Source organism: Pseudomonas sp. IT-347P (assembly GCF_949768005.1).
Lineage (GTDB): Bacteria > Pseudomonadota > Gammaproteobacteria > Pseudomonadales > Pseudomonadaceae > Aquipseudomonas.
Map to the genome: position 1 here is coordinate 1 of NZ_CATKPQ010000006.1, position 55,524 is coordinate 55,524.

The window sequence follows — 55,524 nt, forward strand, 5'->3', positions numbered from 1 at the left end:
GAAATTGCGCACCTGTCAGGTTTGACAGGTGCGCAGTGATATTCGACGAGTGGTTGTTCGTGGCCTGGATGAGAAAGTTCTGCTGCCGCAACGACAAAATCCGCCGTCCCGACTCAACGGGGCAGCGTTTTTCTGGAAGCGATGTGGGGGCTGTAAAGACGTCTTCGCGCCCAACTGTGTGGCGACGTCGCCATGCTTCCAGAACTCGCCTGACTCGCCACTGCCGCGCACCAGTACACCACTGCAAAAATACGCCGGATTGTCACCTGCGCATTCGGCGACGGTGTTCTGGTAGCGCCTGTTCAGCAATTGAGCTGTTTCCGGGCCGGTGGCCGCTTGCAAGCCCGTGGAGAAAAGGCATGCGATAACAGCACTCAACTGTTCATAAATCGCTACCCGGAACGATCAGGATGGCGGCAGGCGCGCCGGGTGCAATCTGCTCTTGCGGGTTGTAGCTGAAGACCCGACCGTCCGCTGCCTCCAGTTCCAGCTTCACAATCGGCAGAAAGCGCCCCGTGGTCTCGAAGTAGTCACGCTGACCGAACTGCGCCTGTGGTAATCCATCGCTGTCGAAGTAAGCATTCAGGCTGTAAAAAAAGGCTTCCAGCGGGATTTGCAGCGGAATGTTCTGCGGCCAGGTGCGAATCATCACTTCGTTCCAGCCATCGCCGTTGGGCACGCTGGGACGAACATCGATGTTCAGTTGAAACTGCGCGGGATCAATGTTGAATGCACAACTGGAGCCTGGGCTGGCCGCATAGCGACTCGCCCATGCCTGCACATCGGTAACTCCCAGTTCGTTGCACATTCCGCTGCGTATCCGGCACGTGTCTTCAACCGGGACGGCGGTTGCTCCATCGAACGGGTAGGCGCACATGACCGTGAGCAGCGTGGCGGTTGGTGCGGCACTCTCGCGAACAATAAAACCTTGTTTGAACACGGGTTTTGTCAGCGCTGCGTCGACGCGCAAATAGGTGAAGGACACCCCGTTATTGGCCACGGAACCCGGGCTGGGGTTCCACATGTGGAATGCCGTGGAGGCTTGCGTACCGCGCAGTAGCACGCCGTTGCAGTAGTAGGCGGTCTTGCCGTTTTGACAGGTCGGCGAAGTTTCTGTGTATCTATCGTTCAACCGCGAAGCCAGTTGATAGCCGATATACAACTGATCCTGCTGATCGAAGCCAAACACCGCATCGGGTGCTTGCGTCAGGTCCATGCGCAAGACCGGCAACCAATCGCCGGTGGCGTTGAAGTAATCGCGTTGATCTTTCTGGGCGCCGAGCATCGCACCCGTCTTCGTAGCGTCGTAAAACAGTGCCTGAATCGGTATCTGGCCGGGGGCATCGCTGTCCCAGTTTCTGACTTGCAACTGCGTCGGCTGGATTGACCAATCGTCATCAATACCCTGATGAGCCGTCAGGCTGGCCATGAATTGTGAAGGGACAAGACTGCTCAGCGAACATTGCCGTTGCGGTTGCTGGTCCTGCTGCTGAAAGTGAATCAGCCACCCTGCGGCGTCGGTCACCCCTTGGCCTGCGCAAGAGCTGACGTCCTGAGTGTTTTTTGTCGCCGTAAGATGGCGTGGTGCAACGTACAGAGTAACCCGTTGCCCGATGTCGACATCTTTGATGATGGTGTATTGGTCAACGACGTTACCGTCGAGCAACAATTCGCAATCGTCGCCTCTGCCCATCTGAGACCAAGGGTGGATATAGATCTGCAATCCCTTGTCCGGATGGACGCCTCGTGCTGCTGCAGCGTTGATCCCCCACACACCATCAGGAAGTTGTGGAAGGGTGCGATCCGGAATTTCCGGCTCGATCAAGCCTGTTTTTGAAATTTCAAACGCGTGTTGAACCAGCATGGCGAAAGCTCCTGTCGTGCATTGGGCGACAGGGTGGGAGTTAACGCTTGTTGCGACGTTTTGGGCACTGTCAGATCTGACAGGTGAAAGCTGTTTTCTGACGAGCGGTAATTGCGGCTTTTCCCAGCTCAGGATTTGCGCAGCGTCTTCTGGCGCACGATATACACCGTCACCAGCACTGCACTGGTCAGCATAAAACCTCGCGCCCACGGCAGTGGCACCAGGTAGCACGAGAACAGAATGCTCGCCCACATCAGCCCGATCGAGTAGACCTTGCCCTTGAGCGGAATGCCGTTGCCATCAAGGTAATCGCGGATCCAGGGGCCCAATCGTGGGTGCTCGATCAGCCATTGATAGAAGCGCGGAGAGCTGCGCGCGAAGCAGGCCGCGGCGAGCAGAAGGAAAGGGGTGGTGGGCAGGACGGGCAGGAAAATGCCAATCACCCCCAATGCCACGCTGAGCCAGCCGATGGCCAGCAAGATGTAGCGCAACATCAGGGGACGGTTGCCTATGGGGTTGTCCATAGGCCGGATCTTAGTGGTGACGTGGCTTGAGGATCGCCGGTTTTTCGTCGGGCGCCTGGCACAGCAGGTACAGCGCGGTCAGGGCTTCCGGGATCTGCACGATCATGTCGTCCATCAGGTTGGCGTCCTTGGCGATGTCTTCGAACTCCGGCTGTTCGTCGAACAGACCGGAACCGACCATGATCGGCAGAAGCATTTCGCTGACTTCTTCTTCGGCGGTTTCGAACCAGGCGGCTTCGCGCAGGAACACGCCTTCCATGAAACCGATGCACCAGCCGCGCAGTTCCGAATCATCCGGCTCGTCGCCCAGATCCAGTTCGCATGGCAGCTCGAATTCTTCATCCGAGGCCAGTTGACGGGCGATGTGTGCCTTGAGACCGATCAGCGTGGCTTCGATTTCGGCACGCTGGGCCTCGTCGCTGTAATGCGGCTCTTCGGCGAACAGGGCGTCGATCCACTCACGCTCCGGAACGTCTTCTGCGCAGATCGACAGCGCGGTCAGGTAGCCGTGAGCGGCCACGTAATCCAGCGCCTCGTCATGCAGTTCGTCGGCGTCGAGGAAAACTTGCAGGCGGGTCAGTTGCTCAGCGAAGGACATTACGGGGCTACCTTGGGGAATAAACAATGCGGGAATTCTAGGCCTTCTTGCGCGCTCAAGCCAGCCGCATGGCAGATTTGACCGAACTACAGGAGTTACTGGACAACAGGAATAACCCTGTGGGAGCGAACTTGCTCGCGAAGGCGGTGTATCAGGCACCGTTATATCGAATGACCCACCGTATTCGCGAGCAGGCTCGCTCCCACAGGGGATTTATGTGTGGCAGGTTTATCAGTGTCTTATCAGCGGCACCCTGTGCAAGGGAGGGCTCGGGTATACTGCCGCGTTTTGCGATCCCTGCCCGCGTTGCGGCTGTCATGCAATGCGTTCTTACGTTTTGTTTAAGCAGCCCCGGCTGTTCTCAACCAGCCTGAGCAGGGATGTATCGGTAGATTTTTGGAGTTTTTATGCTCGAACAGGCTCAACGCGTCCTCAAGGACATCTTCGGCTACGACAGTTTCCGTGGCCGACAGGGTGCAATCATTGAGCGCGTGGCCAGCGGCGGTGATGCGCTGGTGCTGATGCCTACCGGTGGCGGTAAATCCCTGTGCTTCCAGGTGCCGGCGCTGTTGCGCGAAGGTCTGGCGGTGGTGGTGTCGCCGCTGATCGCGCTGATGGACGATCAGGTCGCCACCCTCGAAGAACTCGGTGTGGCCGCCGCTGCATTGAACTCCACCTTGAGCGCCGAGCAGCAGCGCGACCTGGCGGCGCGGATCAAGCGCAGTGAAGTGAAGATGTTGTATCTGGCACCCGAGCGCCTGGTGCAGCCACGCATGCTGTCGTTCCTGCAGGGCCTGGACATCGCGTTGTTCGCCATCGACGAAGCGCACTGCGTATCGCAATGGGGCCACGATTTCCGTCCGGAATACCTGCAACTGGGCCAATTGGCCGAGATGTTCCCCGACGTACCGCGCATCGCCCTGACGGCCACCGCCGACAAGCGCACCCGCGAAGAAATCGTGACCCGTCTGCACCTGCAAAATGCCGAGCGATTCCTGTCGAGCTTCGACCGCCCGAACATCTTTTACCGCATCGTGCCCAAAGAGCAGCCGCGCAAGCAGTTGCTGGCGTTCCTCGCCGAGCGGCGCAGCGATGCCGGGATCGTCTACTGCCTGTCGCGCAAGAAAGTCGAGGAAGTCGCGGCGTTCCTTAGCGAGCAGGGCTTCCCGGCGCTGCCTTACCACGCCGGCCTGCCCAACGATCTGCGCGCCTATCACCAGAAGCGCTTCCTCAACGAAGAAGGCCTGATCATGGTCGCTACCGTGGCGTTCGGCATGGGCATCGACAAGCCCAACGTGCGCTTCGTCGCGCACCTCGATCTGCCGAAGTCTCTGGAGGCGTATTACCAGGAAACCGGGCGCGGCGGCCGTGACGGTCTGCCGGCGGATGCATGGATGGCCTACGGGCTGCAAGACGTGGTGATGCTCAAGCAGATGCTGCAGAACTCCGAAGGCGACGAACGGCACAAGCGTCTGGAGCAACACAAACTCGACGCCATGCTGTCGCTGTGTGAAGAGACTCGCTGCCGCCGTCAGACCCTGCTCGCGTACTTCGATGAAGACATGCCCGAGCCGTGCGGCCATTGCGACAACTGCGTCGACGGCGTGCAGACCTGGGATGCCACCGAGCCTGCACGTCAGGCCTTGTCGGCGATTTTCCGCACCGGCCAGCGGTATGGTGTCGGCCATCTGGTCGACGTATTGCTGGGCAAGGACAACGAAAAAGTCCGCAGCTTCGGTCATCAGCATCTGTCGGTGTACGGCGTCGGCAAGGCACTGAGCGAAAGCGAGTGGCGCTCGCTGTTCCGCCAATTGGTCGCCCGCGGTCTGGCGGATGTCGACCACGAAGGGTATGGCGGTCTGCGTCTGAATGACAGTTGCCGGCCACTGCTCAAGGGCGAAGTCACTCTGGAGCTACGCCGCGATCTCAAACCGCAGGTCACCGCCAAAACCGCGAGCAAGAGCCCGGCCAGCCAACTGGTGCGCGGCGAAGAGCGCGAGCAGTGGGAAGCCTTGCGCGCGCTGCGCCGCAAACTGGCCGAAGAGCACGGCGTGCCACCGTACGTCATCTTCCCTGACTCGACCTTGCTGGAAATGCTCCGCAGCCAGCCGACGTCGCTGGCGGAAATGGCCCGGGTCAGCGGCGTCGGCGCGCGCAAGCTGGAACGCTATGGCGATGCCTTCCTCGAAGTGCTCGGCGGCGAGGTCGAGGCGCCGAAAGCGGTGGCCGATGTGCGCCACGAACTGATCACCCTGGCCCGGGCCGGCATGACGCCGCTGCAGATCGCCGGTCAGTTGCAGTGCTCGGAGAAAAACGTCTACACAATGCTTGCCGAGGCGATCGGCAAGCAGCAATTGTCGCTCGAGCAGGCGCTGGATTTGCCGGAAGAGCTGATGGGCGAAGTGCAGGACGCGTTCCTCGATGGCGAAGGTGAGTTGCCGTCGGTCGCCGAAGTTGCCGAGCTGTTTGCCGGTCGTGTACCGGAGGGCGTGTTGTATTGCGTGCGGGCTGCATTGCAGTCGGAATTCGAGATGTAATTTTGCCGTACCCTCACCCCAGCCCTCTCCCGGAGGGAGAGGGGGCCGACCGAAGTGTCTGGGGTTTGACATCGACCTGAAAGAACCCGTCGATTATGGAGTCGGTAAAGCAGGATCAGGTCGGCGTAATCTTTAAGCATCCCCCATCCAGCCCCTTTTCCTGCGGGAGCGAGCTAGGGTGAGTGCCTTCCAGTTTTGGATTCACCAAAGCACTCCCAAGTCGCTGAATATCTAAAGCATCCCCCATTCAGTCCCCTCTCCCTCTGGGAGAGGGCTAGGGTGAGGGGGCTTCAAGATGTAACGATTCAGTACAGACCGCCACTTGCCTATAACTGCAGCTCATGCTTAGCTGGCTAATAATTAGATTTTCTTTATTTTCAGTCTAACCGTGAGTGTTTTATGCCGTTAACCGATCAACACCGCTTTGGCATGCAACTGGCCCAGATGTCCCGTGGCTGGCGTGCCGAACTGGACCGCCGACTGGCCGGTCTGGGGCTCTCCCAGGCACGCTGGCTGGTGCTGCTGCATCTGGCGCGTTTTGAAGAGGCGCCGACCCAACGGGAGCTGGCGCAGAGTGTCGGCGTCGAAGGGCCGACCCTCGCTCGCTTGCTCGATAGTCTGGAAAGCCAGGGCCTGGTGCAACGCCAGTCCGTGATGGAAGACCGCCGGGCGAAAAAAATCGTCCTCTGCGCCCCGGCCCTGCCGCTGATCGAACAGATCGAAACCATCGCCACGCAACTGCGTCACGAATTGTTCGAAGGCGTCGACGAGGCGGATTTGAAGGTGTGCATGCGGGTTCACGGGCACATTCTGGCAAACCTGGAAAAATCTTGAGGCACATCCACGTGCCGTATCTTTGAGAGATCACGCTGAGCCGACTATAAGAACTACTGGGCAATATCGTGTTCGTACCGGATGTGCGAACGCATAGAAGTCGGTTTTGCTTATTTAAGGGATGCTCATGCTCGCAAGTCGGCACGTGGTACTGCGCGGTGGCGCTAAATGGCTGCTGGTCGCCAGTGTATTCAGTTATTCGGCCTGGTCGATGGCCCTGGGGCTGGGTGATATTACTGTTCACTCCGGCCTCAATCAGCCGCTCAAGGCCGATATCGCATTGGTCGATGTTGGCGGGCTGACGCAAAACGATCTGTCGGTGCATCTGGCCACTGCGGATGAGTTCGCCGAGGCCGGGGTCGAGCGGGTGTTCTTTCTCAACGACCTCAAATTCATCCCGATCCTGCATGGCAATCGGCAGATGATCCGGGTGACCTCAAGCAAACCGGTCAACGAACCCTTTCTGAATTTCCTCGTGCAACTCAATCAGCCCAATGGCCAGTTGCTGCGTGAGTACACGGTATTGATCGATCCGCCCGGCTCGCCGGGTATTGTGCCGGCCACTGATGAGCCGGACCCGCGTGCACAATCCTCCGCGTTTCCCAGCGTCGAGCCTGTCGTGGCAGCGCCGCAGGCACTTCAAGCCAGGCGCGACAGCGTGCCAGTCGCAGCGCCTGCAACGCCACCCGCCAACGATGCGGTGGCCGAGCAACTGGCCGCCAGTGTGTTGCTCAATCAGCAGTTGCAGAAGACCGTCGACGAACTGAATGCAAAACTGCAGTCACAGGATGTGCAGATTGCCGACGGCAAGAAGCAGATCACTGACCTGCAAACGCGCCTGGTCGAAGTTCAGAAAGCACCCCCACCGACCGTAGTCACACCGCCACCTGCACCGGTTTTGGCGCCTGTTGAGTCCACGGATGACGGTTTGAACTGGCCATTGCTCGGCGCTCTGTTGCTGTTGCTGGGGGCCTTGGCCGGTCTGCTTGTGCACCGTCGCCGGCAACAACGGCGACTGCCTGATCAGCCGCTGCCGCTGTTGCCGCTGAACAATGAGCCCAATGCAGATCAAGCCGAAAACCCAGAGTCTGTCAGCGCGCCTGCCTCAGCCCAACACCGTGAAGAACCGGCGGCGGGTGATGTGCTGGAGGCGGTGGGAATCTATCTGGCCTATGGCCGCTTGGGCGAAGCGGCGGGTTTGCTGCGCGACGCCTTGCACAAGGAGCCGGAGCGCACCGATATCGGTTTGCAGTTGCTCGAAGTACTGGGGCGCCAGGGTGACAGCGTCGCCTATGAACAACAGGAAAGCCATTTGCGTGAACAGGGCGTGGATGCCCAGACGTTGCGGGATGTTCGCGCCCGTCATCCGAAAGTGGCGGGTACGTCACCATTGGCCGCAGTGCCGCCTGTCATTGCAGCCGCCCCCCTTGTCGCGGCCCAACCGGCACCTGAAGATAATTTCGAGTTGAATCTGGGCGAGTTGTCGATGGACTCCAGTTGGGATCTGGAAGACAGCCGCACGGCCGCCACAGCAGGGACAGACACCTCGGCGCTGGGCTCCAGTCTGCAAGTCTTGCCCGAGGACTTTGATTTGCCGGAAGCGGCCAGTGAGGACACTGAGCTCGAGTGGATTACTGAACCGGACGCCGAGCCGCTGGATGACGATTTTCTCAATGAGTTTGCTGATGCCGAACCGTCACTGGCGTTGCAGCCGCTGGATTTGCAGGCGCCGGAACCACAGCCGCTACACGACGAACATTCCGGCAAGCTCGAACAGGCACAGACTTGCATCGATGACGGCGACATCGACAGCGCGATTGCGTTGCTGAATGAATTGCTCAAGGACGGCGATGAGCCGTTGAAGCAAACGGCCCGGACGCTGTTGGCGGGAATTCGCTGAATCTCCGATCGATTTGCGGTGCATCTGATATCGCCTTCGCGAGCAAGCTCGCTCCCACATTTGAACTGTATTCACAAATCCATTGTGGGAGCGAGGCAGCTCGCGAAGACTGACGGTCAGTCAACATCAATTCCGACTCTTGATCAGAAGGTCTGGCCAAGATTCAGATAAACCGCCTGCTCATTCGCATCATTCAACCCATAACTGAAATTCAACGGTCCCAGCGGCGTGTCAAAGCCAATGAATACGCTGGCGGCGTTGATGTAGCCGCTGTCGAACTCATTGTCGTTGTTCCACGCCCGGCCACGCTCCAGCGAGCCGCCGGCATACAGCGGGAAGTCCAGCGGCAGATACGAGCGCGGCGTCAACCGGCGGTAGTACACCGCGCGCATCAGGCTGATGTTCTGTCCGGAAATCGCGTCCTCACGGAACCCCGACAACTGTCGCGCACCTCCGAGCAGGAAACTCGATGTCACCACATTGGCGTCGTCCAGCGTGCGTCCGTAGCGCCCACCGAGAATCAGCGTGTCCGGGCCATGGCTCATGGCTTTGTCGATTTTAAAGTCCCACTGTCGATAACGCGTGTCCGATCCCAGTCCCGGTTCGAACTGCGTCAGCGTCAGACTGACGTCCTTGCCTTCGTGAGGGAAGTACACGTTATCCAATGAGTCGTACGAATACTTCAGTGCATAGAAGCCTTCGTTGAAGTTCTCACTCGGCAGATCCTGATCGCCAATGCGCACATCGGCCTTGCCCCAGGCCTCGCCGACGCCGAACCGCACTTCGCCGTTGTTGCCGATCTGGCGGCCGAGGTTGAGGCCGAAACCGTAGCGCTCGACGCGATACTGCGCGATCGGATCGTTATCGAGCACTGAGTCGACGTTCTGCGCTTCGAACGACGCGTACGGTGCGACGAAGTAGCGCGAGCCGACGTCCAGCGGTTGATAGAACTCGCTGTACAGCTCTTGTTTGTCGCCGATCTGCGCGCGGGTCAACCATTCCGCACCGAGGCGGTTGATGCCGTTGATACGGTAACTGGCGCCGAGGTTGAAGGCGCTGTCGCCACGCATGTCGTCGGACAGATTGAGGCCGACCCGCAAATAATCGGTGCCGCTGCGTTTGCCCCGGGCGCTGATCACCAGGGTGTGATCCTGGCCCTTGTGCACCACGCGGTATTGCACTTGTTCGAAGTAATCGAGGCCGTACAAAGTGCCCATGTCCGAGTGCAATCGCCCCAGATCCAGCGGCTCACCGATGTGCTGGCGGATGTAGTAACGGATCACGTCGTCATCCACTTTCGAGTCGTTCTCGACGCGGATCGCGGTGATGATCGGCGTGCGTTGGCCCGGCGACCGCGCGGCATTGAGCTCGGCGTCCTGGGATTCCTTGGGTTTGAGCACGGCGAGGCGGGCATCGAGGATGCGGGTCGCGCGGTAACCGGCATCGATCATGTCCTGGGCTTTGCCGAAATCAGTGACACCGAACGCCGCGAGCGCGGGCTGGATCAGCACATCAGAGGATTTCAGCGCGGCCAGTTGTTCTTCGGAGTTACTGCGGGTCATGAGGGTGATCGACTGGTTCAGCACATCGACCACGGTGGTCAGTTGCTTGCGGTTGCGCAGCGGTGTACCGATGTCGACGACGATGGCCACATCGACGCCCATTTCCCGCGCGACATCGAGGGGAATGTTGTCGGTCATGCCGCCGTCCACCAGCAGCCGCCCGTCGAGTTCGACCGGGGCGAACACCGCCGGGATCGACATGCTGGCGCGGATCACCTGGGGCAAATGGCCTTTGCGGAACACCACTTTTTCACCATTGGCAATGTCGGTGGCCACGGCGCGGAACGGGATCGGCAGCTTGTCGAAATCCCGGGTGTCGCTGGTGTGGGCCAGCAGGCTTTCCAGCAGCAGCGCGAGGTTCTGGCCCTGAATCACCCCCAGCGGCAGGCCGAGGCTGCCGTCATCGCGAAAGCTCAGTTTTTGTTTGACCAGAAAGTCGCGGTCATCCTGCTTGCGCCGAAACGGTACGTCTTCACGCGGCGGGGCGTCGGACAGCGCGGCTTGCCAGTCGATGTTCAGCGCGAGTTTTTCCAGCTCATCGATCTTGTACCCCGAGGCATACAGGCCACCGACCACCGCGCCCATGCTGGTGCCGGCGATCGCATCGATCTTGATGCCTTGCTCTTCCAGGGCCTTGAGTACGCCGATATGCGCCAGTCCGCGCGCGGCACCGCCGGACAGCACCAGGCCGACTTTCGGTCGCGGCGCCTCACTGGCGTGTACAAAAAGTGGAAGCAAACCAAGCAGCAGGCAGAACAGCAGACGGCGCATTGTGAGTCTCGGGGCAAGCGTTAAAGCCGGCTATTATAGCGGCGCCCTCTGTCTCAGGAGTTTCAGCGAACATGACTGTCGCAAAAGCAGAAGTTGTCATCACTTATTGCACCCAATGCCAGTGGCTACTGCGCGCCGCATGGCTGGCGCAGGAACTGCTCAGCACCTTCGGCGATGACCTCGGCAAAGTCTCGTTGGTGCCGGGCACCGGCGGGGTTTTTCACATCACCTGCGCCGGCGTGCAGATCTGGGAACGCAAGGCTGACGGCGGTTTTCCCGAGGCCAAAGTCTTGAAACAGCGGGTGCGGGATCAGATCGATCCTGACCGCGACCTCGGTCACAACGACCGCACTCAGTGAGACGCGGCCTCGGCGGCGACGGCTTTCTTGTCGGCGTGGCCTGACATTCGCGCCGACACAACGATAGCGACAATGATTAACGCACCGCCGAGCAGCATCTTCGGCGTCGGGTTTTCATTGAACAACAGCCAGGCGACGGTGATGCCGTAGACCGGCTCCATGGCAAACACCACCGCCGCCGTGCGCGCCTTGATCACCGCCAGGCTGGCGACGAACAGGCTGTGCGCGACGCCGGTGCAGAACACCCCGAGCAGGGCGATCCACAGCCAGTCCAGTGCCCGCACTGCGCTGAGTTGCGGTGCTGCGACCGGCAGCAGACACAACGCTACCACCACGTTTTGACACAATGCCGCCTGCACGGCCGGGATACGCCCGGAGCTGGCGCGGTTGGTCAGTGACAGCAGGGAAAACAGCAGGCCCGACAACACCGCCCAGAGCAGGCCGGTGGTTGCACCGCTGCCCAGATCGAACGCCGGAGTGACCAGAATCAGGCCGATGCTGACCAACACCACCAAGAGCATTTCATTGGCGCGGATGCGTTCGCGGAAGATCAGCCCTTCGAGAATCACCGTGAAGGCCGGGAAGCTGGCAAAGCCCAACGTTGCGATCGCCACCCCGGCGACTTTCACCGAAACGAAAAAGCTCACCCAGTGCCCGGCCAGCAACACGCCGCTGAGTGCCAGACGCCGCCAGTCCACGGCCTGGAGTTTCTGCCAGCCGTGCTGACTGGCGAAACGAGCGAAAAATGCCAGGGCGAGGACGGCGAAAGCCGCTCGACCGAAGACGATCACGGCGGGGGACGCGGCGGTGAGTTTGCCGAACACGCCGGTCAGGCCAAACATCAGGGCACCGATATGCAGAGCGCCGAGGGCGGTACGCGGAGTCATTGCAATCCTTCTATCTCAAAAGCGATTTCAGCTGGAGCTGCCGCCGGTGCGATCTTGATCGTTCGTCTGCGGCAGCTCCTGCATTGAAGCGCGTCGAGGCAAATAAGTCTGTCGGCAGACTATCGTCTTTTGTCGCAGGAATCGCGCCGAAGCTGCCCGGGCGACGCACCGAACTCACGTAGGACCGCGGCCGAGAAGGCACTTTGCGAGCTGTAGCCGACGCGACTGGCAATCTCGCCAATCGGCAGTGCAGTGTCGCGCAGCCGTTGCACCGCCAGATGCAGGCGCCGACTGCGGATGTAATCCATCGGTGTCTGCCCGCATTCGGCCATGAACCGCGCATGTAAACGCGCACTCGATAACCCGGCCACGCGTGCCAGATCGGCGACTTGCAACGGATATGCAGCGTATTGCTCGATGTGTGCATCCAGTGCGGCATAGGGCAAGCGGCGAGCCGCCAGTTCGGCAGGTTGCGCGTGATTGAGACTGGCCAGCAGCAACACCGCGCCTTGCTGGGCGATCAACGGATCGCTGACCGGACTGTTCGCCAGCCAGTTGACCAACTGGCTTTGCCCCGAGTCCAGCGACAGACGCGCCGGTTGATCGAGCAAGCGCTGACTGGCATCGGCGTGCTCGCCCAATGAATCCGTCAGCCATTGCCCGTCCGGGATATCCAGCACCAGACAGCGACTGCCGCCGGGGCTGCCGCAGGCATGATGGGCGCCAGCAGGAATGACCACAAAACTCTGCTGACGCACCTGACTGCCACTGCCCTCGACCTCGAAATCCAGCGCACCGGACAGCCCGAACACCAGTTGCGCGTGTTCGTGACTGTGGACGATCAAATCGTGGGTGTACTGACGCAGGGTGAGGATCGGTCGCATGGCAGGTCGTCTCCGAAGTGATCGCCAGTCTACACCGGCGCACACTGGATGCCTTGTCACAGGACTGACTCACGCTTGTCATGGTCGATTAACCGGGGACGCGCACAGTGGCGAAAACATCGCAGAGGGTTGCCCATGACCAGTGCCGAGCTCGCCCGACCCAGTCGCAAACAACGGGTGCGAACCCTGTGGATCTCCGACGTGCATCTGGGCACGCGGGATTGCCAGGCCGAGCACTTGTCGCAATTTCTCAAGGGCTACCATGCCGACAGGATTTACCTGGTCGGCGACATCATCGACGGCTGGAAACTGCGCGGCGGCATGTACTGGCCGCAAGCGCATACCAATGTGATTCGTCGCTTGCTGACCATGAGCAAACGCGGCACCGAGGTGATTTACGTCACCGGCAATCACGACGAATTCCTGCGCCGCTATTCGAAGCTGATTCTGGGCAATATCCAGTTGGTCGACGAGGCGGTGCATGTCACGGCCGATGGCCGGCATCTGCTGGTGATTCATGGCGATCAGTTCGATGTCATCACCCGTTATCATCGCTGGCTGGCGTTCCTTGGCGACTCGGCCTATGAATTCACCCTGACCCTCAATCGCTGGCTCAACCATTGGCGTGCGCGCTATGGCTACGGCTATTGGTCACTGTCGGCGTACCTGAAGCACAAGGTGAAAACGGCGGTGAGTTTCATCAGTGACTTTGAAGAGGCGATTGCCCACGAGTGCGTGAAGCGTGAGTTGCATGGTGTGGTGTGCGGACACATTCACCACGCCGAGATCCGCAAGGTGGGGGAGGTGGATTACCTCAATTGCGGCGATTGGGTGGAGTCGTGCACGGCGCTGATCGAGCATTGGGATGGCACGATCGAGCTGTATCGGCTGGCGGATGCACAGGCGCGAGAGGCGGAGCTGAAAGCGGCCAAAGTCGCAGAACTCGCCTGAACAACCCGAATCATCGTGGGAGGGGGCTTGCTCCCGAAAGCGCTGTGTCAGATAAAATTTGACTGACTGACACGCCGCATTCGGGAGCAAGCCCCCTCCCACGTTTGATAGGCGGTGACAGTCAGGCCGGGCTGTGTTCTTCCATGGCGGCTTTGTAAATCGACTGCTTCGGTTGCGCAAACAACCTTTCCATCATTGGCTCAAAGAAGCTCAACGGCAGCGTGTCATAGCCAGGATCAAACGCCGCCGCATCGTATTTGGCACAAAACTCGGCGGTCGCTTGATACTGCGGATGACCGGCGAACTGCTCGCGCAGATGCCGATCCATGCCCAGATGATGAAAGAAGTAGTACCCCTGAAATACCCCGTGCTTCTCGACCATCCACAAGTTCTCGGCACTGACGAACGGCTTGAGAATCGCCGCGGCAATGTCCGGATGGTTGTAAGAGCCCAGGGTGTCACCAATGTCGTGCAGCAAGGCGCAAACCACGTATTCCTCGTCGCGCCCGTCACGAAAGGCGCGGGTCGCGGTTTGCAGTGAGTGGGTCAGGCGATCCACCGGGAAGCCGCCGAAATCGCCCTCGAGCAGTTTCAGGTGGGCCAGGATCCGCGACGGCAATTGCTTGGCGTAAGCGCTGAAGTCGGCAGCAATGATCGCCCAGTCCTCTTGCGTGCCGTCCTTCATGTGCGTGAAACGGGCATTGGCGTTCATTGGTCATCCTCCTGGTGATTGTTCAGAACGCCACGCGACCCAGAATCATGTCGCGGTACATGACGAAGTCGCCGAGCAGGCTATACAGCGGATGCTGGAAAGTCGCCGGCCGGTTCTTTTCGAAGAAGAAGTGCCCGGCCCAGGCGAAGCTGTAACCGGCCAGCGGTAAGGCCCATAACAGCAGCCAGGCGCCCTTGGCGAGGCTCATTGCCAGAATGAAGATCACCAGAGTGGTGCCGATGAAATGCAAGCGCCGGCAGGTGCTGTTGCTGTGTTCGCTGAGGTAATACGGATAGAACTCAGCGAAGCTGTTGAAAGGCTTGATGTTTTCCACGACTGCGGTCTCTGTGGTTATTGTTCTGGCGACGAGCTGTTCTGCGGGTAGCTTATTTGAGTCTAGAGTGATCATGGGCGTGGGCCAGTGACAATCGGCGCCACTTTAGTATCCTTCGCAAATCAGGCCGTAGCATGCGGCCCCTCATGTAAAAGAAAAACGCCATGAGCGAACGAACGACTTCTGCAAGCTGGGCGATGGGGATTGTCAAAGCATTGGAGATGGACGGCCTGGATTGCCGGGTTCTGTTCAAACAACTGGGGCTTGATTACACGGCTCTGGACGATCCGGATGCGCGTTTCCCGCAAGATTCCATGACCCGTCTCTGGCAACGGGCGGTCGAGCTGTCCGGCAACCCGGCGATCGGCCTGAACATGGGCAAGGTGGTGCGACCGGCGTCGTTTCATGTCGCCGGCTATGCGTTGATGTCGAGTAATACTCTCGCCGAAGGCTTTCAGCGGTTGGTGCGTTATCAGCGCATCATCGCCGAGAGTGCCGACCTGAGCTTCCGCCTGCTCGACGAAGGTTATGCGTTGATTTTGACTGTGCACGGCGACCATCTGCCGCCGACCCGGCAAAGCGCCGAGGCCTCGCTGGCCTGTGCGCTGGGCCTGTGCGGCTGGTTGACCGGGCGCACGTTGCACCCGGTCAAAGTGCTGATGCAGGGCGCCCAGCCCGCCGATCTCGAACCCTATAAACAGGCGTTCCATGCGCCGTTGGTCTTCAACGCCCCATACGATGCGCTGATCTTCGAGCGCGCCGACATGGAAGCACCGCTGCCCACCGCCAACGAAGCGATGGCGCTGTTGCATGACCGTTTTGCCGGGGAATACCTGGCGCGATTCTCTGAAAGCCGCGTGACCCACAAGGCGCGGCAGGTGCTGTGCCGCATGTTGCCGCAAGGCGAGCCGAAGCGCGATACCGTGGCGCAGACCCTGCATTTGTCACAGCGCACCTTGCAGCGTCGTTTGCAAGAAGAGGGCACGAGTTTTCAGCAACTGCTCGACGACACCCGCCGCGAACTGGCCGAGCAGTATCTGGCACAGCCGAGCATGACCTTGCTGGAAATCGCTTACCTGTTGGGCTTTGCCGATCCGAGCAACTTCTTTCGCGCGTTCCGCCGCTGGTTCGACACCACGCCCGGTGATTACCGGGCGCGGTTGCTGCAGACGCCGAGCGCGATCAGTGACGCCAAAAGGCCGGAATACACAGCACAAACACCGTAATGATCTCCAGTCGGCCGAGCAGCATGCCGAACGACAGGATCCACTTGGCGGCGTCCGGCAGCGTGGCGAAGTTACCCGCCGGGCCAATGGTTTCGCCCAGGCCCGGGCCGACACCGGACACGGTGCTGGCGGCGCCGGTCAGCGCGGTCATCCAGTCGACGCCGAGCAACGACAAGAGCAGGGCGATCACGCAGATGGTGATGGCGAAGAAGAACGAAAAGGTCAGAATCGAACGGACGATTTCTTCGTCGAGACGATGGCCGTTGTATTTTTGTTTGATCACCGCACGCGGGTGAATCAGCTGATTAAGGTTGGCCTTGAGCAGGATGTAGGCGACCTGGAAACGGAAAATCTTGATCCCGCCCGCTGTCGACCCGGAACAGCCACCGACAAACCCCAGATAGAAAAACAGCATCAACGAGAAGTTGCCCCACAGGCTGTAATCGCCGAGGGCAAAACCGGTCGTGGTGACCACCGAGGTCACGTTCAGCGCCACGTGGCGTAACGCCTCCAGCCAATGCAGTTTGGTTGTCCACCAGTACCAGGTGCCGAGCACCAGCCAGGTCACCAGTAACATTGCCAGCAAACCCTGCACCTGCTGATCCTTGATCAGTGCTCTGCGGTTGCCGCGCAGCGTTGCCACGTACAGGGTGAATGGCAGGCTGCCGAGGATCATGATCACAATCGCCACCCAGTGCACCGCCGGTTGTGTCCACTTCGCCAGCGACTGGTCGGAGGTGGAGAACCCGCCGGTGGAAATCGCCGACATCGCGTGGTTGATCGCGTCGAACGGGCTCATCCCGGCCCACCAGAACGCCAGGCTGCCAAGGATGGTGATGCCGACATACGCGGCAACGATAAGCCGCGCCACCATGTGTGAGCGCGGCATGACTTTTTCCGAGCGGTCCGAGGATTCGGTCTGGAACAGGCGCATGCCACCGATGCGCAGCAGCGGCAGAATCGCCACCGCCATGCCGATAAAGCCGATGCCGCCGATCCAGTGCAGCAGCGAGCGCCACATCAGGATGCCCGGAGACATGTCGTCGAGATGATTGAGCACGGTCGAGCCGGTGGCGGTGATGCCCGACATGCTTTCGAAAAACGAGTCGGTGTAGCTGATGTGCTGGGTCAGCAGAAACGGCAGCGCGGCGAAAATACACACCACCAGCCAACTGCTGACCGTCAGCAGATACATGTCGCGCGGGCGCAGGTGAATGTGCTCCGGGCGCCCCGGAATCACCAGCGCAAGGCCGGCGACGAAGGTAATCATGCTCGCCCAGAGGAACGATGGCAGGTCGCTGGTGCGCTCGAAAATCACCAGGGTGGCCATTGGCACGACCATGGCCACAGCCAGGGTGATCAGGAAGATGCCGATGATAAAACCAATGATCCGTAAGGTCGGCAACGCCATGAAGTCCGCTCGGGCTGATGTGGGAAGGGCGCCATTCTACCCGTGAGGCAGGGCATGTAAACCGGCATCCTGTAGGCAGATGAAGCTAGAATAGCCGCACATATTTTTCAGGAGGTGGCCGATGCAGGCTCTCGACGCGTTGCTCAACCGTGTTTCCGTTCCCCGACTGGTCGAACCGGCCCCCACTGCCGAGCAGCGCGAAGCCCTGTTCGGCGCCGCGTTGCGCGCGCCGGACCACGGGCATTTGCAGCCGTATCGTTTCCTGACCGTCGAAGGCGCAGCGCGTGAGCAGATGGGCGAGTTGCTGGCCGAGGCTGCACAGCAGCAGGAAGGCGAAGTCACCGAAGCGATGATCGACAAGGCCCGCAACGGCCCGCTGCGGGCGCCGCTGGTGGTGGTGGTGATCGCCCGATTGCAGGATCACGTCAAGTATCCGAAGTCCGAGCAATTGCTGGCGGCCGGGTGCGCGGCGCACGGAATTTTGCTGGCGGCGTATGCGCAGGGGATTGGTGCGGTGTGGCGTACGGGGGATCTGGCTTATTCGAAGCATGTGGCCAAAGGTTTGGGCCTGGCGGAAGGTGAAGAGGTGATTGCTTTTCTTTACCTTGGCACGCCGCAGAAAGAGCCGCGTGTGGCGGAGAAGGTTGATCTGGCCGAGTTCGTCAGTGCCTGGCCTGGTAAAGCCTGAAGATCAAAAGCCCCTCACCCTAGCCCTCTCCCGGGGGGAGAGGGGACTGATTGGGGGTTGCTCAAGAGGTACGCCGACCTGAGCGATCTTTGCCGAATCCAGAATCGGCTTCGGTTTGAATTGATTTCGTGGAATCCAGAATCGGTTTCGGTTTGAGTCGAATTCAAAGTTGATCAGGCTTCCGAATCCATAATCAACTCGGTTATTCAGGTCGATGTCTGACGCAAGACACCTCGGTCGGCCCCCTCTCCCTCCGGGAGAGGGCTGGGGTGAGGGGCTTTTCCGGGGGGAGGGCGGCTCTCAGGGTTGCACCACCGCCCCCGGCACCAACGGCAATTCCAGACTGGCAATAAACCCGCCCTGCGGATGATTGGCCAGCGTCAAACTCCCACCATGGCGCTCCGCCGCTCGCCGTGCAATCGCCAGGCCCAGACCATGTCCCGCCGCCGTCTGACCTGGCGCCCGGTAAAACGGCTCGCCCAACTGGCTCAAATGTTCAGCCTGCACCCCCGGCCCATGGTCGCGCACACTCACGACAATTTTTTCGCCCTGACGCGCGGCCTGCATTTCAATGGCCTGACCTTCCGGGTTGAAGCGCTGGGCATTGCGCAGCAGATTATCGACAGCGCGCTCGATCATGGTCGGCCAGCCCTTCAGACTCAGCTGCGGTTCGGCATCAAGTCGCACAATCTGTTCGGGCGACGCAAGCTTCGCATCCTTCTGCAACGTGCCGAGCAAGGCATTCAGATCCACCTCTTCAGCACTGGCATTGTCAGCATCGACTCGAGCCAGCACCAGAATTTCACTGATCAATGCCTCCAGTCGATCACACTCTCGGGTCAGTCGTGGCCAGAGTTTCTCGCGCTCTTCAGGGTTGGCCCGTTCGGCCAGCGCCAAGGCAATACGCAGCCGCGCCAGCGGTGAGCGCAATTCGTGGGACACGTCGCGCAACAGTTGCCGCTGGCTGCCAATCAGGCTTTGCAGGCGCGCGCCCATGCGGTTGAAGTCGGTGGCCAATACGCCGAATTCATCACGGCGGTTGGCCAGTTTCGCCAGGCTGTTCTGCTGATAGGTGGTCTGCCCCAGATCATGCACCGCGCCGCGCAAACGGCTGAGCGGGCGGGTGATGGAGAAGGTCACCAGCAGACTGAACAGCGTCAGCACCACCAGTGCAATCCCCAGCGCACTTAGCGGCCAGAGCAGGCTTTCGCGGTGCCAGGCGTCGAGTTCCGGGTGCGGGATGCGGTAGATGAACAGGTAAGTGTCACCGGTTTTTTCGCTGGTGAATTCATCGGTCAGACGGCGCCATGGCAGGCGCCGGTCATCATTGTTCTGGCGGGCTTCGAAGGCGGCAGCACGGCGCGGGAAGGTGCCGCGCACTACCGGGTCGCCGGATTCGTTCAGCACCTGAACGTCGATATGATATTGGCGTTTGCGTTGTTCGAGGATGTCCTGCGCCGCTTCTTCGCCCTGGGCTTCGTAGGTTTGCGTCCATTCGCCGGCGAGGGTGTTGAGGCCCGGATGGCGACTGAGGATCCACGCGTCCTGGTTGAGCATATGCCCGAGCAGAATCGACAGCCCGGCTACCAGAGCGATGGCCAGCCAGAAGCTCGCGAGAATACGCCAGAACAATGAACGCACAGAAATTCCTCAGGACAATGCAAAACCAATGTGGGAGCGGGCTTGCTCGCGAATGCAGAGTGTCAGTCAACATATCTTTGTCTGATACAGCGCATTCGCGAGCAAGCCCGCTCCCACATTGGGATTGAGTGGCAACAGGCCCATCGGGTTTAGCCGATGGGCCGTGGGTCAGAACATTATTGCGCCTTTTGCGCCTGTTGCGCTTTCCACGCCTTGAACTCGGCCCATTCGGCGCGACGCTCGGCCTGTTTCTTCTGGATCTCGTCGAATTTCTTCTGTTGATCCGGTTTCAGCAGCGCCCGAACATCGGACTCGGCTTTCTTGTGGTTGGCCGCCATCTCGTCCTTCATGGCTTTCTGGTCAGCCGGCGAGAGTTTTTCCAGGTACTTGTCGACCACTTGCTTACGCTCGTGCATCTGCTCGCCCATGATCTTGCGGATCTGCTCGCGCTGTTCACGCGTCAGGTCGAGCTGGCTGTACGGGCCTTTGCCGTGCATGCCATGCATCTGACCGCCGTGGCGTGGGCCGTCGAGCGGGCCGCCCATCGGGCCGCCGTCTTGCGGCATGGCCATGGCGACGGTGGGCAGAGCGGCAGCGAACATCAGAGCGATAAGAGTCTTGCGCATGGTGTATCTCCTTGTCTCGTTCCCGGTACGTTCCGGATGAGTCCAGATTACGCAGATCAAGGTCAGCGGCGGTCAGCACTGCGTAAAGCTTGGGTAAAGACGTTCGAGCGCTGACCTGACAAACACACCCTGTAGGAGTGAGCCTGCTCGCGATAGCGGTGTGTCAGTCGATATGTTCTTGCCAGACACACCGCTATCGCGAGCAGGCTCACTCCTACAGGGGGGGCAGGTTCAGAGACTGTAATAGTAACCACGGCTACGCAGGGCAACGATGCGCGGGCGGCCGTCCGGGTGGGGACCGATCTTTTTGCGCAGGTTGCTGACGTGCATGTCGAGGCTGCGGTCGTACAGGGTCAGCTTGCGGCCGAGGGCCAGTTGCGCCAGTTCCTGTTTGTCCAGCGGCTCGCCCGGCTGCTTGAGCAGGGCTTCGAGCAGGCGGCTTTCGGAAACGGTGAGGGTCAGTTCTTTCTCGTCGATGCTGACCACGCCGCGCACCGGGCTGAAACTCAGATCACCCAGTTCGAGCTGCGTCGATACGGAGGCCGGATGGCTGCGGCGCAATACGGCGCGCAAGCGGGCGGTCAGTTCCCGTGGGTCGCACGGTTTGGCCAGATAATCGTCGGCGCCCAGTTCCAGGCCGAGGATGCGGTCCAGTGGCTCACCCCGGGCGGAGAGCATCAACACCGGCAGGTCAGCGTGGTCGTTGCGCAATTGCTTGAGCAGTTCCAGACCGCTGCCGTCGGGCAGCATCACGTCCAGCACCACCGCCGCCGGGGCCGTTTCGGCCAAGGCCTTGCGGGCGCTCTGGCCATCGTGGCAGGCGCGCACCTGGAAGCCTTCCTGGCTCAGCCAGCTACTCAGGAGTTCGCACAACTCCTGGTCATCATCAATCAGTAACAGCTCGCTCATGACTCACTCAATTTAGCCATTGCCGACGTTTTCGGCTTGCTCCACTGGCAAAGATACCGCAGAGCAGCGCCAATAGCGCTACCCCGGCTCCGGTGACGAACCACTGCTGCTGATCAGTCAGCAAACGCGGCAAGGGGCTGGCCTGGGCTTCCTTGAGTTGCAGCTTGAGACGCTGGTTCTCCTGGCGCAACCGGGCAAGCTGGGCGCTTTCACGGGTATTGTCGGCATTTTGCAGTTGTTTGCTCAGTTCTTCGCGCTGCTGCTCGCTGGCCTTGAGGCGTTGCTGCAACTCGGTGATCTGGCCGCCGGCGCTTAACGACAATGGCGTGGAACTGCCGCCTTCGATGGTTTCCTCACCATGGGCGGGTGCCATGATCGACAACGTGAGCAACATCAGACACAACGGACTCTTGCGCATCGCGACACCTGTTTCCAAATGGATATTGGGCAGGTTGTCGGCAGGCAAACGAGAATAATGAGCGATTGAGAACGCGATGAACCGGCAAGGTTCATCGCGTGGAGGGCAGAGTTACGGCAGGACTTGCTTGAACGGCTTGACGACCACGTTGGCATACACGCCAGCGGCGATGTACGGATCAGCATCAGCCCATGCTTGCGCAGCGCTCAGGGAATCGAATTCGGCGACGATCAGGCTGCCGGTGAAACCCGCTGCGCCCGGATCATTGCTGTCGACGGCCGGGTGCGGGCCGGCCAATACGATGCGGCCTTCGCCCTTGAGCACTTGCAGGCGTTCCAGATGCGCAGGGCGTGCGGCCAGGCGGGCTTCCAGCGAGTTGGCGACGTCAGTGGCAATGATGGCGTAGAGCATGTCAGTCCTCGGTTTTTGGCGTTGTGGTATCGGCGTCGTGCAGGTGACGCGACAGGTAAATGCCCTGTGCGACCAGGAACAGCACGGTCATGCCCAGGCTGCCGAACACCTTGAAGTCCACCCAGATGCTCTGGAAGGTGAAGGCGACGAACAGGTTGGCGGCCCCGCAGAACAGGAAAAAGGCGATCCAGGCGATGTTCAGGCGGGTCCAGACCGGATCCGGCAGGGTCAGCGCGTGGCCCATGATGCGTTTGATCAGCAGGCGGTCACCGATGAAGTGACTGCCGATGAAGGCCGCAGCGAACAGCCAGTTGACCACCGGCGCTTTCCACTTGAGGAAAGTCTCGCTGTGGAAGGCCAGCGTCAGGCTGCCGAACACCAGGCAGGCGACCAGGGTCAGCCATTGGCTCTTTTCCAGCTTGCGCTGTTTGATGAACAACGCGCCGTACACCACCAGGGAACTGATGATCAGCATCGCCGTGGCGCTGTAAATACCGCCTACAGTCACTTCATGGCCAGCGATGTCGACGACCCGTGGATCAAGTTTGTAAACGATGAAGAACAGCAGAAGCGGGATGAAATCGATGAATTGTTTCACAGTGAGAGCCAGAAGCTGGATGTGGCGGCATAATAACAAACATATGGGCGCGCGATAGCGCCAGCTGATTTGAGGTTACAACTCCCCGTGAATGTTGATTTGCACTGCCACAGCACGGCCTCCGATGGCGCCCTGGCGCCATCGGTTCTGGTTGCGCGTGCGTTCGAGAACGGCGTGCGAGTCCTGGCGTTGACCGACCACGACACCCTCGAAGGCCTCGCCGAAGCGCGTACGGCCGCCACCGAGTTGGGCATGCAACTGGTCAACGGTGTCGAATTGTCCTGTACCTGGGGCGGCGCGACGATTCATGTGTTGGGCTATGGTTTCGACGTCAACGCCGCACCGTTGGTCGAGGCGATCGCCAAATTGCACGATGGCCGCTGGCTGCGGTCCGAAGAAATAAGCCGCAAGCTCGCCCTCAAGGGCATGCCCGGTGCTCTCGAAGGTGCCCGGCAGGTCCAGCAGGAACTGGGCGACAGTGGCAACGCGCCGGCCCGCCCGCATTTCGCTGACTGGATGGTGCGTGAAGGCTTTGTCAAGGATCGCGCCGAGGCATTCCGCAAATGGCTCGGCGCCGGCAAGCTCGGTGACGTCAAGTTGCACTGGCCGACGCTGGAGGACACCGTTGGCACACTGCGCGCCGCCGGTGCCTGGGTCAGTCTGGCGCATCCGTGGCACTACGATTTCACCCGCAGCAAGCGCCGAAAGCTGATAGCCGACTATATTCAAGCAGGCGGGCATGCGATCGAGGTGGTCAATGGCCATCAGCCTGCAGAACAGGTGGGCAGCCTGGCAATCCTTGCCCGTGAGTTCGGTCTGCTGGTCAGCGCCGGCAGTGACTTCCATGGCCCTGGCGGCTGGTCCGAAATCGGCCAGTACCGGCCGGTTCCCGAGGACCTTCCACCCCTGTGGTGTCGGTTCAAACATGACACAGATATTGCCGCCGTCTGAACAGGTAGAGAATGTGAGTCAATTTTTCCAGATACATCCGGAAAACCCGCAAGCGCGCCTGATCAAACAGGCCGTCGAGATCATCCGCAAGGGCGGGGTGGTGATCTATCCCACGGACTCTTCCTACGCGATCGGTTGCCAAATCGGCGACAAGACCGCAATCGAGCGCGTCCGACGCCTGCGTCAGCTCGATGAAAAGCACAACTTCGCGCTGATCTGCAGCGACCTGTCGCAACTCGGCAACTACGCCAAAATCGACACCGGCACCTTCCGCATTCTCAAGGCGCATCTGCCGGGGCCGTACACTTTCATTCTCAACGCCACCCGCGAAGTGCCGCGTCTTTTGCTACATCCGAAGAAGCGCACCATCGGCCTGCGTGTCCCAAGCCATCCGATTGCGCTGGCGCTGCTGGCCGAGCTTGGCGAGCCGCTGATGAGCGTGACCCTGATCATGCCCGGCGATGAAGACCCGCTCAGCGATCCGTACGAAATGCGCCAGTTGCTCGAGCACCAGGTGGACTTGATCATCGACGGCGGTTTCGGCGGCATCAAAGCCTCCACCGTGATCGACCTGACCGGCGACGACCCGGAAGTGGTCCGCGTCGGCTGCGGCGATCCGACGCCGTTCATGGTCGAGGCCTGAATGTCCGCAGTGGAAACCGTTGTCGATCCCCAGGCCGGCGCTCAGCAGGAACTGCCGTTTGCCATGGTCTATGGCCAGGCGGTCATGGAAATGCCGCTGGACCTGTACATCCCGCCGGATGCGCTGGAGGTCTTCCTTGAAGCCTTCGAGGGGCCGCTCGATCTGCTGCTGTACCTGATCCGCAAACAGAACATCAACATCCTCGACATCCCGGTGGCGGAAATCACCCGCCAGTACATGGGCTATGTCGAGTTGATGCAGTCGGTGCGTCTGGAGCTGGCCGCCGAGTATCTGGTCATGGCGGCGATGCTCGCCGAGATCAAGTCGCGCATGCTCCTGCCGCGCGCCGAAACCGTCGAAGACGAAGAAGACGACCCGCGCGCCGAACTGATCCGCCGCTTGCAGGAATACGAGCGCTTCAAGGCGGCCGCCGAAGGCATCGACGGCTTGAGCCGGGTCGGCCGCGACGTGATCGTGCCCAAGCTCGACGCCCCGGAAGCCCGTGCGCGCAAGCTGCTGCCGGATGTCGCGCTTGAAGAGATTTTGATGTGCATGGCCGAAGTGCTGCGCCGTGGCGACATGTTTGAAAGCCACCAGGTCAGCCGCGAGGCACTGTCGACCCGCGAGCGCATGAGTGATGTACTGGAGCGCCTCAAGGGCGGCGGTTTTGTGCCGTTCGTCGAGCTGTTCACCGCCGAAGAAGGGCGCCTGGGTGTGGTGGTGACCTTTATGGCGATCCTTGAACTGGTCAAGGAATCCTTGGTCGAGCTGGTGCAGAATGAGCCGTTCGCCGCGATCCACGTGCGAGCCCGAGCCGAATAACGAGTCGAAACATGAACCTGACTGAACCCCGCGAGCTGGCCTCCCTGCTTGAAGCCTTTCTGTTGGCCTCGGGAAAGCCGCAATCCCTTGAGCGCCTGTTTGAACTGTTCGAAGAAGGCGAGCGGCCAGAGCCTGCGGTCTTCAAGAAAGCCCTGACCCTGCTCGGCAAGTCCTGCGAGGGCCGCGCATTCGAGCTCAAGGAAGTCTCGTCGGGCTATCGCTTGCAGATCCGCGAGAAGTTTTCGCCGTGGGTCGGCCGCCTCTGGGAAGAGCGCCCGCAGCGTTATTCCCGCGCCTTGCTGGAAACCATCGCATTGATCGCCTATCGCCAGCCGATCACCCGCGGCGAAATCGAAGACGTGCGCGGTGTGGCGGTGAACAGCAACATCGTCAAAACCTTGCTCGAGCGTGAATGGATTCGCGTGGTTGGCTACCGCGACGTGCCGGGCAAACCGGCGATGTTCGCCACGACCAAGGCGTTTCTCGATCACTTCAACCTGAAGAACCTCGAAGACCTGCCGCCGCTGGCCGAATTGCGCGAGATGGAAACCGACCCGGTGCTCGATTTCGACGACGCCCCGGTGCCGCAAGGCTTGCAGGAGCTGGCCGACGCCAGTGCCGAGCCGGAAGAGGAGAAGGAGGAGACCAGTTTCCATTCATTGTTGCTGGAGCTGGACAGCATGGAGGAGGGGATCAAGACCGACTTCGACGATTTGCTGCGGGATGCGGCGGACGGTGAGGTGCCGACGGTTGAAGCAGAAGTCGAGACTGAGTCTGAGCCGCAGATCGCCGAGCCAACCATCGAAGTTGAACTTGATTCCGAGCCAGAAGCCGAACCGGAAGAAGACATTCTTGGGGTCGCCGAAGCCCGGGAAAAACTTCTCGCCGCTGTCGCCGCCCTCGAACAACCGGCGGCAGAACCCGAACCCGAGCTGAGCGAAGAAGAAGCCGAAGCCCGCGCCCTGGCCGAAGCGATCGAAGCCGAACGCCGCGAATTCGAAGACTGACAACAAATCTCTAAACACTGAAGGATCCTGTGGGAGCGGGCTTGCCCGCGAAGAGGACGGCATATCCAATATCATCGCTGACTGACCTGACGCCTTCGCGGGCAAGCCCGCTCCCACAGGGTCATGTGCCAATCTGGGGAAATGTATGAGCTCAACCAAAGACCCCTGCATCAGCGTCTGCAAATTCAGCGACGACATCTGCCTCGGCTGCGGACGCAGCAAGCGCGAAATCAAGGCCTGGAAGAAACTCGACAAGGACGACAAGCGCACCGTGCTGGCCGAAGCCGCGCTGCGCCTGATCAAACTCGGTGGCGCCGGTCGGCGGAAAAAGAAATAACTGTCGATCGATCAGCTAGTCTCTGATGCGCGACGGCGCACATCCGCGTATGATTCGCGACCCTTCGCCGATCCCTTCGGCCGAGAACCCAGATTTCAATGCTTCAGGCGCCGCCTGAACAGACCACACCGGGAGGTGCCCAGATGAGCGACATCATTCAGAAAGACGACCAGGAAATCGGCCCAGCAGGCGAAAAACTGCAGAAAGTCCTCGCCCGTATCGGCGTCGGCTCGCGCCGTGACGTGGAATCCTGGATCAGCCAGGGCCGGATCAAGGTCAATGGCAAAGACGCCACCCTCGGTCTGCGCGTCGACATGCACGACGCCATCACCATTGATGGCAAGGTGATCAAGCGCGAAGAGGCCGCCGAATCGGTGCGCCGCGTGATCATGTACAACAAACCCGATGGCGAGATCTGCACCCGTGACGACCCGGAAGGCCGTCCGACCGTGTTCGACAAGCTGCCGCGTCCGAAAGAAGGCCGCTGGATCAACATCGGTCGTCTCGACATCAACACCACCGGTCTGCTGATGTTCACCACCGACGGTGAACTGGCCAACCGTTTGATGCATCCGTCCTACGAGATGGACCGTGAATACGCCGTGCGGGTACGCGGTGAAGTCGACGACGAAATGATCGAGCGCCTGAAGGCCGGCGTCGTGCTGGAAGACGGCCCGGCGCGGTTCACCGACATTCAACAGGCGCCGGGCGGGGAAGGCTTCAACCACTGGTACCACTGCGTGGTCATGGAAGGGCGTAACCGTGAGGTTCGTCGTCTGTGGGAATCGCAAGGACTGGTGGTCAGCCGTCTGAAGCGCGTGCGTTTCGGTCCGGTGTTCCTCAACTCCGACCTGCCGATGGGCCGCTGGCGCGAAATGAGCCAGTACGAAGTCGATGTCCTCAGCGCCGAAGTCGGCCTGACGCCGGTGGCGATGCCGCAACTGAACGCCAAGAGCAAAGACAAGCTTGAGCGCATGCAGCGCAAATCGTCGCGGCCGATGGCCAAGACCGAGCGCGTACGCACGCTGCGTCCAGCCGCTGGCGCGCCGACCGGCCCACGTCCAAGCCGTGAGCCGCAGATCGAAGGTGAGCGTCCAGGTCGCAAGCCAGTAGCCCGTGACGGCGAGCGCACTCCGCGTCCGGCCAACGGTCGCACTGAACGTGGCGAGCGTGACGCGCCCGCCGGTCGTGGCACGCCTGTGGCGGATCGTCCGGCGGACACCACCAACAAGCGCCCGGCCAAGCCTGCGCCGAAGCGTCCGGGGATCAAGCTGGTTGATGGTGACAAGCCGTCGGGCAAGCGTCGTGGCGCACCGGCCGGTTCCGGTCAGCGTCCGGGTTTCGGTCGCAAGAAGCCTGAGTGATCGGGTTTAGCGTCGAATGAAAAAACGCCAACCGCAGGGTTGGCGTTTTTTTTCGTCTGGCGAAAGATGTGTATTGCCTGACCTGGCCCCTTCGCGGGCAAGCCCGCTTCCACAGGGTTTTCTGTCGTTCACAGAATTTGTGTACACCAATGAAACCTGTGGGAGCGGGCTTGCCCGCGAAGAGGCCAGAAGCAGCACTATCAACTTCAGGCTAGAACACAAACCGGCCATCAAACACCGGCTTGTCATCCAGCGCCAACACCCCGCCCGAAAAGATCAGGTCCAGATGATGACTGCCCTTGGCGCCACCGCCTAATCCAAGATGCAAGCCACAATGCCGTTCCTCAAACCCGGCATTGCGCGCGTACAAATCCTTCACGCCTTCATTGGTGCCGATCCCCAACTCCTCAATCCGGCGGTTCGATGGGTTGGCGTCCAGATACTTGTTGAAATCATGCTCAAGACCCGGCACGTCCGTGGCGATGCGGCTGATGGTCGAGTTTTCGATCCACAATTCCAGTGGCGATTCGAGCACGCCGTATTTGCGTGCAAACGGAATGGTGCTGAGGAACGTGCCCTTGAATTTCACATGGCCGTTGATCGCTTCGCTGTGCGTGGCGATTTCGCCGGGGGCCAGGTCGAAGTTGCCGACACCGTTGATGTCGGTCCATTTCTTGATGCTGCTCATTGGGGCTTCGAACCATGAGCCTTCATCGTCTTTGAAACTCAGGGTAGTGGCTTGGGACATGCGCTGGATCAAGTGGCTGTTCAACCCGGCAATGCGCTGCGGGGTGACGCTGAAGGTGTCGTAGAAATAATCGCCGTAATCCTTGAACAGCAGCGACTTCTTCCAGTTTTCCGCCATCACGCCTTGCAGCGCACGAACGAACTCCGGGCCGTCGGGACGCGGGTTGGGCAGGGTGGAAGAATCGTAGAAGAAAATGTACAGATCGCTGTCGGTGATTGCCGAAGTCAGCGCTGCGGTGCTTTCCAGGTCCAGGCGTCGGGCGCTGAACGTGAAGCGTGGATGATCGCCCGCCTGCTCGGCGATGGCGCCGGTCAGCGCTTCGTAATCAGCCGTGTGGCCGAGCAATACCTTCGCCGAGTCGAGACCGGCAAGGGCAGGGTGGTGTTCGAGGTAGTAAAGGAAATGCGAGATGGCGCGGGGCTTATCCATGAGTCCTCCCTGACTGACCGTGAAGAAAGCGGCAGACACGACCGGCCGGATCGTGCCTGCCCGGGGGATGTCTTACAGAGGCCACATCGCCGTGCCGAACGGAACAACCGCGTCGGCTTGCATCATTTCTACAGCCGCCTCGTGGGTCGGTGCTTCAAACCATTCGTCCAGTTGCAGTTCGGTATCCACGTCTTTTTCCAGTGCTTGCATGGTCGATCTCCTAGATGACTTTCACGGTTATGACTGGCCGGTCGAGGTGGCCGGCAAGACGTGAAGAACCTAGTTCACGGACTTTTGTAATGCAAAAAATTATTTATTTAATTTTTAAATAGACTTTTTATTCTGTTTTTTCTGGAAGTTTTTCTTATTTAAAAACAGAAAACTAAGCGGCGATATTCATTAGCAAGCTAGCTACCGTCAATTTGCAGGCGTCCGACAGAATTTTCTGAAATGGAAATTTTACGTTACGCCTTGTAAAAAAATGTTTACGAAAAAGTGGGTAAAGCCGGGGGAAACCAACCACCGGCGCGGGCTGTAAGGAAAAGCTGCCGACGCCATCGCGGCGAAGGGCCGTGCAAGGCTCTGGCGCGCTTGTTTCAGCGCCGCTGTCAGGGTGAGATGCGCCCATGCCTGTCGTGCAGGTACATAACAAGAAGGAGGCGCAATGAACGCCGTGACTGATCTCCACCTCTCTCCGTGGGACGGTTTTTTCCTCGTCCGCGCCGATGGCCTGCAAAGGCCTGACTCAATTTTTGCAGTCGCCCGAATATCTCGTGGCGGACACACGCAATCCCGGCAACCGCCACGCTGATCCAGCGGGGTCTGGCAGCAGGGGGTTAGCGGTGTACAATGCGCCGCGTTTTAACTGTGACCCTCTGCGTGATCGCGCAAATCTCAAGGCTATCCGCCTTGTTCACTCCGTGACGCCACAAGCGTTTCGGGTTCGATTTCGTCACAGATAAAAACAAACAGGTGACGCATGACCGTTGTAAATAAGCTGAACTCCTGGTGCCTGCGCTGGGGTTTGATCGGGGCTGCCTGAAATCGCAACCTTGCAGCAACGTCTACTGAACATCATCAAACCTTGCGTGAGACCTTTTTCATGAGTGGACAACCCTCGCAATCAGGCGAGCTGAAACGCGGCCTGAAAAATCGCCACATTCAACTGATCGCCCTCGGTGGCGCGATCGGTACCGGATTGTTCCTCGGCTCGGCCGGAGTACTGAAATCCGCCGGCCCGTCGATGATCCTCGGCTACGCCATCTGCGGCTTCATCGCCTTCATGATCATGCGCCAGTTGGGCGAGATGATCGTCGAAGAGCCGGTGGCCGGTTCCTTCAGCCATTTCGCGCACAAGTACTGGGGCGGCTTTGCCGGTTTCCTTTCGGGCTGGAACTGCTGGATTCTGTACATTCTGGTGGGCATGTCGGAGCTGACGGCGGTCGGCAAATACATCCACTACTGGGCGCCGGACATCCCGACCTGGGTCTCTGCTGCGGCGTTCTTCGTGCTGATCAACGCGATCAACCTGGCCAACGTCAAAGTCTTCGGTGAGGCCGAATTCTGGTTCGCGATCATCAAGGTCGTGGCGATCGTCGGCATGATTGCGCTCGGCAGCTACCTGCTGGTCAGCGGCCATGGCGGCCCGCAAGCTTCGGTGAGCAACCTGTGGTCCCACGGTGGTTTTTTCCCGAATGGCGTGAGCGGTCTGGTGATGGCGATGGCGATCATCATGTTCTCCTTCGGCGGTCTGGAAATGCTCGGTTTCACCGCCGCTGAAGCGGACAAGCCGAAAACCGTGATCCCGAAAGCGATCAACCAGGTGATCTACCGGATCCTGATTTTCTACATCGGTGCGCTGGTCATCCTGCTCTCGCTGACTCCTTGGGACAGCCTGCTGGAAACCCTCAACGCGTCCGGCGATTCGTACAGCGGCAGCCCGTTCGTGCAAGTGTTCTCGATGCTCGGCAGCAACACCGCCGCGCACATCCTCAACTTTGTGGTACTGACCGCCGCGTTGTCGGTGTACAACAGCGGCACCTACTGCAACAGCCGCATGCTGCTGGGCATGGCCGAGCAGGGCGATGCGCCGAAAGGTCTGGCGAAGATCGACAAGCGCGGTGTGCCGGTGCGTTCGATCCTTGCCTCCGCTGCGGTGACACTGGTTGCTGTGCTGCTGAACTACCTGATCCCGCAACACGCGCTGGAACTGTTGATGTCCCTCGTCGTGGCGACGCTGGTGATCAACTGGGCGATGATCAGCTTCTCGCACTTCAAGTTCCGCCAGCACATGAACAAAACCCGGCAGACGCCGCTGTTCAAGGCGCTGTGGTATCCGTACGGTAACTACATCTGCCTGGCATTCGTCGCGTTCATCCTTGGCGTGATGTTGTTGATCCCGGGTATTCAAATCTCGGTGTACGCGATCCCGGTGTGGGTGGTGTTCATGTGGGTCTGCTACCTGATCAAGAACAAGCGCGGCGCGCAGCAGGCCGTGCACCCGGCTGGTGTTGCCAAGTAAGCGCTGACGCAGAAACACAAAACCCGGCCTGAGTGCCGGGTTTTTTATGGGCGCAAATCCTGAGAGTCGAGTAGCTATTGGTAGTCGGTGACAGGATAGTCCCTGCACAAGGTTTCGACCTCTGAACGAAACTGCGCAAGGAGCAGCGGTTCCAGTGTGTAATCCTGTTCGCCGAGCGGCGCCACGGTATTCAGAATCCGGACGATCAGATCGACGATCTGGCGGCTGCCGTGAACGTCGACCCGGCGCTGCGCCAGCGCGCCCGTGCCGATGCGCAGCCCGCTGGTAACAAGTGCAGAGCGAGGATCGCCGGGCAGGCGATGTTTATTGACGATGATCCCGCAGTGCCCCAGCGCCGCTTCCGCGATAGCGCCTGTGATGCCGCCGCGCAAGCGAACCAGCACCGTATGGTTTTCACTGCAGCCACCGACCACCTCATAATCTTTGGCCTGAAACGCTTTGGCCATTTCATCCGCCGTACTGCGAATCTGCGCCATGCAGGCATCGAATTCTGCAGACATCGCGTAACCCAGTGCGGCAGCCTTTGCTGCGATCATGTTGGCAGCGGGGGCGCCCTGCATTCGCGGGTAAACGGCTTGATCCAGCAGGCGGCTGAAGGTGGTCCGCAAACCGGGAATCTTGGTGCTGGCGTCACGCCCGCTGAGGATCACGCCACCCCGAGGCCCGGCGAGTTGCTTGTGTGTGCAAGTGACGGTGACATGTGCGACGTCGACCGGACTTGGATGGCGCCCGGTGGCGACCAGCCCGGCGATATGCGAAATGTCGGCGAGCAGGATCGCCCCAGCTTCATCGGCTATCTCGCGAAATCGCTTGAAGTCCACCACGCGCGAATAGGCAGTGGCGCCGCAGAGGATGATGCGTGGACGATGGGCGAGCGCCAGCAGGCGTACCTTGTCGTAATCGATCAGACCGTCGGATGTGGTGCCGTACTGGATCGCCTTGTAGTAGGCGCCGGAAAAAGCGGCGAGGCTGCCATGGGTGAGGTGACCACCGTGTTCCACCGCCATGCCCAGCAAGGTATCGCCCGGCTCAAGCAGGGACGTGAGCACCTGGTAAATGGCGTTCGACGCTGAGTGTGGCTGCACGTTGGCGTATTGAGCAGCGAACAGTTGACGAGCCCTGCGGATAGCCAGTGACTCGACTAACTCGACGTTCTCGCACCCTGCACTGTGGTGCTTGCCGGGCATGCCTTCAGCGGTCACGTTGACCAGCACTGAAGCAGAGGCCACCAAGGTTCGCGGCTGGACTGCGCAGGAGGAGGAGACCAACGAAAGCGTATGTTGTTGACGCGTGACTTCAGCGTCGAGAATGGCCGCCAGTTCGGCATCTTCTGCGCGGAGATCCGCGAGACCACGTTGCAGCAGGTTCGACTGGTTCTCGAGCGGTTCAGTAATGGCTGCCATTGCTTGATTCCTTCCCTGGTTTTGCGAGATATGCGCATGTCCTTGCTTGCCGGATCTGTACAGGCGAATCCTTGTTTTGATCGCTGTGTGCGCAAAACTAAACCCTGTACAAGCCCCCCGTTTTTTCGTCCTTTCACTCTCGAGAATAAGGCGCCGAGTTGACGCATCATAAATTTTTCAGTGAGGAACGCCACAGAATTAATCAAAAAAATGAACATTCTTCAAAGAAAATGATTCTTTTTGTGGTCGCTGCCGGTGTAAAACAGACATGGCTCGGTGCCGATTTTCGGACGCCGGGTAAAAGGCAATCGGAACTGAAAGGTCAGTACATAGGCTGAAATGATCCTGCCAGTGGGCGGGACGAATCGCGTGAAGGCTGACTTTTTATACCGAACCCAAGGAGGGACAATGCTATGATCCTGCGCGGCATTGACAGGGATATAACTGCGATTTCCCACCCCACTTGTGTATGTCCGGAATGATCATTCGGGGCGTGACAATGATTGCAGTTAACAATGGATGGTAAGCATGTGATGCACAGAAGAGAAAGATCGGAGAATCTGAAAAACAACATCAAATACCTGATAAAGAGTCGCGGGGAGACGCAGTTGTCCTTGTGTCACTCCAGTGGTTTGACGCGTACCACCATCTACAACATTCTTGAAGGCAAGGTGGTCAATGTACAACAGTCCACTGTGCGCAAGATTTCTGATTTCTTCGGAGTGTCTTACGAAGAAATAGAGACGATTGATTTTGAAGAAAAGGAAATAATCGAAAGCAGTATTTCGCCGCAAGGGAATATGAACCCGGCAGCTGTTCCGGTAATAAAAGAAAGCATGCTGCTGCAAAGTCTGGATAAAAGAATTGGTGAGTTGGCGACAATTTATCCACTGACTTACTATTTTGGCGCGTCCTTTAACCTGATTGGCGTGCTGCTGGAAAATGAAATCAGTGGTATGCATGAACCCGGTGATTTGTTGATCGTGCAGAAAGGCGCGTCGAACAGCGATCGGGAAAAACTGGTGTATGACAAAATTACGGCGAAATTATCCATATGCCATGACGGCAGCGTTGATACGGATCGTGTAGGCGTGATCGGGGATGTAATCGAGGAACGATTCAATGGACTGCAATGTTGAAATGGAAAACAGCAAGTACAAGTTGCTGGGGTTCGAGAATGGAAAAAGCCTGGCCGTTATCATGGTTATTGCGACAGGCAAAATAATTAAAATAAAACTGAGTGAAGTGTTGAATAGCGAGATTATGGATAATCTGAATAAAGTTGAAGTGAAAAACCTCTACAAGAAGTTCTACTCCCAGGGCGGGGCGCTAACCGCCTATGAAATAAATGATCGCCATGAGAGTTCCTGGATGATCTACATCATCCTGAACCTGATGCTGTTCACGCTGTATATCTTCACCAGTATTGCGGCGACAAAGCCGATTTACCTGGATTACTTTGACATTGTCGTGACCCCGGGTACCTTTCTTTATCCGCTGACCTTTCTGATCGTTGACCTGTTGAACGAGACCTTTGGTCTGCGGCTGGCACGCAGGGCGATTCTCTTCGCATTCATCAGCAATGCGGCGATTATCATTCTATTGGCAATAACCACCCATTTGCCGGGGCTGCCGGGGTGGAAGCTTGATGGACCTTACAATGATGTGATCAGTCAGTTGTCTTCTGTTCTGGTAGCGTCTTCGGTTTCGTTTCTGGTATCCGAGAACATCAATTCGTATCTGTTGTGCAAAATCAAGGAACTGACCAACTCCAGATTCCTGTTCTTGCGCGTGTTCTTGAGTACGCTGTTTGCGGTGATCATCGACAGCTTTCTGTTCTGCTATATCGCCTTCTATGGAACGATGGAGAACAGCGCGATCTTGAGCATGATCTATGTGCAGATCGCGATCAAAGTCGGTTTTGCTTTCTTTAATATCATGCCCGCCTATGGTGCGCGGTCGTTGTTCAAAAAATACCTGACGGCAAGCCAAGCTTGATCAAATAGAAGAAACGCTCGCTTGGGTTCCCCAAACGAGCGTTTTTTTTGCCTTACTTTAGTTTGAGTTTCAATTTCAAACTGTTGGTCACCTGCTCTTTGTTTTCCAGGAACTCGGTGAGTCCTTTTGCGCGAAGATTGCACGCGTCACAGTCGCCGCAACCGCTTCCGGCTATACCGTTGTAGCAGGTCAGCGTCTGATGACGAATCAAGTCCAGTTGATTGTGGTAATCAGCCAAAGCCCAGGTTTCCGCTTTGTTCAGCCACATCAGCGGCGTTTCCAGGCGCAATTTGTAATCCATGCCCAGTTCAAGCGCATTGTTCAATGCCTTGACGAACTCATCCCGGCAATCCGGATAACCCGAAAAGTCGGTTTCGCAAACGCCGGTAATGACTGTTCTGGCTTGAACCTGATACGCATAGATAGACGCGAGGGTCAAAAACAGAATGTTTCTTCCCGGTACGAAAGTGCTCGGCAGACTTTCTCCAGAGCTGTTGACGGTCGGCACGGGAATGTTGTCGCGGGTCAGGCTGCTGATGGCCAGTTCGTTGAGCAGAGAGACATCCATGACCTTGTGTACGGTCACCCCGAGCTGTTTGCAAAGTTGCTGTGCAACTTGAATTTCCGCGTGATGGCGCTGACCATAATCAAAGGTGATGCAATGCACTTCATCGTAGTGGGTCAGCGCATGGATCAGGCAGGTCGTAGAGTCCTGGCCGCCACTAAAAACGATAACTGCCTTGTTGCTCATAAGTCTGCTTCCTGCATTAAACGGGTAAATTCGAGGGGCGCAATGGTAACTCGAAATGACGCTCGATATAAGTGCGCGGGAAGTTGCGCCGGCAGGCCGCAGATCGCTTTGTGGCTAATCGCGGTATCCTGTGCGTTCTGATTACGGATGCTTTTCCATGCTGGTGATTTCCAACAACGTGCATCTGCCGGATGCCGAGATCGAACTGACCGCCATCCGCGCGCAAGGCGCCGGTGGACAGAACGTCAACAAGGTCTCCAGCGCCGTGCACCTGCGCTTCGACATTCCGGCCTCGTCCTTGCCCGAGTTCTACAAGGAGCGGCTGCTGGCGCTGCGCGACAGTCGCATCACCAGCGATGGCGTGTTGATCCTCAAGGCCCAGCAATATCGTACGCAGGAAGCCAACCGTGCCGATGCGCTGGAACGTCTGGTCGAGCTGATCCTCAGCGCCACCAAAGTCGAGAAGAAACGCCGCCCGACCAAGCCCACCCTCGGGTCGAAGAAGCGCCGGCTCGAATCGAAAACCAAACGCGGCAGTATCAAGGCCGGGCGCGGCAAAGTGGATTTCTAGTCTTCGCGGTACTTGGCCGTGTGCTTGTACAGATAAACGCTCAAGGCCAATCCGCTCAATGCCGCGAGGGCGGCAAACAGGAAGATCGAAGCAAAACCAAAGCCTGCTGCAATCGCCCCGGCCAATGGCCCGGTGATCCCCAGCGACAAATCAATGAACAGCGAATAAGCACCCACCGCTGCGCCACGGCTTGAAGCCGGCACAAGGTTTACCGCTTCCACGCCCAGCGCCGGGAACACCAGCGAAAAACCAAACCCGCTCAACGCCGCACCGGCCAGCGCCCAATGCGCGTCCGGTGCCAGCCACAACAGCAACAGACCCAGCGTCTCCACCGACAGGCAGGCAATCGCCACGCGAAAGCCGCCGAGGCGGTTGATCAGGTTGCCGAACAGCAAGCGCGCACCGATGAAGCTGGCGCCAAACAGGCTCAAACACAGCACGGCGTTATCCCAATGCTGCGTGGCGTAATACAGGGTGATGAAGGTGGCGATGGTGCCAAAGCCGATCGAGCCCAACGCCAGACCACAACCGTGGGGAAACACCTTGCCGAGCACATGCATGAACGGCAGGCGTTCACCGGCCACAATCGGTGCGGCGGTTTTTGGCCACGCCAGCGCCAGGCCTAGAATGGCCAACAGGATGATGCTGACGCCCATACTCCACAAACCCAGCTGGCCGACCAGCCACACGCCGAACGGTGCGCCGACCGCCAGTGCGCCATAACTGGCGATGCCATTCCAGGAAATCACTTTGGCCGTGTTCGCCGCGCCAACGCGGCCGATGCCCCAGCCAATCGAGCCGGAACCGACGAGGCTTTCCGCGCTGCCCAGCACCAGTCGACCGATCAACAGGCTGATCAGACTGAGCATCGGCATGCTCGGAGTCCACGCCGAAATCAGCATGAACACACCGCTCAAGCCACACCCGGCGAGGCCAATCATCACCGCGCGTTTGCTGCCCTGGTTGTCGATGATCTTGCCGGCGTACGGACGGCTGAGCAGGGTGGCGAGGTATTGCACGCTGATCACCAGACCGGCGATCACCGCGCCGAAGCCCAGATCACTGTGTACATAGCCCGGCAGCACCGCGAGCGGAATGCCGATGTTCAGATATCCGATAAAGGTGAAGAGGACGATGGAAACGACTTGCAGCGTGACCGCCAGGGGACGCTGGGGTTCTGGCATAGAGGACGACATGGGAAACGATCCACGGGAGCGGCAGATTAGATAGGCTGCTTATGATACCGGCGTGGACGCATCTGGGGCGGGAAAAGTAAAACTATTTGCCGGGTGGGTGTTTCAGGATTTGGCCGGGGCGACCAGTTGTGTGGTGACCAGCGCTGCGAGGGCATTTTCTTCGCTGCCGAAACGAGCGAGCAGGGCGGCCTGTTTCTCGGGCGAGAGACGATTCCAGATCTCGATCATTTTCTCGGTCGCGCCGATCAGTACGGCAGCTTGGCTTTCGGAGAATTCGTCGGTCATGGCGGGCTCGGGGTTCAGGCAGTGTGGAAAGCGCATGTTAGCGCTTTCCACACGGTCTGTACGACGGGTCTTACTCTTCGTTGTCGGCCGGGCGGCTCTCAACGGCTTCTTTCGGCTCGGGTTGCCCCGCACCGGCTTGTTGCGTGGTCGTCTGCTCAGGTACGTGCAGGCTTGGGAAGGGGAGATTAGGAATCTCGTGCATGGTTGCGCTCCTCGCTAAGTCTGTTGATAGATCTGGTCGATCCGCGCTTTTGGAAAGCCTGCGCAGGATACAGCAGGAAAAATGACAATCAGACTTTTAATTCAAATTAATGCGACAGATGGCCGCAGGGGCAGCAAAAAGCAAAAAGATCACCGCAAAACAAATGTGGGAGCGGGCTTGCTCGCGAAGGCGGAGTGTCAGTCGACAATTAAGTTGCCTGATACACCGCCTTCGCGAGCAAGCCCGCTCCCACAGGTTTTTGTGTTGCAGTCACTATTTGCAGACGTTGGCGATGGCTTCGGCCAGCAAGGCGAGACGCGTGGCGTCGATGCCGGCGACGTTCGCGCGGCCCGAGCTGACCATGTACACGCTGTGATGCTCACGCAGTTGCTTCACTTGCTCCGGCGACAGCCCGGTGTAAGAGAACATCCCGCGCTGTACGCCAATGTGCGCAAAGCGCTCACGCAGACCGTGCGGTTCCAGCGCTTCGACCAGACCACTGCGCAGTTGCGCGATACGCAACCGCATGGCTTCCACTTCATCGGCCCAGCGGGCTTTCAGTTCTGGGTCGGCGAGGATGGTCGCGACCACTGCCGCGCCGTGATCTGGCGGTGTCGACCACAGATTGCGGGCGATGTTGGCCAGTTGGCTGCGGATGTCGATGAGCTTGTCGGCGCTTTTCGCGCAGACGATCAGCGCACCGGTGCGATCGCGGTACAAGCCGAAGTTCTTCGAGCAGGAGCTGGTGATCAGTAGCTCGGGCACTTCAGCCGCGAACAGCCGGGTCGACCACGCATCCTGCTCCAGACCGTCGCCGAAGCCCTGGTAGGCAAAGTCGATCAGCGGCAGCAGATTGCGCGCGCGCACCACATCGAGCACGCGCTGCCAGTCGTCATGGCTCAAATCGAAACCGGTCGGGTTGTGGCAGCACGCGTGGAGCAGCACCACATCACCTTTCGGCACGTCATTGAGCACGGCAAGCATGGCGTCGACGTCGAGGCGGTTGTCACTGCCCACGTACGGGTAGTGACCGACCTTGACGCCGGCCGCGGCGAATATGGTTTCGTGGATCGGCCAGGTCGGGTTGCTCAGCCACACGCCTTTGCCCGGCAGGCACTGGGCGATGAAGTCGGCGGCCAGACGCAGGGCGCCGGTGCCCCCTGGGGTCTGGGTGGCGCCGGCGCGCTGGTCGGCGATCAACCTGGAGTCGGCGCCGAGCACCAGCTCATTGATGACTTTGCCGAACAACGGGTTGCCGTGACCGCCGATGTAGGTCTTGGTGTCCTGGCTTTCGACCAGCCGAGCTTCGGCGATTTTCACCGCCTCAGGGATCGGCGTCAGGCCTTGCGCGTCCTTGTAGACGCCAACGCCCAGGTCGAATTTGCGCGGGTTGGTGTCCTGCGCATACGCCTCCATCAAGCCGAGGATCGGGTCGCCGGGTACCCGGCCGATGGCGTCGAAGTGCATTACTTGCGTCCTTCTGCGGTCTTGGCCACTTCGTCAGTGCGTGCGGCCATGATGAAGTCGTTGCGGTGCAGGCCTTTGATCGAATGGCTCCACCAGGTCACGGTGACTTTGCCCCACTCGGTCAGCAGACCCGGGTGATGACCTTCGGCCTCGGAGATTTCGCCGACAGCGTTGGTGAAGGCCAGCGCGTGTTTGAAGTTCTTGAACAGGAAAACTTTCTCCAGCTGCATGATGCTGTCGCGTACTTCGATGTTCCAGTCAGGAATCTGCTTGATCAGGATCGGCAGTTCTTCGTCGCTGACTTGTGGCGCATCGGCGCGGCAGGCTTCGCAGTGGGCTTGGTTCAAAGTCGACATGGTGTATTCCTGAAATCGAGTGTGTTTTTTTTATTTAAGCGTTTGAGCCGTCAATGCCGTCACGCTAAACCAAAGTGGCGGCGACTGACAGGCTCAATTGTCAGCAAAAGTCGCGGTTCACGCGGCTTTCGGTTTCGGCGGAAATTTCGGTGCGTGCAGACCCAGCTGCATGCCTTGGCGAACCATGGCCATGATGTCTTCATGGGCCACGTCGAACAGACGCTTGAGGTTCGGCAGGACAAAGTACAGCGGTTGCAGGATGTCGATGCGATACGGCGTGCGCATGGCTTCCAGCGGGTCGAACGCTTGATGCTCAGGTTCGTCCGACAGCGAATAAACGGTTTCTTTGGGTGACGACAGGATGCCGCCGCCGTAGATGCGCTTGCCTTGCGGGGTGTCGACCAGGCCGAACTCGATGGTCATCCAGTACAGACGCGCCAGATAAACACGTTCTTCCTTGGTGGCCTGCAAACCGAGTTTGCCGTAGGTGTGGGTGAATTCGGCGAACCACGGGTTGGTCAGCAGCGGGCAGTGACCGAAGATCTCGTGAAAGATGTCCGGCTCTTGCAGGTAGTCCAGTTCTTCGCGAGTGCGAATAAAGGTGGCCACCGGAAACTGCTTGCTGGCCAGCAGTTCAAAAAAAGTCTGGAAGGGGATCAGTGCCGGCACGCGGGCGACCTGCCAACCGGTGGTCTCGCCGAGCACCTTGTTGATCTCGCCGAGTTGCGGAATGCGGTCGTGGGGCAGACCGAGTTTTTCGATACCGTCCAGGTACTCCTGGCACGCACGCCCTTCGATCACTTTCAACTGGCGAGTGATCAGCGTGTTCCACACCGCGTGTTCTTCGGCGGGGTAGTCGATAAAACCTTGCGCATCGGGCTCGCGGGCCACGTATTGCGTCTGCTTCATACTGCTCTCCTGCTAGGGGAATTCGTTCTTGTTATGTCCAGCGATGGATTCAGGATTACCCGAGAGCGGGCTGATGTGCAGCTGGTTGAAGCGCTTGTGCGTAGGAAATTTCTCTTTAATTCGTAAAATAATCGTTACGCTTTGGCGGATATCTCGCGTTTGTGGTGATTGGCGGGTTTGAAAAGGCGCGTGGCTGTCACATAATCTTGACAACTATCTGCGTGCCTCGACAGAAAAAATGAGCTTCGGGCGCACCGCAATACCCTGTGGGAGCGAGCTTGCTCGCGAAAGCGCTGGGTCTGGCACATCAATGTTGGATGTGCTGACGCCTTCGCGAGCAAGCTCGCTCCCACAGGGTCGGTAATCAACTCCCAATCTTGTCGGGCCTTATATATGCGCATCAAAGTTCACTGCCAGAACCGCATCGGCATCCTGCGCGACATTCTCAACCTGCTGGTGGCCTACGGGATCAACGTCGCGCGCGGTGAGGTCGGTGGTGAGCATGGCAACGCGATCTATCTGCACTGCCCGAACCTGATCAACATCCAGTTTCAGGCGCTGCGGCCAAAGTTCGAGGCGATCGCCGGGGTGTTCGGCGTCAAGCGGGTAGGGCTGATGCCCAGCGAGCGACGGCACATGGAATTGAATGCCTTGCTCGGCGCGCTGGAGTTTCCGGTGCTGTCGATCGACATGGGCGGTTCGATCGTCGCCGCCAACCGCGCGGCGGCGCAGTTGCTCGGCGTGCGCGTCGATGAAGTGCCGGGCATTCCGCTGTCGCGTTATGCCGAGGATTTCGATTTGCCGGAACTGGTGCGCGCCAATAAATCGCGGATCAATGGCATGCGGGTCAAGGTCAAGGGCGACATCTTTCTGGCCGACATCGCGCCGCTGCAATCGGAACACGACGACAGCGAAGCCATGGCCGGTGCGGTGCTGACCTTGCACCGCGCCGACCGCGTCGGCGAGCGCATCTACAATGTGCGCAAACAGGAGTTGCGCGGCTTCGACAGCATCTTCCAGAGCTCGAAAGTGATGGCCGCCGTAGTGCGAGAAGCGCGGCGTATGGCGCCACTGGATGCACCGTTGTTGATTGAGGGCGAAACCGGCACCGGTAAGGAATTGCTCGCCCGTGCCTGCCACCTCGCCAGTCCTCGTGGACAGTCACCATTGATGGCGCTCAATTGCGCCGGACTGCCGGAGTCGATGGCGGAGACCGAGCTGTTCGGCTACGGCCCCGGCGCTTTCGAAGGGGCGCGGGCCGAGGGCAAGCTCGGACTGTTGGAATTGACCTCGGGCGGTACATTGTTTCTCGACGGCGTCGGCGAAATGAGCCCGCGCTTGCAGGTGAAACTGCTGCGCTTTCTGCAGGACGGTTGCTTCCGTCGAGTCGGCAGTGATGAAGAGGTTTATCTGGATGTGCGGGTGATCTGCGCCACGCAAGTGGATTTATCCGAACTGTGCGCGCGCGGCGAGTTTCGTCAGGACTTGTATCACCGCTTGAACGTGCTCTCCCTGCACATCCCGCCGTTGCGCGAATGCCTCGACGGACTGACGCCGCTGGTCGAGCACTTCCTCGATCAGGCCAGTCGGCAGATTGGTTGTTCGCTGCCGAAACTGGCGCCGGCGGCGATGGATCGCCTCAGTCATTACCATTGGCCGGGCAACGTGCGGCAGTTGGAGAACGTGCTGTTCCAGGCGGTTTCGCTGTGCGATGGCGGTACGGTGAAAGCCGAGCATATTCGTCTGCCGGATTACGGCGTGCGTCAGCCGCTTGGCGATTTTTCCCTCGAGGGTGGCCTTGACGAGATTGTCGGGCGCTTCGAGAAAGCGGTGCTGGAGCGGCTGTATTCCGAGCATCCGAGCAGTCGACAGTTGGGCAAGCGGCTCGGGGTTTCTCACACCACCATTGCCAATAAACTCCGTGAGTATGAAGTTGGCAAAACCGAATAACAGCCAAAAACTGTTTGGCGCTGATGGCCTCTTCGCGAGCAAGCCCGCTCCCACAGGAGGAATGAACTCCAAATGTGGGAGCGGGCTTGCTCGCGAAGGCGGCAGTACAGGCAACCCTACTGTCAGCCTTTGCCACCTACCGGCATAACACCGCCGGTTTTTCGTCTCCGAAACATTTCCCTTTCCCCCGCAACATCCCCCAAGTCCTTTGTTTACCGGGCCTTTGGCCGCCAGAAAAAAGTTGGTCTGCAAATTGCTTATGGCTCAGCAGTACAGCGGTGGGCGGCAAACGTCCGGCATGCAGAGGAAAGAGTGTGGACAAGTACCTTTATGTGGCAATGACCGGCGCCAGCCAGAACGCACTGGCGCAAAAGGCCCATGCCAACAACCTGGCGAACATCTCCACCAACGGTTTTCAGCGCGACCTGGAGCAGGCGCGTTCGATGCCGGTGTTCGGTGACAGCTTTCCGGCGCGTGCGTTTGCCATGAGTGAACGGCCCGCCACTGACTTCACGCCGGGCTCGCTGGTGCAGACCGGCCGTGACCTCGATGTAGCCGTCACTGGCAATGGCTGGATCGCCGTGCAGAACCCGAACGGCGGCGAAAGCTACGTGCGCACCGGCAGCCTTAACGTTGACGCCCTTGGCGTACTGCGCGCCGGCAACGGTATGCCGGTGATGGGCAATGGCGGTCCGATCGCCGTGCCGCCCGAGCAGCAGATCGAAGTCGGTGAAGACGGCACCATCAGTATTCGTGCGATGGGCGAAGGCCCGCGCGTCATGGCGGAGGTCGACCGGATCAAACTGGTCAACCCGGACATCAAGAACATGAACAAGGGCCTCGATGGCTCGATTTACACCAAGGACGGCCAGCCTGCGCCGGCCGATGCCAACGTCAAGCTGGTGTCGGGTTTCCTTGAGTCGAGCAACGTCAATGCCGTCGAAGAGATGACCTCGGTGCTGGCCCTGGCCAAGCAGTTCGAGTTGCACGTCAAGATGATGAACACCGCCAAAGACGACGACCAGGCCATGGCTCGGGTCTTGCAGATCAGCTAATTATCAGAACGTCGCGCCGAAAAACAGGCGCACGAGGAGAATCGAATGCTTCCGGCTCTATGGGTTGCCAAAACCGGTCTGTCCGCCCAGGACACCAACCTGACCACCATTTCCAACAACCTGGCGAACGTGTCGACCACGGGTTTCAAACGTGATCGCGCCGAGTTCCAGGACCTGCTCTATCAGATCAAGCGTCAGCCAGGCGCCCAGTCGACCCAGGACAGCGAACTGCCGTCGGGTCTGCAAGTGGGTACCGGTGTGCGCATCGTCGGCACCCAGAAGAACTTCACCGCCGGCAGCCTGCAAACCACCGAGCAGCCGCTGGACATGGCCATCGACGGCCGCGGTTTCTTCCAGATCCTGCAGCCGGACGGCACCACGTCTTACACCCGTGACGGTACTTTCCACCTCGATTCCAACGGCCAGATCGTCAACGCCAGCGGTTTCGCTCTGGAACCTGCGATCGTTATCCCCAACGATGCGCAGACCTTCACCGTCGGCCGTGACGGCACCGTGTCGGTGACCATCGCCGGCAACCCGGCAGCGCAAGTGATCGGCAACCTGCAAACCGCCGACTTCATCAACCCGGCCGGTCTGCAAGCGGTGGGCAACAACCTGTTCCTGGAAACCGCTGCATCGGGTGCGCCGCAAGTCGGCACGCCGGGCCTGAACGGTTTCGGCACCACGCTGCAGAACACCCTGGAAACTTCCAACGTCAGCACCGTTGAAGAGATGGTCAACATGATCACCACTCAGCGTGCTTACGAGATGAACTCCAAGGTGATCTCCACCGCCGACCAGATGCTCTCGTTCGTAACGCAGAATCTGTAATCAAGTCTATGAGGCGGCCATGAGGTCGCCTGCAACACCGTGAGGTAGGGTCATGCATCGCTTCGTATCTGTTCTGGCATTGAGTGGGGTCGTCTCGCTCGCGGGCTGCGTCGCTCCGACGCCCAAGCCCAATGACCCTTATTACGCCCCGGTGTTGCCGCGCACGCCGCTGCCGGCTGCGGCCAATAACGGCTCGATCTATCAGGCCGGTTTCGAGCAGAACCTGTATAGCGACCGCAAGGCTTTCCGGGTCGGTGACATCATCACCATCACCCTGAACGAACGCACGCAGGCGAGCAAGAACGCCAACTCGCAGATGGACAAGAACAGCGATAACAAGGTCGGTCTGACCTCGTTGTTCGGCTCCAGTCTGACCACCAACAATCCGATCGGGGGCAACGACCTGAGTCTGAACGCCGGCTACAGTGCCGACCGCTCGACCAAGGGCGACGCCAAGTCGGGACAGAGCAACAGCCTCACCGGTTCGATCACCGTGACCGTTGCTGACGTTCTGCCCAACGGCATCATCGCCGTGCGTGGCGAGAAGTGGTTGACGCTGAACACCGGAGACGAGCTGGTGCGCATTGCCGGTCTGGTGCGCGCCGATGACATCGCCACGGACAACACCGTGTCGTCGACCCGGGTCGCCGATGCACGCATCACCTATTCGGGTACTGGCGCGTTTGCCGATACGAGTCAGCCAGGCTGGTTCGACCGTTTCTTCCTCAGCCCGCTGTTCCCTTTCTAGGTGGCTACGTTGAATCTGAAAAGCTTCATGCTGGCAGCGGCCATGATGTCCGCTGCCTTTGGTGCCCACGCCGAGCGGTTGAAAGATATCGCCAGCATTTCCGGCGTGCGTTCCAACCAGTTGATCGGTTACGGCCTGGTGGTCGGGCTTAACGGCACCGGCGACCAGACGACGCAAACCCCGTTCACCCTGCAGACCTTCAACAACATGCTCTCGCAGTTCGGCATCAAGGTGCCGCCGGGATCGGGCAACGTGCAGTTGAAAAACGTCGCGGCGGTGTCGGTGAGTGCCGATCTGCCCGCGTTCGCCAAACCGGGTCAGCAGGTCGACATCACCGTGTCCTCGATCGGTAACTCCAAGAGCCTGCGCGGCGGCACTTTGTTGCTGACCCCGCTCAAGGGTATCGACGGCAATGTCTACGCGGTTGCCCAAGGCAACCTGGTGGTCGGCGGTTTTGATGCCGAAGGCCGAGACGGTTCGAAGATCACTGTCAACGTTCCGTCGGCCGGTCGCATCCCTGGTGGTGCGTCGGTGGAGCGTTCGGTGCCGAGCGGTTTCAACCAGGGCAACAGCCTGACGCTGAACCTCAACCGCTCCGACTTCACCACGGCCAAGCGCATTGTCGACAAGATCAACGACATGCTAGGCCCTGGCGTTGCGCAAGCCATTGACGGCGGCTCGATCCGCGTCACCGCGCCGCTCGATCCGAGCCAGCGTGTCGACTACTTGTCGATCCTGGAAAACCTCGAAGTCGACCCGGGTCAGGCGGTGGCGAAAGTCATCATCAATTCGCGTACCGGCACCATCGTCATCGGCCAGAACGTCAAGGTTTCGCCAGCCGCCGTGACCCACGGCAGCCTGACCGTGACCATCACCGAAGACCCGATCGTCAGCCAGCCCGGCCCGCTGTCCAACGGCCAGACTGCTGTAGTGCCGCGCTCGCGGGTGAATGCCGAGCAGGAAGCCAAACCGATGTTCAAGTTCGGCCCGGGCACCACCCTCGACGAGATCGTGCGTGCGGTGAACCAGGTCGGCGCGGCACCGGGTGACTTGATGGCCATTCTCGAAGCGTTGAAGCAGGCCGGCGCGTTGCAAGCCGATCTGATCGTGATCTGAGGCCGACACCTATGGATATGCGCAAGAGCGGTCTGGTCAGCAGCAGTGATTCGGGTTCCTACTCGGACCTCAATCGTCTGAACCAACTCAAGGTCGGCGACAAGAACAGCGATGAGAACATGCGCAAGGTTGCGCAGGAGTTCGAGTCGCTGTTCCTCGGCGAGATGCTCAAGTCGATGCGTTCGGCCACTGAAGCGCTGGGCCAGGACAACCCGCTGAACACGCCGGCGGCCAAGCAGTATCAGGAAATGTACGACCAGCAACTGGCCGTTTCCATGTCTCGTGAGGGCGGTGGTATTGGCCTTGCCGACGTGCTGATCCGGCAGATGTCGAAGAACAAACCGATGGCACCGGGTGAGGCAGCTGCCGCGTCCGCCGCCAAGCAGGAAGAAGCCAGGGCGAAAGCCGCTGCCGTGGCCACGCCGGTTGCCGCCGGTACCGTTGCCACCCACGGCCCGTTGTCGCGGCTCAATGGCGAGCGCCCGTTGTGGGCATCGCGTTCGGTGAATGCACCGAACACACAGCTCGCTCATCGCAACGACATGGAACTGATCAATCAGCGTCGTCTGGCCTTGCCACCGAAACTCGCTGATCGTTTGCTCGCCGGACTGGTGCCGTCAGCCACGCCCGCAGCCGCAACCCAATTGCCGCAGCGCGCCACAACGGCGGCCACTACCGGTGCCGGCCCACTGTACAACGGCGACTGGCTGACCCGCGCTGAAGGCGAAAAAGCCGCGGGCGGACAGATGCAGGTCTACGGGCGCGCCATGGCGCAGATCCCGCTGGCGCCGGCGAAAAAAGCCTTCAGTTCCGCCGATGAATTCGTCAACACCATGCTGCCGATGGCCAAGGAAGCCGCCGACCGCATCGGCGTCGATCCGCGTTATCTGGTGGCGCAGGCGGCGCTGGAAACCGGTTGGGGCAAGTCGGTCATGCGTGCCCAGGATGGCAGCAGCAGTCACAACCTGTTCGGCATCAAGGCGAGCAGCAACTGGAAGGGCGATTCGGCCCGGGCGATCACCAGCGAGTTCCGCAATGGCGAGATGGTCAAGGAGACGGCCGAGTTCCGTTCCTACGCCTCGTACAAGGACAGCTTCCACGATCTGGTGACGTTGCTGCAGAGCAATAATCGCTATCAAGATGTCGTGAAGTCTGCCGATAACCCAGAACAGTTTGTACGCGAGTTGCAGAAGGCCGGTTACGCCACCGACCCGAACTACGCAAGCAAGATTTCGCAGATAGCCAAGCAGATGAACAGTTTCCAAAACTACGCTGCGGCGGGTGTATCCACCACGCCTTTATAAGGCACAAGGTATAAGGTCTGAACCATGAGTTTGCTCAATATCGGGATGTCGGGACTGTCGGCCAGCCAGTCCTCTTTGGCTACGACAGGCAACAACATTGCCAACGTCGACACCGCCGGTTATTCACGTCAGCAAACCGTACAGGGCACCAAATCTTCGCAACAGTACGGCACCGTGTTCATCGGTACGGGCACGACCTTGGCCGACGTGCGCCGGGTGTACAACTCGTACCTGGAAAGCCAACTGCACACGGCCACTTCGCTCGACAGCGAGTCCGCCGCGTTTCTGGCCCAGGCCACGCCGCTGGACTCCATGTTGTCGGACACCAACACCGGCCTGACCGGCGTACTGCAAAAGTTTTTCACCACGATGCAGGGCGTCTCGACGTCGGCGACCGATGACACCTCGCGTCAATCGGTGCTGACCGGTGCACAGGCGCTGACCAGTCGCTTCAATACCATCGCCAAACAGCTCAACGACCAGAACACCACCCTCAACGGCAGCCTGGGCGACATGACCACCCAGGTGAACAAACTGGCCACCTCGATTGCCAACCTGAACCAGAAAATCGGCGAGATCTCCACCAGCGGTGGTGCGCCGAACGATCTGCTCGACAGCCGCAACGAGGCCGTGCGCCAGCTCTCCGAACTGACGGGCGCACAGGTCGTCGAGCGCGGCACCAGTTTCGACGTCTACATCGGCAGCGGCCAGCCGCTGGTAATCGGCAACACCACCAACTCGCTGAGCATGGTGGCGAGCAAAACCGATCCGTCGCGCATGGCCATTCAGATGGATCGCGGTTCGAGCACCATCGACATCACCTCGGCAATGAGCGGTGGCGAAATCGGCGGCCTGCTGACTTACCGCAAGGAAGTCCTCGACCCTTCGCTCAACGAGCTGGGCCGCGTGGCGCTGGTGATCGCTGATCAGGTCAACCGCCAGCAAGCCCAGGGCATCGACAAGAACGGTGACTTCGGTGCGGCGATTTTCAACAACATCAACAGTGCCGCGCTGATCAGTTCGCGCAGCATCGCGCAGTCGGGCAACAGCACCGGTTCCGGTAACCTCGATGTCACCATCAAGGACACCGGCAAGCTGACCACCAGCGATTATCAAGTGACGTTCACCAGCGCCACCGACTACACCGTCAAGCGTTCCGACGGCACCGATCTGGGCGCGTTCAGCACCACGACCAATCCGCCACCGGTGATCGACGGTTTCACCCTCGCCCTCAATGGTGGGGCGTTGAGTGCCGGTGACAGCTTCAAAATCACCCCGACCCGCAATGCGGCTGCCAGCATCCAGACGGTGCTCACCGATCCGAAGAAAATCGCGGCGGCAGGGCCGTTGACCGGTGTGGCCAGCGCTGCCGGCCTGGGGACTTACACCCAGCCGACGCTCAGCGACAAGATTGATATCTACAACCCGACCGCCCAGGCCGACATGCAGGCGGCGCTGAAGAACTCGACGCCGGTCAAACTGGTGTTCGGTGATGCCAGCGGTGGCAGCCAGTCCTACACGCTGGTCAACGCCAAGGGGCAGAACATCGGCACCGGCACCATCGTGCCCGGCCAGTCGAACACGCTGAACCTGAAAGTCGGCATCGTCGATGCCAGCGGCAACCCGGTGCTGGACACCAGCGTCACGCCTAACGTGCAGAAAACCTTCACCGTGCAGACCACTGTGGGCGGCACACCGAAGTCGGGCGAAACCTTCACCATGAACCTCACCGGCGCGGCGTCTTCGGACAACCGCAACGCGCAAGCGCTGGTCGCCCTGCAAACGGCGCAGACCGTCGATACAGGTTCGGCAAGCAAGGGCATCAGCCTGACTGACGCCTACAACAAACTGGTGACCAACGTCGGCACCAAGACTGCCCAGGGCAAGTCCGACAGCGCCGCGACCACAGCAATTCTGGATAACGCCAAAGGCGCGCGGGATTCGCTGTCCGGGGTCAACCTGGATGAAGAAACCGGCAATCTGGTCAAATACCAGCAGTACTACACAGCGTCTTCGCAGATCATCAAAGCTGCGCAGGAAACTTTCGCCACGCTGATCAACAGCCTTTAAGGAGTCGTAATTCATGCGCATTTCCACCGCCCAGTATTACGGCACGCAAGCGTCGGACTATCAGCGTAACTTCAACAAGGCTGTCGCCACCGCCAGCGAGGCGAGCAGCCTGCAGCGCATCACCAACGCCTCCGATGATCCGATCGGCGCCGGTCGCTTGCTGCAACTGGGCCAGCAGGCCGCGATGCTGGATCAGTACAAAACCAACGTCAACACCACCAAAAGCGCCTTGACCGTGCAGGAGTCCACGCTGGATTCGATCACCACGGCATTGGCCCGCGCCAAGGAAATTTCCCTCGCTGCCAACAACGGCACGATCACCGATAAGGACCGCCAGGCTTTCGCCTCGGAACTGGGCGAAATCCAGAAGCAAGTGCTGGGCTTGATGAACTCCAAGGATGCCAACGGCAACTACCTGTTCTCCGGTTCGAAGACCGACACGGCCCCGTACTCGCAGAACGGCGACGGCACCTACACCTACAACGGTGACCAGACCACGATCAATCTGGGCATCGGCGATGGCCTGACGGTCGGCACCAATACCACCGGTTGGGATGCCTTTCAGCAGACCATCAACACGGCCCGCACTAACGTTACCCGGACTGCTCCAGCGGTGGATGACGGCCGTGTCGTGTTGTCCAACGGTACGATCGGCACTGAAGCCACCTATAACGCCAAGTTCACCGGCGGCCAGCCGTATACCGTCAGTTTTGTCAGCAGCACGCAGATGAAAATCACCGATGCGCTGGGCAATGACGTGACTGCTGAAGCCAGCAAGAACGGTGTGATCAGCAACACTAGCGGTGCCAACCAGAGCTTCAGCTTCCGCGGCGTCGACATGAAGCTGAACATCAACCTGCAAGCGGGCGACACCAACCCGGACGCGGTCATTGCCGGGCACAGTTTTCAGCTGGCCGTGACACCGGACACGTTCACCACTACGCGTAGTCCGGGCAACCCTTCGACGACGGTGATCACCGGTTCCACCATCACCGACCAGGCCGCCTACGCGGCCGCATTCCCGCAAGGTGGGGCGGTCCTCAAATTCACCAGCGCCACGGCGTTCGACCTGTACGCGGCGCCGGTGACGGCAGACAGCAAGCCGGTGTCTTCTGGCACTGTAGCTGGCGGCAACGCGACGGCAGCCGGTGTGACATTCGCCTTGGGTAACACTCCGGCGGCCGGCGATCAATTTTCGATCCAGCCAAACAACCATCAGACCCAGAATGTGCTCGACACCCTGGGCCAGATGATCACCGCGCTGAACACGCCGATCGATGGCGACCCGGTGGCCAAGCAAAAACTGCAGGGCGCCATGGAGGCCGGCATCGGCAACATCGACGCTGCCAGCAACCAGATTGGCACCGCAATCACTTCAATCGGTGCTCGTGGTCAGTCGCTGGATATGCAGTCTGTCACCAACGACAGCCTGAGCACCGCTAACACCACGACGCAAGGTTCGATCCGCGATTCCGATCCGGCCGAAGTCATGACTCGCCTGACCTTGCAGCAGACCATGTTGCAGGCTGCGCAATTGGCGTTCAGCAAGATCAGCCAGTTGGGTCTGTTCAACAAGATCTGACAGTCACGGGCGCGCAAGCGCCCGGAACTTCGGCTCTTGAGTTTCCAATGTCTTTTTTCGCGGTTTCAGAGGGCTCGCAATTCCGGGCGGGTTCCCGCCGCTTGCGAGTCCGCCGTGAAGTCACTTCCCCTTGTCAGCCTTGTCATTCCCGCCTTCAATCCGCGCTTCTTCGAGCGGGCATTGCGCAGCGCCGTCAGTCAGGGTTACGGCAATCTTGAAATCATTGTGTGCGATGACAGTCGTGGCCCTGAAATCGAAGCCATTGTCACGGCGATGATCGAGCATAGCGGGGTTGCCGTGCGTTACGTGCGCAATCCGCACACCCTGGGCATGGTCGGCAACCTGCAGGCCTGCCTGGATCAGGCGCAAGGCGAATTCATCAAGTTTCTGTGTGACGACGATCAGCTGTTCACCAGCTGTATCGAGCATCAGGCTGACGTGCTCGCTCATCGTGACGAGGTCAATCTGGTGCTGGCCCAGCGGCTGTTGTGGGACGCCGACGACATGGCGCTGCCTTCACGACTGGAAAACACGCCAATGTCGCCGGTCAGTGGCCTGTTCAAAGGTGCTGATCTGCTGGCGCTCTTCGAAACGTTCCCGTCGAACCTCCTCGGTGGTTTCAGTAATGCCCTGTTCCGTCGTGCCGACATAGTCGAATTACTGCCGGCGCTGACCCAGCCGGAACACTGCTTTGTTGCCAGCCTCGATTTTGCGCTGTTCGTGTGCTTGCTGCGGCGCGGCAACGTGGTGATCTCCAATCATGTGTTGAGTGTCGAGCGCCTGTATCCGGATCGTTTGAGCGGCCAGCAAGCCATGAAGGACGCTTTGGGGGTCGAGCAGAAATGGCTGTTGCAAATGCTCGAGGCGCGCAGCGGCGAGTCGGCGCCTGCGAAGGGGTGGGCGCGTTATGTGCCGTTGTCCAAGGCGGATGAGTCGCCCCGGGTCTGGATAGAGCTGCCGTTGAGCCGAACGCTCGGTACCAAACAGAGCGCCCAGATCTGGCAAGTTGGCGCTGACAGCCAGAGTTTTTCCGAACTCTATTCGCAATGGCTGGAGTGCCGCAGGCTCAGTGACGTCCAGAGCAGATTGCTGCCCGACACCCTGGCAGGCTGGCCGTCGACGCCGCGCATCGTGCCGATCGTGGTGGATGAGCAGGGCAGTCCGGCAGCGCTGGAACGTACGCTGGAAAGTCTCGCCGCGCAGATCTACCCGCCCGAGCTGACGCTGGTGCTGTCCAGCGAATGCGCTGAGCCGGTGCTGGATGGGCGTGTGTTCCATTTGCCGTTACAGGATGATTACCAGCAACAGATCAATCAGTTGCTGCCGCAACTGGAAGGCGCCGACTGGTTTTATCTGCTGCGCGCCGGTGATCGTCTGGTGCCTCCGGCCTTGCTGATGATGGCGGAGCGCATCGCCTTCAACAGCGCTCTGCACTGTCTGTACAGCGATGAAGGCAGTTTGCGTGCGGGTGAGTCGGTAGAGCCAGCATTCAAGCCTGACTTCAACCTGGATCTGATGCGCACCTACCCCTACGTCGGCCGCGCCCTGGCATTCCGGCGCGAGACCTTCCTGACACTCGGCGGCTTCGATTCGACGTTCACCGAACTCGCGCCTCACGACATCCTCTGGCGGATGGTTGAGGATCAAGGCACGCAGGTGGTGGGACATCTGGCCGAGATTGCCATCGAGTCGTCCTTCGACCTGGCCCAGTGGTTGTCGCTGCCCGCTGTAACGGAGAACAACGCGCGATTGCTGTCGGCGCATCTTGATCGCCTGGGGATCGCCCACGATCTGCGTCGTGGCAGTGTCGAGTTGCTCAATCGGGTTGATTACTTGCATGCCCATCGGCCGTTGGTCTCGATCGTCATTTCCACTCGCGATCAGATTGCAGCCTTGCAACGCTGTGTCGAAAGCCTGCTGGAAAAAACCGCGTACAGCGAGTACGAGCTGTTGCTGGTCGACAATGCCAGCGAGACCGCCGAGGCTCGTGCCTGGCTGGACGGTATGGCGCAGCTGGGCAGTGAGCGCGTACGCGTGCTGACCTACCCGCAGCAGGGTAACGTCGCCGCACTGCGCAACTTCGCCGTGGCTCAGGCGAGGGGCGAGTACATTCTGCTGCTCAACCCCTACACGGTGATCACGCAGGCTGACTGGCTTGAGGAGTTGCTCAATCACGCCCAGCGTCCGGAAGTCGGCATCGTCGGCGCCAAGATCTTCAATCCCGATGGGTATGTGTTGCATGCGGGGCTGGTGCTCGGTCTGCAAGGGCCGGCCGGCCTGCCGTTTTATGGTCAGGCCATGCAGGCATCCGGGTATATGTTCCGCTTGCAGGCCGTTCAGGACCTGAGTGCCGTCGGTGCCGATTGCCTGATGGTGCGCAAGTCGGTGTTCGATGCGGTTGACGGTCTGGACGAGCAGAATCTGCCGCGCATGTTGCATGAAGTGGACCTGGCCTTGCGCGTAACCCGCCAGGGTTATCTCGTGGTGTGGACGCCTTATGCGGTGCTGGCGCTGGGCGCACAGCCAGTCGAGGCGGTCATCAATGAAGAGGAGGTCTCGCACAACCAGCAAGAAGAAACGTTTTTCAAGCGTTGGCTGCCGGTCATTGCCCGCGACCCTGCCTACAATCCCAATCTTTCGCTGCAAAAACACACCGCTTCGAGCTTCACCCTCGAGCCAGGCCTGCGCACCGGGTGGAGTCCTTTCAGCAATAACACCTTGCCGAAGATTCTCGGGTTGCCGCTCAGCGCCTCCGCGATCGGTCACTACCGGATCACGCAGCCGTTGATCGAACTCGAAGCGGCAGGTCGGGTACAGGGGCAGATTCGCTATAGCGTGAACTTGCCGCCGATAGTCGAAATCGAGCGTATGTCGCCTGATGTGATCGTTCTGCAGGGGCGTTATACCGCGTCGTCGGTCAACGAAATTCCGCTGCTATGCAACTACTTCAGCGCCCGGCGCATCTATGAGCTGGACGACTACGTTATCGATGTTCCCCATCGCAACGCGCATATCCGCAATATGCCGGACAAGCATGAGATGGAGCGTATTGTTCGCCGAGCAATCGGCCTGTGCGACCGCGTCGTGGTCTCGACGCAACCGTTGGCCAACGCCTTGTCGGACATGCATCACGACATCCGCGTGGTGCCGAACATGTTGGCGAAGGAATTCTGGAGCAACCTTCGCAGCCGGCGCCGTACCTCGAAAAAACCGCGCGTCGGCTGGGGCGGTGGCACCAGTCACCATGGTGACCTGGCGGTGATCGCGGATGTCGTGCGCGAACTGGCGGATGAAGTCGACTGGGTGTTTTTCGGCATGTGCCCGGATGATCTGCGTCCATACATGCATGAGTTCCACGGCGTGATCGGCCTCGACGCCTATCCGGCGAAACTGGCCAGCCTCAATCTGGATCTTGCCCTTGCACCGTTGGAGTTCCACATCTTCAACGACTGCAAAAGCAACCTGCGTCTGCTTGAGTACGGCGCTTGCGGCTACCCGGTGATCTGCACTGACACCGAAGCCTACCGCGGCTATCTGCCGTGCACGCGGATCAAGACCAACACTACGGAAGAATGGCTGCAGGCGATTCGCATGCACCTGGCCGATCCTGATGCCAGTTACCGCATGGGCGACGAGTTGCGTGAGGTGGTGCTGCGCGATTACGTGTTGCGCGGCGATAACCTGCGCTACTGGGAGAATGGCTGGCTGGCGGATTGACAGGCTCGCGCTACACCCCCCAAAAAAGGCGACTTTCGAGTCGCCTTTTTTTGGCTGCGAAAATCATATTGCATCAATCTCGATACAATTTTTTGCAGGGCCTCAAGCTGCGACCCTTTCCTGTCGATATCAACACATTCGTCAGTCTTTTGCGCTCGCTGCGATGACGTGTGATCGACCGCGAGCTGGTACCGGTTCTTAACAAGGCAAGGAAGAAGTAATGGCGGTGATAAATGGGACAAGCGGCGCGGATACGCTGATCGGTACCAATGACGATGACCAGATCAATGGTCTGGGTGGCAACGACCTGATCAAGGGAAGTGCCGGCGCGGACCAGATTGATGGGGGTACAGGGTCTGACACCATGGATTACTCGGCCTCCGCCGAGGCGATCAGTGCTGAAATTCGTCCAGGCACCAGCGTTGCGGGCGTGGGTGGTGATTCGCAGGGAGATACCCTGACCGCCATCGAAAAAGTCATCGGTTCGGCCTTCAACGATACCTTCACGGCAGCGGCCATCAGCTA

Annotated in this window: 51 protein-coding genes and 1 pseudogene; 27 read left to right on the forward strand and 25 right to left on the reverse strand. The window is 59.6% G+C overall.

The window, feature by feature from the left end:
* Positions 1-382 precede the first annotated feature (382 nt).
* Genes ACM6IV_RS03145 through ACM6IV_RS03155 form a run of 3 tightly spaced genes read right to left on the reverse strand, consistent with a single transcriptional unit; the run spans position 383 to position 2,986 of the window.
* Entirely contained in the window at positions 383-2,074 is a 1,692-nt protein-coding gene (locus ACM6IV_RS03145; RefSeq protein ID WP_414868687.1) for a hypothetical protein, read from the reverse strand.
* Entirely contained in the window at positions 1,993-2,388 is a 396-nt protein-coding gene (locus ACM6IV_RS03150; protein ID WP_414868688.1) for a YbaN family protein, read from the reverse strand. Before ACM6IV_RS03150 ends, ACM6IV_RS03145 begins: the two co-directional genes overlap by 82 nt.
* Positions 2,389-2,398: 10 nt before the next feature.
* A complete protein-coding gene (locus ACM6IV_RS03155; protein WP_123594737.1) occupies positions 2,399-2,986 on the reverse strand; it encodes a YecA family protein in 588 nt (195 codons plus the stop codon).
* 407 nt (positions 2,987-3,393) lie between these two features.
* Between ACM6IV_RS03155 and recQ the strand changes: the two genes are divergently transcribed.
* The 3 genes from recQ to ACM6IV_RS03170 all read left to right on the forward strand — a co-directional run bounded on the left by recQ (position 3,394) and on the right by ACM6IV_RS03170 (position 8,257).
* A complete protein-coding gene (gene recQ, locus ACM6IV_RS03160; protein ID WP_414868689.1) occupies positions 3,394-5,523 on the forward strand; it encodes a DNA helicase RecQ in 2,130 nt (709 codons plus the stop codon).
* 399 nt (positions 5,524-5,922) lie between these two features.
* Complete coding sequence (locus tag ACM6IV_RS03165; protein WP_007919713.1) at positions 5,923-6,357, forward strand: MarR family transcriptional regulator; 435 nt, start codon at positions 5,923-5,925, stop codon at positions 6,355-6,357.
* 127 nt (positions 6,358-6,484) lie between these two features.
* Complete coding sequence (locus ACM6IV_RS03170; protein WP_414868690.1) at positions 6,485-8,257, forward strand: FimV/HubP family polar landmark protein; 1,773 nt, start codon at positions 6,485-6,487, stop codon at positions 8,255-8,257.
* Positions 8,258-8,400: 143 nt separating this feature from the next.
* Here the strand turns inward: ACM6IV_RS03170 and ACM6IV_RS03175 are convergent, their stop codons facing one another.
* A complete protein-coding gene (locus ACM6IV_RS03175; protein WP_414868691.1) occupies positions 8,401-10,590 on the reverse strand; it encodes a patatin-like phospholipase family protein in 2,190 nt (729 codons plus the stop codon).
* Between the two features lie 71 nt (positions 10,591-10,661).
* Between ACM6IV_RS03175 and ACM6IV_RS03180 the strand changes: the two genes are divergently transcribed.
* The gene (locus tag ACM6IV_RS03180) at positions 10,662-10,949 is read left to right on the forward strand and encodes a SelT/SelW/SelH family protein (protein WP_064119599.1); all 288 of its coding nucleotides are present in this window, start codon (positions 10,662-10,664) and stop codon (positions 10,947-10,949) included.
* On the opposite strand, the gene ACM6IV_RS03185 is transcribed toward ACM6IV_RS03180, so the two are convergent.
* Positions 10,943-11,836 carry a DMT family transporter gene (locus ACM6IV_RS03185; RefSeq protein ID WP_414868692.1) on the reverse strand — a complete coding sequence of 298 codons (894 nt, stop codon included), beginning with the start codon at positions 11,834-11,836 and terminating at the stop codon, positions 10,943-10,945. The genes ACM6IV_RS03180 and ACM6IV_RS03185 overlap by 7 nt on opposite strands.
* 119 nt (positions 11,837-11,955) lie before the next feature.
* Positions 11,956-12,720, reverse strand: a complete 765-nt coding sequence (locus ACM6IV_RS03190) for an AraC family transcriptional regulator (protein WP_414868693.1) — start codon at positions 12,718-12,720, stop codon at positions 11,956-11,958.
* A 135-nt stretch (positions 12,721-12,855) separates the two neighbouring features.
* On the opposite strand from ACM6IV_RS03190, the gene ACM6IV_RS03195 reads away from it, so the two are divergent.
* Positions 12,856-13,671: a UDP-2,3-diacylglucosamine diphosphatase gene (locus ACM6IV_RS03195; RefSeq protein ID WP_095122780.1), complete on the forward strand. Its 816-nt coding sequence runs from the start codon at positions 12,856-12,858 to the stop codon at positions 13,669-13,671.
* Positions 13,672-13,792: 121 nt separating this feature from the next.
* Here the strand turns inward: ACM6IV_RS03195 and ACM6IV_RS03200 are convergent, their stop codons facing one another.
* The gene (locus tag ACM6IV_RS03200) at positions 13,793-14,383 is read right to left on the reverse strand and encodes an HD domain-containing protein (protein WP_414868694.1); all 591 of its coding nucleotides are present in this window, start codon (positions 14,381-14,383) and stop codon (positions 13,793-13,795) included.
* A gap of 22 nt (positions 14,384-14,405) precedes the next feature.
* Positions 14,406-14,717 carry an Mpo1-like protein gene (locus tag ACM6IV_RS03205; RefSeq protein ID WP_414868695.1) on the reverse strand — a complete coding sequence of 104 codons (312 nt, stop codon included), beginning with the start codon at positions 14,715-14,717 and terminating at the stop codon, positions 14,406-14,408.
* A 164-nt stretch (positions 14,718-14,881) separates the two neighbouring features.
* Between ACM6IV_RS03205 and ACM6IV_RS03210 the strand changes: the two genes are divergently transcribed.
* Positions 14,882-15,943, forward strand: coding sequence for an AraC family transcriptional regulator (locus ACM6IV_RS03210; protein WP_414868696.1), 1,062 nt, complete (start codon positions 14,882-14,884; stop codon positions 15,941-15,943).
* Here the strand turns inward: ACM6IV_RS03210 and ACM6IV_RS03215 are convergent.
* Entirely contained in the window at positions 15,900-17,354 is a 1,455-nt protein-coding gene (locus ACM6IV_RS03215; RefSeq protein WP_414868697.1) for a TrkH family potassium uptake protein, read from the reverse strand. The genes ACM6IV_RS03210 and ACM6IV_RS03215 overlap by 44 nt on opposite strands.
* A 121-nt stretch (positions 17,355-17,475) precedes the next feature.
* On the opposite strand from ACM6IV_RS03215, the gene ACM6IV_RS03220 reads away from it, so the two are divergent.
* The gene (locus tag ACM6IV_RS03220; protein WP_414868698.1) at positions 17,476-18,042 is read left to right on the forward strand and encodes a nitroreductase family protein; all 567 of its coding nucleotides are present in this window, start codon (positions 17,476-17,478) and stop codon (positions 18,040-18,042) included.
* A gap of 300 nt (positions 18,043-18,342) precedes the next feature.
* Here ACM6IV_RS03220 and ACM6IV_RS03225 read toward each other — a convergent pair whose 3' ends face one another.
* The 6 genes from ACM6IV_RS03225 to ACM6IV_RS03250 form a co-directional block, all read right to left on the reverse strand.
* Positions 18,343-19,683: a sensor histidine kinase gene (locus ACM6IV_RS03225; RefSeq protein WP_414868699.1), complete on the reverse strand. Its 1,341-nt coding sequence runs from the start codon at positions 19,681-19,683 to the stop codon at positions 18,343-18,345.
* Positions 19,684-19,859: 176 nt separating this feature from the next.
* Complete coding sequence (locus ACM6IV_RS03230; RefSeq protein ID WP_414868700.1) at positions 19,860-20,309, reverse strand: Spy/CpxP family protein refolding chaperone; 450 nt, start codon at positions 20,307-20,309, stop codon at positions 19,860-19,862.
* A 231-nt stretch (positions 20,310-20,540) separates the two neighbouring features.
* Positions 20,541-21,218 (reverse strand): response regulator transcription factor, encoded by a 678-nt coding sequence (locus ACM6IV_RS03235; RefSeq protein ID WP_414868701.1) that lies wholly within the window; start codon positions 21,216-21,218, stop codon positions 20,541-20,543.
* A gap of 7 nt (positions 21,219-21,225) precedes the next feature.
* On the reverse strand, positions 21,226-21,636 hold the full coding sequence (locus tag ACM6IV_RS03240; protein ID WP_414868702.1) for a translation initiation factor 2: 411 nt from the start codon (positions 21,634-21,636) through the stop codon (positions 21,226-21,228).
* A gap of 111 nt (positions 21,637-21,747) precedes the next feature.
* A complete protein-coding gene (locus tag ACM6IV_RS03245) occupies positions 21,748-22,047 on the reverse strand; it encodes a YciI family protein (RefSeq protein WP_096512859.1) in 300 nt (99 codons plus the stop codon).
* A gap of 1 nt (position 22,048) precedes the next feature.
* Entirely contained in the window at positions 22,049-22,645 is a 597-nt protein-coding gene (locus ACM6IV_RS03250; protein ID WP_414868703.1) for a septation protein A, read from the reverse strand.
* An 87-nt stretch (positions 22,646-22,732) separates the two neighbouring features.
* Here ACM6IV_RS03250 and ACM6IV_RS03255 point away from each other — a divergent pair, with 87 nt between their 5' ends.
* The 6 genes from ACM6IV_RS03255 to rluB all read left to right on the forward strand — a co-directional run bounded on the left by ACM6IV_RS03255 (position 22,733) and on the right by rluB (position 27,769).
* Positions 22,733-23,596: a PHP domain-containing protein gene (locus ACM6IV_RS03255; RefSeq protein ID WP_414868704.1), complete on the forward strand. Its 864-nt coding sequence runs from the start codon at positions 22,733-22,735 to the stop codon at positions 23,594-23,596.
* 13 nt (positions 23,597-23,609) lie between these two features.
* Positions 23,610-24,239, forward strand: coding sequence for an L-threonylcarbamoyladenylate synthase (locus ACM6IV_RS03260; protein WP_016771124.1), 630 nt, complete (start codon positions 23,610-23,612; stop codon positions 24,237-24,239).
* A 123-nt stretch (positions 24,240-24,362) separates the two neighbouring features.
* On the forward strand, positions 24,363-25,061 hold the full coding sequence (locus ACM6IV_RS03265) for a segregation and condensation protein A (protein ID WP_172828192.1): 699 nt from the start codon (positions 24,363-24,365) through the stop codon (positions 25,059-25,061).
* 11 nt (positions 25,062-25,072) lie between these two features.
* Positions 25,073-26,068, forward strand: a complete 996-nt coding sequence (gene scpB, locus ACM6IV_RS03270; RefSeq protein WP_414868705.1) for an SMC-Scp complex subunit ScpB — start codon at positions 25,073-25,075, stop codon at positions 26,066-26,068.
* Positions 26,069-26,213: 145 nt separating this feature from the next.
* Complete coding sequence (locus ACM6IV_RS03275) at positions 26,214-26,405, forward strand: DUF1289 domain-containing protein (RefSeq protein ID WP_414868706.1); 192 nt, start codon at positions 26,214-26,216, stop codon at positions 26,403-26,405.
* A gap of 143 nt (positions 26,406-26,548) precedes the next feature.
* On the forward strand, positions 26,549-27,769 hold the full coding sequence (rluB, locus tag ACM6IV_RS03280; RefSeq protein ID WP_414868707.1) for a 23S rRNA pseudouridine(2605) synthase RluB: 1,221 nt from the start codon (positions 26,549-26,551) through the stop codon (positions 27,767-27,769).
* 211 nt (positions 27,770-27,980) lie between these two features.
* Here rluB and ACM6IV_RS03285 read toward each other — a convergent pair whose 3' ends face one another.
* On the reverse strand, positions 27,981-28,946 hold the full coding sequence (locus ACM6IV_RS03285; protein ID WP_414868708.1) for a leucyl aminopeptidase: 966 nt from the start codon (positions 28,944-28,946) through the stop codon (positions 27,981-27,983).
* 72 nt (positions 28,947-29,018) lie between these two features.
* Positions 29,019-29,156: a hypothetical protein gene (locus ACM6IV_RS03290; RefSeq protein WP_166222495.1), complete on the reverse strand. Its 138-nt coding sequence runs from the start codon at positions 29,154-29,156 to the stop codon at positions 29,019-29,021.
* Between the two features lie 892 nt (positions 29,157-30,048).
* On the opposite strand from ACM6IV_RS03290, the gene ACM6IV_RS03295 reads away from it, so the two are divergent.
* The gene (locus ACM6IV_RS03295; RefSeq protein WP_414868709.1) at positions 30,049-31,467 is read left to right on the forward strand and encodes an amino acid permease; all 1,419 of its coding nucleotides are present in this window, start codon (positions 30,049-30,051) and stop codon (positions 31,465-31,467) included.
* A 74-nt stretch (positions 31,468-31,541) separates the two neighbouring features.
* Here ACM6IV_RS03295 and glyA read toward each other — a convergent pair whose 3' ends face one another.
* Complete coding sequence (glyA, locus tag ACM6IV_RS03300; protein ID WP_414868710.1) at positions 31,542-32,891, reverse strand: serine hydroxymethyltransferase; 1,350 nt, start codon at positions 32,889-32,891, stop codon at positions 31,542-31,544.
* Positions 32,892-33,424: 533 nt separating this feature from the next.
* On the opposite strand from glyA, the gene ACM6IV_RS03305 reads away from it, so the two are divergent.
* Both ACM6IV_RS03305 and ACM6IV_RS03310 read left to right on the forward strand, forming a co-directional pair.
* The gene (locus ACM6IV_RS03305) at positions 33,425-34,030 is read left to right on the forward strand and encodes a helix-turn-helix transcriptional regulator (RefSeq protein ID WP_414868720.1); all 606 of its coding nucleotides are present in this window, start codon (positions 33,425-33,427) and stop codon (positions 34,028-34,030) included.
* On the forward strand, positions 34,014-34,889 hold the full coding sequence (locus ACM6IV_RS03310; protein ID WP_414868711.1) for a queuosine precursor transporter: 876 nt from the start codon (positions 34,014-34,016) through the stop codon (positions 34,887-34,889). Before ACM6IV_RS03305 ends, ACM6IV_RS03310 begins: the two co-directional genes overlap by 17 nt.
* A gap of 52 nt (positions 34,890-34,941) precedes the next feature.
* On the opposite strand, the gene queC is transcribed toward ACM6IV_RS03310, so the two are convergent.
* A complete protein-coding gene (gene queC, locus ACM6IV_RS03315) occupies positions 34,942-35,640 on the reverse strand; it encodes a 7-cyano-7-deazaguanine synthase QueC (RefSeq protein ID WP_414868712.1) in 699 nt (232 codons plus the stop codon).
* Positions 35,641-35,797: 157 nt separating this feature from the next.
* Between queC and arfB the strand changes: the two genes are divergently transcribed.
* Positions 35,798-36,211, forward strand: coding sequence for an alternative ribosome rescue aminoacyl-tRNA hydrolase ArfB (gene arfB, locus ACM6IV_RS03320; RefSeq protein ID WP_083366627.1), 414 nt, complete (start codon positions 35,798-35,800; stop codon positions 36,209-36,211).
* On the opposite strand, the gene ACM6IV_RS03325 is transcribed toward arfB, so the two are convergent.
* The 6 genes from ACM6IV_RS03325 to phhA form a co-directional block, all read right to left on the reverse strand.
* Complete coding sequence (locus ACM6IV_RS03325) at positions 36,208-37,395, reverse strand: MFS transporter (RefSeq protein WP_414868721.1); 1,188 nt, start codon at positions 37,393-37,395, stop codon at positions 36,208-36,210. The genes arfB and ACM6IV_RS03325 overlap by 4 nt on opposite strands.
* Before the next feature lie 114 nt (positions 37,396-37,509).
* The gene (locus tag ACM6IV_RS03330) at positions 37,510-37,692 is read right to left on the reverse strand and encodes a hypothetical protein (protein WP_025113527.1); all 183 of its coding nucleotides are present in this window, start codon (positions 37,690-37,692) and stop codon (positions 37,510-37,512) included.
* A gap of 70 nt (positions 37,693-37,762) precedes the next feature.
* Complete coding sequence (locus ACM6IV_RS03335; RefSeq protein WP_016987951.1) at positions 37,763-37,894, reverse strand: hypothetical protein; 132 nt, start codon at positions 37,892-37,894, stop codon at positions 37,763-37,765.
* A 273-nt stretch (positions 37,895-38,167) separates the two neighbouring features.
* A complete protein-coding gene (locus tag ACM6IV_RS03340) occupies positions 38,168-39,361 on the reverse strand; it encodes an amino acid aminotransferase (RefSeq protein WP_414868713.1) in 1,194 nt (397 codons plus the stop codon).
* Positions 39,361-39,717 (reverse strand): 4a-hydroxytetrahydrobiopterin dehydratase, encoded by a 357-nt coding sequence (locus tag ACM6IV_RS03345; protein WP_003222798.1) that lies wholly within the window; start codon positions 39,715-39,717, stop codon positions 39,361-39,363. Before ACM6IV_RS03345 ends, ACM6IV_RS03340 begins: the two co-directional genes overlap by 1 nt.
* 117 nt (positions 39,718-39,834) lie before the next feature.
* Positions 39,835-40,626: a phenylalanine 4-monooxygenase gene (gene phhA / locus ACM6IV_RS03350; RefSeq protein ID WP_007965510.1), complete on the reverse strand. Its 792-nt coding sequence runs from the start codon at positions 40,624-40,626 to the stop codon at positions 39,835-39,837.
* Positions 40,627-41,019: 393 nt separating this feature from the next.
* Here phhA and ACM6IV_RS03355 point away from each other — a divergent pair, with 393 nt between their 5' ends.
* From ACM6IV_RS03355 to ACM6IV_RS03400, 10 genes and pseudogenes are all read left to right on the forward strand, one after another.
* Positions 41,020-42,576, forward strand: a complete 1,557-nt coding sequence (locus ACM6IV_RS03355) for a sigma-54-dependent transcriptional regulator (protein ID WP_414868714.1) — start codon at positions 41,020-41,022, stop codon at positions 42,574-42,576.
* Between the two features lie 314 nt (positions 42,577-42,890).
* Complete coding sequence (locus tag ACM6IV_RS03360; RefSeq protein WP_093439577.1) at positions 42,891-43,631, forward strand: flagellar basal body rod protein FlgF; 741 nt, start codon at positions 42,891-42,893, stop codon at positions 43,629-43,631.
* A 45-nt stretch (positions 43,632-43,676) separates the two neighbouring features.
* Positions 43,677-44,462 carry a flagellar basal-body rod protein FlgG gene (gene flgG / locus ACM6IV_RS03365; protein ID WP_090282324.1) on the forward strand — a complete coding sequence of 262 codons (786 nt, stop codon included), beginning with the start codon at positions 43,677-43,679 and terminating at the stop codon, positions 44,460-44,462.
* A 52-nt stretch (positions 44,463-44,514) separates the two neighbouring features.
* Positions 44,515-45,210 carry a flagellar basal body L-ring protein FlgH gene (gene flgH / locus ACM6IV_RS03370; RefSeq protein WP_414868715.1) on the forward strand — a complete coding sequence of 232 codons (696 nt, stop codon included), beginning with the start codon at positions 44,515-44,517 and terminating at the stop codon, positions 45,208-45,210.
* A gap of 27 nt (positions 45,211-45,237) precedes the next feature.
* A complete protein-coding gene (locus tag ACM6IV_RS03375) occupies positions 45,238-46,326 on the forward strand; it encodes a flagellar basal body P-ring protein FlgI (RefSeq protein WP_414868722.1) in 1,089 nt (362 codons plus the stop codon).
* Between the two features lie 11 nt (positions 46,327-46,337).
* Complete coding sequence (flgJ, locus tag ACM6IV_RS03380; RefSeq protein WP_414868716.1) at positions 46,338-47,630, forward strand: flagellar assembly peptidoglycan hydrolase FlgJ; 1,293 nt, start codon at positions 46,338-46,340, stop codon at positions 47,628-47,630.
* A gap of 24 nt (positions 47,631-47,654) precedes the next feature.
* Positions 47,655-49,700 (forward strand): flagellar hook-associated protein FlgK, encoded by a 2,046-nt coding sequence (gene flgK, locus ACM6IV_RS03385; protein WP_414868717.1) that lies wholly within the window; start codon positions 47,655-47,657, stop codon positions 49,698-49,700.
* A gap of 13 nt (positions 49,701-49,713) precedes the next feature.
* Positions 49,714-51,282 carry a flagellar hook-associated protein 3 gene (locus ACM6IV_RS03390; protein WP_414868718.1) on the forward strand — a complete coding sequence of 523 codons (1,569 nt, stop codon included), beginning with the start codon at positions 49,714-49,716 and terminating at the stop codon, positions 51,280-51,282.
* Positions 51,283-51,396: 114 nt separating this feature from the next.
* A complete protein-coding gene (locus tag ACM6IV_RS03395; RefSeq protein ID WP_414868719.1) occupies positions 51,397-54,999 on the forward strand; it encodes a glycosyltransferase in 3,603 nt (1,200 codons plus the stop codon).
* A 220-nt stretch (positions 55,000-55,219) separates the two neighbouring features.
* Positions 55,220-55,524: pseudogene (locus tag ACM6IV_RS03400) on the forward strand (calcium-binding protein); the annotation flags it as partial.

What these genes read in the sequence shown, in the direction of transcription:
- ACM6IV_RS03150 (WP_414868688.1), bottom strand. Translation starts at nt 2,388, where the DNA reads ATGGACAACCCCATAGGCAACCGTCCCCTGATGTTGCGCTACATCTTG.
- phhA (WP_007965510.1), bottom strand. Translation starts at nt 40,626, where the DNA reads ATGAAGCAGACGCAATACGTGGCCCGCGAGCCCGATGCGCAAGGTTTT.
- ACM6IV_RS03200 (WP_414868694.1), bottom strand. Translation starts at nt 14,383, where the DNA reads ATGAACGCCAATGCCCGTTTCACGCACATGAAGGACGGCACGCAAGAG.
- arfB (WP_083366627.1), top strand. Translation starts at nt 35,798, where the DNA reads ATGCTGGTGATTTCCAACAACGTGCATCTGCCGGATGCCGAGATCGAA.
- ACM6IV_RS03195 (WP_095122780.1), top strand. Translation starts at nt 12,856, where the DNA reads ATGACCAGTGCCGAGCTCGCCCGACCCAGTCGCAAACAACGGGTGCGA.
- ACM6IV_RS03290 (WP_166222495.1), bottom strand. Translation starts at nt 29,156, where the DNA reads ATGCAAGCACTGGAAAAAGACGTGGATACCGAACTGCAACTGGACGAA.
- flgG (WP_090282324.1), top strand. Translation starts at nt 43,677, where the DNA reads ATGCTTCCGGCTCTATGGGTTGCCAAAACCGGTCTGTCCGCCCAGGAC.
- ACM6IV_RS03355 (WP_414868714.1), top strand. Translation starts at nt 41,020, where the DNA reads ATGCGCATCAAAGTTCACTGCCAGAACCGCATCGGCATCCTGCGCGAC.
- ACM6IV_RS03325 (WP_414868721.1), bottom strand. Translation starts at nt 37,395, where the DNA reads ATGCCAGAACCCCAGCGTCCCCTGGCGGTCACGCTGCAAGTCGTTTCC.
- queC (WP_414868712.1), bottom strand. Translation starts at nt 35,640, where the DNA reads ATGAGCAACAAGGCAGTTATCGTTTTTAGTGGCGGCCAGGACTCTACG.
- ACM6IV_RS03295 (WP_414868709.1), top strand. Translation starts at nt 30,049, where the DNA reads ATGAGTGGACAACCCTCGCAATCAGGCGAGCTGAAACGCGGCCTGAAA.
- ACM6IV_RS03220 (WP_414868698.1), top strand. Translation starts at nt 17,476, where the DNA reads ATGCAGGCTCTCGACGCGTTGCTCAACCGTGTTTCCGTTCCCCGACTG.
- ACM6IV_RS03375 (WP_414868722.1), top strand. Translation starts at nt 45,238, where the DNA reads ATGCTGGCAGCGGCCATGATGTCCGCTGCCTTTGGTGCCCACGCCGAG.
- ACM6IV_RS03210 (WP_414868696.1), top strand. Translation starts at nt 14,882, where the DNA reads ATGAGCGAACGAACGACTTCTGCAAGCTGGGCGATGGGGATTGTCAAA.
- ACM6IV_RS03215 (WP_414868697.1), bottom strand. Translation starts at nt 17,354, where the DNA reads ATGGCGTTGCCGACCTTACGGATCATTGGTTTTATCATCGGCATCTTC.
- ACM6IV_RS03335 (WP_016987951.1), bottom strand. Translation starts at nt 37,894, where the DNA reads ATGCACGAGATTCCTAATCTCCCCTTCCCAAGCCTGCACGTACCTGAG.
- ACM6IV_RS03170 (WP_414868690.1), top strand. Translation starts at nt 6,485, where the DNA reads ATGCTCGCAAGTCGGCACGTGGTACTGCGCGGTGGCGCTAAATGGCTG.
- ACM6IV_RS03340 (WP_414868713.1), bottom strand. Translation starts at nt 39,361, where the DNA reads ATGCACTTCGACGCCATCGGCCGGGTACCCGGCGACCCGATCCTCGGC.
- flgK (WP_414868717.1), top strand. Translation starts at nt 47,655, where the DNA reads ATGAGTTTGCTCAATATCGGGATGTCGGGACTGTCGGCCAGCCAGTCC.
- ACM6IV_RS03310 (WP_414868711.1), top strand. Translation starts at nt 34,014, where the DNA reads ATGGACTGCAATGTTGAAATGGAAAACAGCAAGTACAAGTTGCTGGGG.
- ACM6IV_RS03330 (WP_025113527.1), bottom strand. Translation starts at nt 37,692, where the DNA reads ATGACCGACGAATTCTCCGAAAGCCAAGCTGCCGTACTGATCGGCGCG.
- scpB (WP_414868705.1), top strand. Translation starts at nt 25,073, where the DNA reads ATGAACCTGACTGAACCCCGCGAGCTGGCCTCCCTGCTTGAAGCCTTT.
- ACM6IV_RS03155 (WP_123594737.1), bottom strand. Translation starts at nt 2,986, where the DNA reads ATGTCCTTCGCTGAGCAACTGACCCGCCTGCAAGTTTTCCTCGACGCC.
- rluB (WP_414868707.1), top strand. Translation starts at nt 26,549, where the DNA reads ATGAGCGACATCATTCAGAAAGACGACCAGGAAATCGGCCCAGCAGGC.
- recQ (WP_414868689.1), top strand. Translation starts at nt 3,394, where the DNA reads ATGCTCGAACAGGCTCAACGCGTCCTCAAGGACATCTTCGGCTACGAC.
- ACM6IV_RS03275 (WP_414868706.1), top strand. Translation starts at nt 26,214, where the DNA reads ATGAGCTCAACCAAAGACCCCTGCATCAGCGTCTGCAAATTCAGCGAC.
- ACM6IV_RS03185 (WP_414868692.1), bottom strand. Translation starts at nt 11,836, where the DNA reads ATGACTCCGCGTACCGCCCTCGGCGCTCTGCATATCGGTGCCCTGATG.
- ACM6IV_RS03235 (WP_414868701.1), bottom strand. Translation starts at nt 21,218, where the DNA reads ATGAGCGAGCTGTTACTGATTGATGATGACCAGGAGTTGTGCGAACTC.
- ACM6IV_RS03175 (WP_414868691.1), bottom strand. Translation starts at nt 10,590, where the DNA reads ATGCGCCGTCTGCTGTTCTGCCTGCTGCTTGGTTTGCTTCCACTTTTT.
- ACM6IV_RS03165 (WP_007919713.1), top strand. Translation starts at nt 5,923, where the DNA reads ATGCCGTTAACCGATCAACACCGCTTTGGCATGCAACTGGCCCAGATG.
- ACM6IV_RS03305 (WP_414868720.1), top strand. Translation starts at nt 33,425, where the DNA reads ATGCACAGAAGAGAAAGATCGGAGAATCTGAAAAACAACATCAAATAC.
- ACM6IV_RS03345 (WP_003222798.1), bottom strand. Translation starts at nt 39,717, where the DNA reads ATGTCGACTTTGAACCAAGCCCACTGCGAAGCCTGCCGCGCCGATGCG.
- ACM6IV_RS03285 (WP_414868708.1), bottom strand. Translation starts at nt 28,946, where the DNA reads ATGGATAAGCCCCGCGCCATCTCGCATTTCCTTTACTACCTCGAACAC.
- ACM6IV_RS03230 (WP_414868700.1), bottom strand. Translation starts at nt 20,309, where the DNA reads ATGCGCAAGACTCTTATCGCTCTGATGTTCGCTGCCGCTCTGCCCACC.
- ACM6IV_RS03240 (WP_414868702.1), bottom strand. Translation starts at nt 21,636, where the DNA reads ATGCGCAAGAGTCCGTTGTGTCTGATGTTGCTCACGTTGTCGATCATG.
- ACM6IV_RS03390 (WP_414868718.1), top strand. Translation starts at nt 49,714, where the DNA reads ATGCGCATTTCCACCGCCCAGTATTACGGCACGCAAGCGTCGGACTAT.
- glyA (WP_414868710.1), bottom strand. Translation starts at nt 32,891, where the DNA reads ATGGCAGCCATTACTGAACCGCTCGAGAACCAGTCGAACCTGCTGCAA.
- ACM6IV_RS03190 (WP_414868693.1), bottom strand. Translation starts at nt 12,720, where the DNA reads ATGCGACCGATCCTCACCCTGCGTCAGTACACCCACGATTTGATCGTC.
- flgJ (WP_414868716.1), top strand. Translation starts at nt 46,338, where the DNA reads ATGGATATGCGCAAGAGCGGTCTGGTCAGCAGCAGTGATTCGGGTTCC.
- ACM6IV_RS03180 (WP_064119599.1), top strand. Translation starts at nt 10,662, where the DNA reads ATGACTGTCGCAAAAGCAGAAGTTGTCATCACTTATTGCACCCAATGC.
- flgH (WP_414868715.1), top strand. Translation starts at nt 44,515, where the DNA reads ATGCATCGCTTCGTATCTGTTCTGGCATTGAGTGGGGTCGTCTCGCTC.
- ACM6IV_RS03245 (WP_096512859.1), bottom strand. Translation starts at nt 22,047, where the DNA reads ATGCTCTACGCCATCATTGCCACTGACGTCGCCAACTCGCTGGAAGCC.